Source organism: Streptomyces sp. NPDC008086 (assembly GCF_042957325.1).
In the GTDB taxonomy this organism is placed as follows: Bacteria; Actinomycetota; Actinomycetes; order Streptomycetales; family Streptomycetaceae; genus Streptomyces.
This window is the reverse complement of sequence record NZ_JBIBIA010000001.1, coordinates 57,672-113,409: the sequence shown is the minus strand read 5'-3', so window position 1 is coordinate 113,409 and position 55,738 is coordinate 57,672. Positions and strand designations below refer to the sequence as shown.

Below are 55,738 nucleotides of genomic sequence, written 5' to 3'. Positions count from 1 at the left end.
ACCTCCGTGTCGCGCAGCCAGCCCTCCTTGGGGCCGGGCAGTGTGTAGGCCGCGGCGATGGTCTCCGGGCGCCCGTCGGGCGGCAGGCCGAGGGCCGCGGAGCGTTCGGCGACCGTGTCGGCGTAGGAGCGGGCCACGGACACCACGTCGTCGAGTTGCAGATGGATCGAGCGGAAGCGCGGGCCCACGATGTTCCAGTGCGCCTGCTTCCCGATCAGCGAGAGTCCGAGGAGATCGACGAGCGTGCTCTGCAGGGCCTCCCCGGCGACCCGGCGGGCCGGTTCGGGCAGCGTGCTCTTGACGACAGTCATACCGGGCTCCTCCTTCTGGTCTTCCGGTCGTTCTGGTCCTTCTGGCTTGGTCACGGCCGGTACGCGGCGGCGCGGCGGCGCGACCACCCCATGCGGGCGCGGGTGCCCCGGGGGAACCGGCGCAAACGCCTCCCGTCTCAGCGTGCGAGCACGTCGTCCAGGAAGTGGACCAGGTCGGAGAGGACGTCCGCCTTGTTCGTCTCGTGGAAGACCTCGTGCCGGGCGCCCGGGTAGATCCGCTCGGTCGTCTCGTCCGCGCCCAGCTCCTCGATGCCGACGCGGCTGCCGGGGAGCGGGACCAGACGGTCGTCGTCGCCGTGCAGCCACAGCAGCGGCAGCCGCCCGATGCCGCCGTTCCTGGACTCGGCGGACACGGTGCCCAGCATCCGTGCGAACGCCTCCACCGTCGGCCGCTTCATCGGCCCGTGCCAGACCAGCGGATCCGCCGCGTACGCCGCGCCCACCCCGGGGTCACGGGAGAGCGAGGCCGGGCTGATGGGCGTGTCGGGGATCTCGTCGAGGGCGAGCAGCCGCCGGGGCAGCTCCCAGTCCCCGATCACCGGGCCGGACAGCACCAGGGCGGCGAGCTCGGCGCCGTGGAGCTGGGCGTAGCGGGCCGCGATCAGGCCGCCCATGGAGTGCCCGATCACGACGACCGGCAGATCCGGATGCGCGGACCGGGCCGACCCGACGGCCCTGTGCACATCGGCGACCACGTCCTCGAAGTCCTCGATCACCACGCGCTCACCCGCCGACCGTCCATGACCGACGTGATCCGGTCCGAACACGGCCGCCCCGTGCGCGACCAGGACCTCCGCCGGCCCGGCGTACCGGCCGACGTGTTCGCCGTAGCCGTGCACCACGAGCGCCAGGTAGCGAGCCCGAGGGTTGGGCCACTCGCGTACGACGATCGTTCCCCGGTGTCCCTCGATGGCGTGCTCGCGCGCGTCGACCATGTCTCCTCGTCCCCTCCGGCTGCGTCGGTGAAGGTTCCCGGGGATCTTCCCAGGACGCGGCGGGTCGGTCTATAGTCCAAAACTAGCGGTGCTAATTAATGCGGTATCCACAGGGTGCCGATCCGTACAGCCCGGTCAGGAGTCCTGTCGTGCGTCCCGTCCACTTCGCGGCCGCCCGCCGCACCCCCATCGGCAAACTGCGCGGAGCCCTGTCGTCGGTCCGCCCCGACGACCTCGCGGCGACCGTGATCCGGGGCCTCGTCGCGGACGTGCCCTCGCTGGATCCGGCCCGGGTCGACGACGTGTACTGGGGCGCCGCCAACCAGGCCGGCGAGGACAACCGCAACGTCGCCCGCATGGCCGCGCTGCTCGCCGGCCTCCCGGAGTCCGTGCCCGGCGCGACCGTCAACCGGCTGTGCGCCTCCGGCCTCGAAGCGGTCACCCTGGCCGCCCGCACCGTCGCGGCCGGCGAGGCCGACATCGTGCTCGCCGGCGGCTCCGAGTCGATGAGCCGCGCCCCCTTCGTCCTGCCCCGCCCCGACGAGGCGCTGCCCCACCGCATCGAGACCGCCGACACCCGGCTCGGCTGGCGCCTGGTCAACCCGGCGATGGGGGAACTGCACGGCCTGCTGTCCATGGGCGAGACGGCCGAGGAGGTCGCCGAGCGCTACGGCGTCCCGCGCGAGCGGCAGGACGACTTCGCGCTGCGCAGCCACCAACGGGCCGCCGTCGCCCGCAAGGACGGCCACTTCGACGACGAACTGCTCCCGGTGCGGCGCCCCGACGGGGTACTGGTCGACAGCGACGAGTGCGTTCGCGAGGACACCTCGTACGAGAAGCTCGCCCGGCTGAAGCCCGTCTTCCGGGACGGCGGCACGGTCACCGCGGGCAACGCCTCCCCGATGAACGACGGCGCCGCCGGACTGCTCCTGGTCAGCGAGGAAGCGCTCAACGAACTCGGCCTGGAGTCCCTCGGCCGCTATGTCGCCGGCGCCTCGGCCGGCGTCCACCCCGACGTGATGGGCATCGGCCCCGTCCCCGCCACCCGCAAGGCCCTCGCCCGCGCGGACTGGACGATCGGCGACATCCAGGAGGCCGAGTTCAACGAGGCGTTCGCGGCCCAGGCCCTCGCCTGCGTGGACGAACTCGGCATCGACCCCGAACTGGTCAACCCCAGCGGAGGCGCCATCGCGCTGGGGCACCCGCTGGGCTGCTCGGGCGCCCGGATCCTCACGACGCTGCTGCACCGGATGCGGCGGACGGGCGCGGAGCGGGGGCTGGCGACGATGTGTGTGGGAGTGGGGCAGGGGAGTGCGGTGCTGATCGAGAGGCACTAGTGCCGCATCAGGCAGCCGTGAAGTCGTCGATCTTGCCGTTCTCGACGGCCTTGCGGAGGGGGTGGCGTGATCGACCTCTTTACTCAACAAGTTGTATATTGGTAGAGGAAGGTAAAGGCCGGTGCTTGCCGAGGGTGCGGCGCCTCGGGAGTGCTCATCGTTGAACACTCGCTGGGCCGTACCTTGCTCCCATGGCATTGCGGAACGCGGTGATGGCCGCGCTGCTGGAGGGCGAGGCGTCCGGTTACGACCTCGCAAAGGGCTTCGACGCGACGGTCGCGAACTTCTGGACGGCGACGCCTCAGCAGCTTTATCGGGAGCTGGAGCGTATGGAGGCCGAGGGCCTCGTCACGGCTCGCCTCGTCGAGCAGCGGCGTCGTCCCAACAAACGGCTGTTCTCCCTGACGGAGGCTGGGCGGGAGGCGGTGCGCGCATACACGGCCGAGCCGCTGGGTCGGCCCGCGGTCATCAGGGACGAACTGCTGGTCAAGGTGCAGTGCGCGGACGCCGGCGACATCGAGGCGGTGCGCGCCGCCGTCCTCGAACGCATGGAATGGGCCACGGCCAAGCTGGCCCGCTACGAGAGAATCCGGCAACGACTGCTGGGCGGCCGCTCAGAGGAGGCGTACTTCGCCGAGGCCGAGCGTGTCGGCCCGTACCTCACTCTGCTGCGCGGGATGTCGTTCGAGCGGGAGAACCTCCAGTGGGGCGACATGGCGTTGCGCAGGCTCGACCAGCGCGCCAAGACTATTAATCAAAAAATTGACTAGAGTGGGGCCCTTCCGGTGATCGCAAAGGAGCCAGCCGCTCATGTCAGGCACTGAGACCCGCTACCTGCGCTTCGTGGCCCTGGGTGACAGTCACACCGAAGGGGTCGGCGACGGCGACGATGTGACAGGCCTGCGCGGGTGGGCCGACCGGCTCGCCGAGCACCTGGCCCGGCACAGCCCGCAGCTTCGGTACGCCAATCTCGCAGTACGGGGCCGTCTGGCCGGGCAGGTCCACGCGGAGCAGTTGCCCGCGGCGCTTGCGCTGCGGCCGGACTTCGCGACGGTCGTGGCCGGAGTCAACGACATGCTGCGCCCCCGCTTCGATCCGGATGAGGTGGCCGCGCACCTGGAGGCGATGTTCGCCGCGCTCACCGGCCAGGGGGCGCGCGTGGCGACGCTCACCTTTCCCGACATCGCGCGCGTCACTCCACTGGCCCGTCCGCTCCGGCCGCGTCTTGAGGCGCTGAACCACCGTGTTCGCGCGGCGGCGCACCGGCATGGTGTCGTCGTCGCCGACGTCACCCTGTATCCGGTGGCCACGGATCCACGCCTGTGGAGTCAGGACCGCCTCCACTCGAGCCCACTCGGCCACCAGCGGATCGCGGCGGCGCTCGCTCACTCGCTCAACGTGCCGGACACTGACGACTCCTGGACGCACCCGTTGCCCGTCCTGCCTGTTGGTCGGGCACGATTCTTGCGTGCCGCGTCAGCCGAGGTGCGCTGGGTCGCCGGATTCCTGGGTCCGTGGATCGCCAGGCGCGCGCGTGGGCGTTCCTCCGGAGACGGTCGCGTGGCCAAACGGCCGGAACTCCTGTCCGTCGGCAGCTCCGGCCAACACTTCGGCCGTGCCTTCCAGCGTGGACAAGAGCCCTCCGTCGACCTGGCAGACGCCTCGGAGTAGCGAGATCCGCTTGTCCGAGCATGAGTAGCGGTCGGTGCTTGCCCGAGTCGGTGCTTGCCCGAGTCGGGAACGACGAAACCGTCAGCGACGGCGAGTCGAGCCCCGAGCTCTGCATGCAGTTCATGCCGGTCAGGGCGCTCGCTCATACGGCGGAAGAACGGTGACGTGTGCACACCGAGCCTGCCCTTTCAGGGCTTCGGGTCGGTGGTGTGGGTGTGTCGGTGGTGGGCGTAGTCGCTGGTGTGCTGTTCGGCCCAGTCCTGCAGGTGTTGCAGTGCGGCGGTGGCGCCGCGGGCGAGGTCGGTCAGGGCGTACTGCACCGTCGGTGGGCGGCTGGTGTGCACGGTGCGGGTGATCAGGCCACCGGCCTCGAGGTCGCGCAGGGTCTGCGCGAGCATCTTGTCGCTGACTCCGCCGGCCCGCCGGCGCAGCTCGGACCAGCGTTGCGGGCCGTCCATGAGATCCACCAGGACCAGGGCGGACCACCGGGCGGTGACCAGGTCGAACAGCTGCCTGCCGGGGCAGGCGGGATCGCGGACGTTGCCTCGCGTGCTTTCCTGCACGTGCTCACCTCACCTAAAGGTATGTACTTCCCAGGAGAAAGTAACTCGGTCAGAGTGAGTGAGCCAACCGCTGATCGTCAAGGAGTACCTGTGGTAACCGACGTTGCCGTGACCCGCGCCGCGAACACCGTGACGGTGCTCGGCGGCCCCACCGCGCTGATCCACCTGGCCGGATGGACGCTGCTGACCGACCCGACCTTCGACGCCGCCGGCACCGAGTACCAGAACGGCCCGGTCATGGTGCGCAAGACCGCCGACCCGGCGCTGAAGCCCTCCCAACTGCCCGCTCTCGACGCCGTCGTGGTCAGCCACACCGAGCATCAGGACAACCTCGACACCGCCGGGCGTACGGTGGCCTCCGGTGCCTCGAAGGTGTTCACCACCGTCGCCGGCGCCAAGGATCTCGGGGGTGCAGCCGTCGGCCTGGAGCCCTGGCAGACCCGGACCCTGTCGAAGCCGGGCCGCACGCCGCTGAACGTCACCGCGGTCCCCGCCCGCCACGGCCCCGTCGGCACCGAGGCCATCACCGGTCCGGTCACCGGCTTCCTCCTGCACACCGACGACGGCTCGGCACCGACGGTGTACGTCTCCGGTGACACCGTCGACCTGGACGCGATGAGTGCCCTGGCCGAGCGGTACCGCGTCGATGTGGCGCTGCTGCACCTGGGCGCGGCCGGCTTCGAGGAATTCGGTGACATACGGCTGTCGCTGACCGCGGTCCAGGCCGTCGAGGCCCGCCGTCTGCTCGGCGACCCCCTCGTGGTGGCCGTACACGCCGAGGGCTGGGCGCACTACACCGAAGACCGCAGCCACGTCCAGCAGGTCTTCGACGGCGTCGGCGTCCCGCTGCACTGGCCCACCCCGGGCGAGCCCCTTGTCCTGCCGGACCCGCACACCCGCTGACCCCTCACCCAGTGCCGCCGTCGGCGCACCGGCCCGCTCCTTCCACGCCGCCGTAGACGCGGGAGCGGCTGCGGTCACCGCACTGCACGAGGACCTCGCCACCGTGCCGGACAAGATCATCAGCGCGCACAGCGGCGCCCAGCAGCTTCTGGGGCTGACGCCGCGCACCACCGGTCAATGGCTAGAAAACGAAGGGGAAAGAACATGACACCGGAAGTCGTGCACGAGCGCTTCGCCCAGTACCTCAAGGACCAGGACCTCGACGGACTGGGTTCCCTGTTCGACGAAGACGCCATGTTCGTACCGGGACCGGGGCAGAAGCCGGTCTACGGCAGGGAAAGTATCAAGGAAGCGCTGAAGCCCTACCTCGCCTCGCCCAGCACCATGGAGGTGGTGGCCGCGTCGGTCCATCAGAACGGCGACCTGGCGATGGTCCAGCCGTCCTGGCGGATCACGAGCGAGAGCGGCACCGTGGAAGGAAAGGCGGTCGAGGTGATGAGGAGGACGAGCGAGGGGGACTGGGTCTACATCATCGACAACCCCTACGGCGTCTGATTCTCGTCATCCCGGTATCACCGTCGGGCGACGGGACCTCGTCACGGCAGCGGCGGCCGTATCGACTTTCTCGATGCGGCCGCCGCTTGCTGTCCGGCGTCGGTGACACGGTCATGATCCGGTGTGGTCCGGGCGCAGTTGGCCGGTGAGGGTGCGCAGGTCTTCGACGTGGCGTTGTGCGGTGAAGGCTCCGCTGCCGGCGGTGAACAGGTCGGTGTCGGCGAAGTCCACGCGGGCACCGGCTGTCACGGCGCCGAGGAAGGCGGTGCCGGTGAACCGCCGGTACGGCAGTGCTTCGTCGGTGCCGACCGGGGTCGGTTCGTCAGGCCGGTCAGCGCGGTGCGGGCGCGGTCCAGTTCGGCGGGGCCGCCGGAGACGGTGGCGGTGACCTGGCGACTGTCGTAGGGAGCCGTGGCCACGAAGCCGTCGTCCACGCCGACCACGGCGCTCACGTCGGCCGCCCGCAGACGCTGTTCGGCCTGTTCTCGCACCTGTGTCACCTTGTGGACCGGAGCCGCGCGGCCGTTTGGCCAGGGCGGTGACGGTCAGGCGGGCGCCCAGGAGGCGTGTCTGGCCGGCCGCGATCGTCAGGCCCAGGCCGTTCCCGGCCCCTGTCCCGGGTCTGCCAGAAGGTCGGGCGGGCTCTGGCCTCGGCCTCGGCCTGGCCATCGTGCGGGATGTCGCGAAGTCGCACGGCGGCACCGTCTTCGCATGCACGAGAAAAGGCGGCAGCGCGGAAGTCGGGTTCGGCGCGAACGGCTCACGACTGGTGCGGCGAGCCTCGCTCACGGCGGGCCGTCCGGAATCGGGGCTGGCTGGACGACAGCAGGGGGTCGGTCACCGGGCGGACTCCGGCGCGACTGCCGGTTGATCGGCCTCGGAACCAGGCGGGACGCCGATGCGCAACTGCCCGGGCCGCTGTGCTCTGGCTGTGCGGGCCAGGGTGAGCGCGGCGGTCATGGCCAGAACGACGAGGGCGGCGCCCGAGAGGAGGAAGGCGTCCTTGACTCCGGTGAGTGCGATGGTGGTCGAGGCCACGAAGGGAGAAACGGCCAGGGCTCCCGCCACTCCGGCCTCCCACAGACCCAGCGCCTTCGCCAGATGGTGGCTCGGTACGCGCTGCTGCACCAGCGCGATCAGCGGGATGTCCGTGAGGGCCGAGGCCAGCCCGGTGGCGATCAGGAGCGCTGCGGCCCCGGCAGTGGAGGTGACGATTCCGAGCGGCGCACGGAAGATTCCGAGCAGGGCCCAGGCCAGCACCGCCGCCAGGGCGAGTCTGCGCATCCGTAGACCGGCCAGCAGGAGCGCTCCCGCCACTTCCGCGACCCCGGCGACGCCCAGCAGCAGGCCGTAGCGGCCGCCCTGACCCACGACGGCAACCAGCCCCACCGTCAGGAAACCGCTGGTCAGAGCGAGGGCGAGCACGAAGGTCACGATGACCACGAGCACGTCGGGAGCGGCCCGAACGGCCTTGAGCCCGGCGGCGAGATCGGCCCACAGGCCCGCCTGGTCGGCGGCCAGGACGGGGCGGGTCACGCGGATGGCGGCCACGGCGCCCGCCGAACCGAGGAAGGTCAGTCCGTTGACCACCAGCGCCGCCCGCATGGAGCCGTGGGCCAGCAGCGGCGCGAGCATGAGCGGGCCGACGAAGAAGGCGGCCCGGAAGGCGACTTGCAGCAGCCCGTTGGCCTGTTGCAGACGGTCGGCCGGGACGATCTGCGTGACGATGGCGTTGCGGGCCGGGGCGAACGGGGCGCCGATCAGGGCCAGCAGCGCCGTTGTCGCCACGAGCAGGGACAGGTTCAGCAGGCCGAGGGACAGCAGCACCGCGGCTACCGCCACCACGGCGACCCGGGCCACATCGGTTGCGATCATCAGCTTGCGGCGGTCGTAACGGTCGGCGTACGAGGCGGACACGAACGTGGCCAGGAACGCGGGCGCGAACGCGGACACGCTGACCACGGCGACGGCCGTCGGGTCCTTCGTCAGCGACCAGGCCAGCCAAGCGGTCGCGGCGGTGTACAGGCCGTCGCCGAAGCGTGAGACGGCCTGGCCGACGAAGAGAAGCAGGAAATCGCGGTCCCTGAGCAGTGACATGCCGCCACTGTCGGATCTCCTCGGGCACCTGATCCACTTATTAGGCAGATGGCTAATCAATGGGGTCGCTGGTGTGCAGAAAGCTCTCCAGGCTGGGAGCGAGACCCGCCACCTGCCCGGGCAGGAGCCGGTACAGGACGTAGTAGCCCTCGCGGCGGCGTTCGAGCAGGCCCGCGTCCGCAAGGACGCGCAGGTGCTTGGACAGGGCGGCCTCGCTGACGCCGACGAGCGGGGCCAACTCCTGGGTGCTGCGCGGGCGTTCGGCGATCAGCCGGAGGGCGCGCAGACGGGTGTCGTCGGCGAGCGCGCGGAGCATGCCGACGAGCTGTGCGGGAGGAATCCTGGGACGGGCTTCCCGAGCGATCGACGAGACGGGAAAGACGAGCCCGAGGGGCCAGGGGCCGTCGCAGTTGACCCGTACGTGCGGCCACACATACGCGCTGGGGGCGAGCAGGAGGGTGTCGTCCGGGCCGATGGCGACCTCGTGGTCGTGCGGGCGTTCCAACCAGAAGCGTTCGGCCTGCCGGTCGATGCGCACCTCCGGCCACAGGCCGCGGAGCATGCCGTACAGTCCGCGCTGTTCGATCTGGTGCCCGGCCTCGCTCACCCCGGCGGCCAGTTCCGGTTCGATCCGGGCCCATTCCCCCTCGAACGCCTCCCGCCAGTAGCGTTCCAGCATGCTCAGGAACCTCTCGAGGAGTGCGCGGGGGTCGTCGAGGAGCATCGCGGCCATCGCCTCGTCGCTCTCACGTGTGACACGCTCCCGTAGCAGGGCGCGTACGTCCGGTTCCCGCAGCGCGTGGGGATCCCTGCCCTCGCCGCCGCCGCCGCCCGGCCCCGGCGACAGCAGCGGGATGGCGAACTCCAGCCGAACCAGCTCCGGGTCCGCCGTGCGCAGGCCGGCCAGCTCGCTGCCGAAGTCCGCGAGCCCGCCGGTCGGCCGCGGAAAGAGGAACTCGGGAAAGTACGAGCGCACCGCGTAGGAGAACGCCTCGATCTCCCGCTTCAGGGCCGGCGACAACTTGCGCATCGCGCGTACCCAGCCGTGCTGGACGGGGTGGTGCTTGGGCTCCACGAGTACATGCAGGCTCAGTACGGCTTCCATCGTCGGCGAGTAGGCGAACCCCACCCGCTCCGCACCACCGGCGGGCACCCGGAACACGATCGTCATGACTCGTCATCATCGCCGTCCGGCGGCCGCCAAGGGGAGCGGGCCGCGGGAGACGGTGGTCGGCGATGCTGACTTGACGACCAGGATGTGCGCATGGCCGAACGGGTGTGGGTGCGTGAAATGGATGGCGACGAGGGCCGGAGACTGCTGCGGATCATCCGCAGGGGCACGGGATCGGCGGCACCAGCGATCCGGCGAAGCAATCTCCCAACTGGCGAGACGCTCCTTACGGCCTCGGTTAGGTGCGCATAGCATCGGTCTCCGCATGGACACGATGACTCTCTGGCACATCACCGGTGGGGAGTTCGCGGCGCTCGCCTTCGCCGCCCTGCTCGTCGGCTTCTCGAAGACCGCCGTGAGCGGGGCCAACACGGTCAGCCTCGCGATCTTCGCCGCCGTACTGCCCGCCCGCGCCTCCACCGGAGTGCTGCTGCCGATCCTGATCGCCGGGGACGTCCTCGCCGTCCTCACCTACCGTCGGCACGCGCACTGGCCCACCCTGTGGCGGCTGTTCCCGGCGGTCGCGGCCGGTGTCGTCTTCGGCACGCTGTTCCTGATGTGGGCCGACGACGGGATCGTCCGGACGTCGATCGGCGCGATCCTGCTGCTGATGGCGGGCGTGACGGTGTGGCGCCGCCGTACGGCAGAGCGGGAGGCGGAGCCGGATTCGGTGACCAGCAGGGCCGGACGGGTCAAGGCCCGCTCGTACGGCGTGCTCGGCGGCTTCACCACGATGGTCGCCAACGCGGGCGGCCCCGTGATGTCGATGTACCTGCTGTCGGCCGGCTTCCGGAAGCTCGGCTTCCTGGGAACGTCGGCCTTCTTCTTCCTGATCGTCAACGTCTCCAAGGTGCCCTTCAGCGCGGGGCTCGGCCTCATCGACGGCTCCTCGCTGCTGCTCGACGCCGCGCTCGTGCTGTTCGTGGTGCCCGGTGCGCTGCTCGGCAAATGGGCTGTGAGCCGAATCAACCAGCGGCTGTTCGAGCAACTGGTCATCGCGGCGACGGTCGTCGGCGGCCTACAGCTGCTGTTGCGCTGATCCCCGCAGCTCCGTCAACAGGGCGGGCAGATCCGCGAACGAGTCGATCACATGGTCCGGCGTACCGCTCGCGTCCCGGTGCGTGCTCGGCAGGTACTTACCGGTCCTCACCAGCACACCCCTGACACCGGCCTGCTGCGCCGCCAGCACGTCGGACTCGATGTCGTCCCCCACCATCACCGCCTCGCCGGCGCCGGTCCCGACATGCGCGAGTGCGGCCTCGAAGAACGCGGCCGACGGCTTGCCCATGACCTCGGCCTCGACCCGCGCGGCCTTCTCCAGCCCGGCCAGGAACGCGCCCGCGTCCAGCCGCAGCCCCTCCTCCGTACGCCAGTACAGATTCCGGTGCATGGCCACCAGCCGCGCCCCGCGCTGCAGATACCCGAAGGCCCGGTCGAGCGCCGCGTAACCGAACTCGGGCCCGGCACCGCCGACGACCACGACATCGGGCACATCCGCCTCGTCCTCCCCTACGACCCTGATCCCCGCCAGGTCCTCCGCGACGTCCCCGCTGCTCAGCAGCGCACACCGCGCCCCCGGACAGTGCTCGGCGAGATGAGCGGCCGTGACGGCGGGCGCGGTCAGGATGTCCTCGGCGGACACCGGGAACCCGGCGCCGGCCAGCGTGCGCGCGATCGACGCCCGCGTCCGCGAGGTCGTGTTCGTCACCAGCGCGACACCGAGCCCGGACTCACGGATCTCCCGCAACGCCTCGACCGCCCCCGGCAGCGGCTGCCAGGAGACGGTGAGGACTCCGTCGATGTCGACGAGGACGGCGCGTACGGATCCCATGCCTGGACGATAGACCGGCCCGGCCGTCCTCGCTCAGGGAGCGATCCCGACCCCCTCGATCCGGCTCCAGACCCGCTCCTGACCCGCCGTCATGGCCGGCCACCGCAGCCCGCCCGGCCGTGGCTCGACACGCGAGGCGTACGGCGCCGGCCGGAAGGCGGGGTCGTACAGGCAGCCCGCGCCGTACTTGTCGTCGAAGGCACCGCACGCCGCGGCCACCGACTTCGGCGTGGGCTTCCTGCCCTTGCGTACCCACGTGTCCAGGGCGGCGATGGACGTGGCGTACTCGGAGTCGCTCAGCTCACTGTGCTCGTGCTCGTTCGTGAACGTCTGCACCAGGTGCCCGTCGCTCCGGGCGCCCTGGAGCGTGGCCCGGTAGGCCGCCTCGTGCTCGACGAACGCCGTCGGGTCGTCGATGGCGTGCAGCGTCAGCACCGGTATCGAGACCTTCCCGGTGAGATCGCTGTCGTACGACAGGTCCCGTACGGCCGTGGGGTCGGGGGAGAACCGTTCGACACCGGCGTTCAGCGCCGCGTCGTCGTGCGACCCGGAGTAGCGCACGCCCTCGTTGCCGAAGGGATTCCGGCCCCCGAGCCGCTCGTGCACGATGTCCCGGAACGTGAAGGTCGCGAACCGCAGATGCGACTCCAGCGTGCGCTCCGGGATCCGCGTGACCGCCAGGATGTCGTCCAGGTTGCGCTGCTGGAGCGCGGTCCGCTCCCGCGGCGGCGAGGCGTGGCCCGTGCACTCCTGGAGGCGGGCGCGCAGCCCGGCCGACGTCATGGTCGAGCCGGCCCGCAGCCCCTGCCACAGCGGGTACTGCGGCTCGGTCGGGCGGGGGTGGTTGCCGCAGTAGTACTGGTAGACGACGCGCAGGTCGACGCGGTGGTCGTAGCCCCGCGAGCCACCGCCGAGCACCCCGTTGGTGAGCAGTGCCCCGTCGTAGGCCCCCTGCTGCCGGCCGTACGTCTCCACGACCTTCGCGGCGACGTTCCCGCCCCACGACTGGCCGTGCACATACGTCCGCCGCGGCTTGCCGAACACCTCGACGAACAGCCGGCGCACGCTCTCCGTGTCGGCCGCCGCCATCCGCGTCCCGTAACCGCCGCGACGGTACGAGGAACCCGCCCAGGCGTAGCCCTCCTTCACCATCACCGACCAACGGCCCAGATCGTCGAGGCTGCGGGCGGGATCGGACTCGGAGCCGAGGTCGGGGCCGCCGTGGGCGTGTACGACGAGAGAGCCGTTCCAGTCGGCGGGCACGGCTATCGCGTAGTGGGCGCCGTCGGTGTCGCGGCCGGTGTAGCAAGTCGCCTTGCCCACCAGGTCGGTGGGGCATGCGACGCGCGCCGGTCCGGCCGTCTCGCCGCGGGCGTTCGACGCGCCGACGAGGAAACCGACGGCGAGGGCTCCGGCCAGCACGGCGGTGAGCGTCGTACGCCGCCGTGCCGCCGAGAAGAAAGACCTGCGGATCGGTGTGGGGGTTCTCGTCCAGTCCAAGACGCTGCTCCTCGTCCCTCTCGTCGGCGCGTCGTCGAGCCGTGCGCCGTGATGCTAGGGAGCGACGGGGTGGGGAACCACGATCTGATCGTTGTGTTCATAGTGTTCGCGGGCCGCGGCTGCCCGCTGTTCAGCCCCGCTCGCTCAGCGCCGGCGCCTTCGCCCGTTCCGGCAGCCCGTTGCTCAGGTCCTCGACCAGGAGGCGCTTGGCGATGGTGTGGACGGCGGCACGCAGGTCGGTGCCCGGTGGGCGGCCGATGTCGTCGTGGACCTGTCGCTCCAGCCAGGTGGCCCACGCCTTGCCGATGACCTGGGCCTCGCGGCTGCCCGCCGCGGTGTGGGAGAGGAGCGAACCGTCGCGGGTGAGATAGCCCTCGGCGACCATCCGGTCGAAGACCGGCAGCAGCACCTCCGGGGGCATGTGCCGCCGGGCCGCGATCAGGCCGAGGCTCGCATGGCCGACCAGGCGCGTCAGCAGTTCGACCTGTATCACCGCCCAGGCGCCCGCCACGTCGAGGCGGGTGTCGGAGCCCGCGATGATCCGCCGCCCGGTGTCGGGACCCGTACGGCCGATGATCTTGCCGACGGACGCCTCCAGCACCCGCTGGGCGTTGGCGTCGTGCGGCGACGCGAAGCCGTCACCCATGTCGGTGGACGCCATGCGCGCACTGTCGCGCAGCGGGACCTGCTTGAGGAACAGAGCGATCACGAAGCCGATGGCCGCGACCGGCACCGTCCATAGGAAAACGGTCTGCAGCGCGTCGGTGTACGCCTCGACGATCGGGGCGGCCGCCTCGGACGGCAGCCGGTGCAGCCCCTCCGGGTTGGTCGCCGCCCGGGTGAGCGCGGCCGCGTCCAGACCGGTGTCGACCTGCGCGGCCGCCGCCACGCCGTCCGCGAGCCGAGGGGTGAGCGTGTTCGTGTAGATCGTGCCGAAGACAGCCGTACCGAACGAACTGCCCAGCGTACGGAAGAAGGTGACCCCGGAGGTCGCCGTGCCGAGGTCGGGGTAGTCGACCGTGTTCTGCACGGCGATCGTCAGGACCTGCATGCACAGGCCGATCCCGGTGCCCAGCACGAACATGTACAGCGACTCGAGACCGGACCCGGACGACGGCCCCATCAGCGACATCAGATACAGCCCGACCGCCATCACCAGGGAGCCGACGATCGGGAAGATCCGGTACTTCCCGGTCCTGCTGACCACGTTGCCGCTGAACACCGACGCGATGAGCAGCCCCGCCACCATCGGCAGCGTCCGCACCCCGGAGAGCGTGGCCGAGTCGCCGTCGACGTACTGGAGGTAGGTCGGCAGATAGGTCATCGCGCCGAGCATGGCGAAGCCGACGATGAAGCTGAGGACGGAGCAGACCGCGAAGACCGGGTTGGCGAACAGCCGCATCGGCAGCATGGGTTCCGGTGCCCGTGTCTCCACCCAGCAGAACAGGCCCAGCGCCAGCGCGCCGCCGACGAAGAGGCCGATGATGACACCGGAGCCCCACGCGTACTCGTTGCCGCCCCAACTCGTCGCCAGGATCAGCGCGCTGGCGCCGACGGCGACGAGCGCGATGCCCGGATAGTCGATGACGGGCCGGGCGGCCGACTTCACCACCGGGATGGTCCGGGCGGCCGCGACCACCACCACGATCGCGATCGGGACGTTGACGTAGAACGCCCAGCGCCAGGTGAGATGGTCGGTGAACAGGCCGCCGAGCAGCGGTCCGATCACCGTCGCCACCCCGAACACCGCTCCGATCGCGCCCTGGTACTTGCCGCGTTCGCGCAGCGGGATGACGTCCGCGATCAACGCCATCGCCGTCACCATCAGACCGCCGGCCCCCACGCCCTGCATCGCCCGCCAGACGATCAGCAGCGTCATGTTGGAGGCCAGACCGCACAGGAACGAGCCCGTGATGAACACGATCGCGGAGACCTGGAAGACCACCTTGCGCCCGAACTGGTCGCCGAACTTGCCGACCAGGACCGTCGCCACGGTCTCCGCGAGCAGATAGGACGTCACCACCCACGACATGTGCTCGGCACCGCCCAGGTCCGACACGATGGTCGGCAGCGCCGTACCCACGATCGTCTGGTCGAGGGCCGCCAGCAGCATCCCCAGCATGATCGTCACGAAGACGACATTGCGCCGACGCCGGTCAAGGACGGGCGGCTGGGAGGCGGCGGAGGGGACGGATTCCTCGGCGAGCGTCACGGGGCCACGATCACAGCGGCGTACCGGTGCCGCATGCGGGAACGGTCCGGCCGGGTGTCGTACGGCCGCGTACGACCGGGTTACGTCTGACCGGCCGGTCGCCTCACCGCCGCGTCGTGTCACCGGTGCTTCGGATCACCGGTGCTCCGGGTCACCGGTCCTTCGGATCACCGGTCCTTCGGGTTCCGCCGCAGCAGATACGTGTCCATGATCCAGCCCTTGCGCTCCCGGGCCTCGGCGCGCAGCCGCTCGATGCGGGGCGCGGCCTCGGCGATCGGGCCCGAGACGAGGATCTCGTCCGGAGTGCCGACGTAGGCGCCCCAGTAGATGTCGACGTCCCGGTCGGCGTACCGCCGGAAGGCCTGCTGGGCGTCGAGCATCACGACCACGTCGTCCACCTCGTCCGGGAACCCCTCGGCCAGTCGCCGCCCGGTGGTGATCTGCACCGGTCGCGCGACCCGGTTGAGCCCCGTCCGATGCCGGGCGGCCAGCGCGGAGACGCTGCTGATACCGGGCACGACGTCGTACTCGAACGCCACCGCCCCCCGGTCCAGGACCTCCTCCAGGATCCCGAGCGTGCTGTCGTACAGCGCCGGATCACCCCACACCAGGAACGCGCCGGTCTCGTCCTCGCCCAGCTCCTCGGTGATCAGCCGCTCGTAGATCCCGGCCCGTGCACCGCGCCAGTCCGCCACGGCATCCGCGTACGCGGCACCCCCGGCGGACCGGTCCCGCTCGGGATCCCGCGCCTCGACGACCCGATACGAGGCCTCCGGCAGATGCGTGTCCAGCATGGCCCGGCGCAGCCGTGTGAGGTCCGACTTCACCTCGCCCTTGTCGAGGACGAAGAACACGTCCGTACTCCGCAGCGCCCCGACCGCCTGGAGAGTCAGCTGCTCCGGGGCGCCCGCCCCGATCCCGATGACATGAATCCTTCGCACGCCCCGAGTCTGCCCCATGTCACTGACGACGCTCTACGCCCGCCCGCGCAGCCTCGGCGCCCGCTCCCGCGCGTCCACGGGCTCGCCGCTCTCCTCGACGACCCCGGCCAGCTCCCGCGCCCACCCGACCAGCCCCGCGACATCCATGCCGTACGGCCGTGACCGTCCGGCGCCGGCCGCCCACTCCTCCACGGCCCCGGCACCCCGCCGCAGCAGCCTCGCCCCGCCCGTCACATTGCCCCGGGCCGAGTGCGTGAGCCCCACCGCGAGCTGGGCCAGCCCGCGCCACAGGGCCCGCTCCCGCTCCGGCCCCGACTTCCAGGCGTCCTCGAAGACCTCGTGCGCGTGGAACGGCTTGCCCGCGTCCAGCAGCTCCTGTGCCTCGGCGACGCTCTGCTCCGGGGTACGCAGGACACCCTCGGGCTGGCGGTCGACGCCGTCCGCGCCGTACGGCAGCGGGCGCCCGAGGCCGTCCCGGGGTCGCGCGTTGCGCGCCCGCCCCTCGCTGTCGCGGTCCCGTGCGTCGGTCTGTCGTCCTGACGATGCGTTGCCCATACACCGATTGTCCATCGCCCCGTCCCGCGCCGGACGCCCCCGTCGGAGTTGTCGCCCCCGTGAGGTAAAGTGCTCTTCGCGCGATCACGCGGTTCACCGCGCGAGTCGCATCGGGACGTGGCGCAGCTTGGTAGCGCACTTGACTGGGGGTCAAGGGGTCGCAGGTTCAAATCCTGTCGTCCCGACTGGAGACAGTCGCAGGTCAGGGCCGGTTTCGGGAACATCCGAGACCGGCCCTTGATCATTCTTGGTGGGAATCCGACGTCGGCCCGCACCCTCAAAAACCGCCGACATCCGATCACAATCGACCAAAGTCCGTCCTACAATCCCCTCTTGCACCCACACGACACCGACGTCGCATCGCGTTCCGGTCCGTGTGGTGGAAAACGGGGGGTCCGGTGAGGGAACGAGCGGTGCCTGCGGGCGTGTTGCGATTAGTCGTGGTGCGGGCGTGGGCGTATCGCGCGCTTCTCGGTGCCGTGCTGCTGACCGTGCTGCTGACCACCGTTGTGCTGGCCGCGCTCACCGCCTACTCGGGCGCGATAGGCGATGCGGCGCTGCGGCGGTCACTCGCGGAGCAGCGCACCGCCGCCCAGGCCGCTCTGGTGCTCAAGGCCGACGTGCCGGGCGACGATCGGCGGGCGGCCGACGACGCCGTGCGGGCGGGGGCCCGTACCGTCTTCGCCGGGCTGCCCGTGCGGGTACGCACCCTGCTGCGGTCGGGGCCTTACGCCCTGCCAGGGGCGCTGCGGCCGCCCTCCGAGCGGGACGGGAACCCGGACCTCACGTACTTCGCCGCCCTGGACCGCACCCAGGTGCGGACCGTCGCCGGGCGGCTCCCCCGTGAGGCGGTGACCGCCGGGCCCATCGAGGCCGCACTGCCGCAGAGCGCCGCCAAGCGGCTCGGTGTGGCGCCCGGCTCCCGGCTGACCGTCACCGACCGGCTGGACGGCCCGGCGGTGCGCGTGCTGATCACCGGCGTGTATCGGCCGGTGGACGTCCGGGCGCCCTACTGGCAGCTGGACGACCTGGGCGGCCGCGGCGAGCAGGCGTCGAACTTCACGACGTACGGCCCCCTGCTCACCGCCCCGGGCGTGCCGGCGTCGGGGCGGGTGAGTGTCGGCGCCTCGGGCTGGCTGGTCTCGGCCGACTACTCCTCGTTGACGACGGACCGGATCGGCCCGCTGCGCGACGCTGCCCGCTCGGGACTCGCGGAGCTGCGCGAGCAGCCGGCCCTCAGCAGCGCGACCACGGCGGACACCGCGCTGCCCGAGGTACTGGACCGCATCGAACGCTCCTTGCTCGTCACGCGTTCCAGCATGCTGATCGTCGCCGGTCAGCTCGGACTGCTCGCGGCCTGCGCCCTGTTGCTCGTCGCGCGGTTGCTCGACTCCGAGCGCATGGCCGAGACCGGGTTGCTGCGTGCGCGCGGCGCCACCCGGGCACGGCTGGCGGGCCTGGCCGCCCTGGAGGCCCTGCTGGTCTCCGCGCCGGCGGTGGTGGTGGCGCCGCTGGCGGCGGGGCCGTTGACGCGGCTGCTGGCCGGGCAGGGCGCCCTGGGCCGGACCGGGGTGCGTATCGACGTGCCGGCCGGGGGCCGACCCGAGGTGTGGGCGGTCGCCGCGGGCGTCGCCGCGCTGTGTGCGCTGACCGTCGCCGTCCCGGCGTGGCGGGCGACCTTCGCGGGCACGTTCGCGCTGCGCGCGGGAGCGCTGCCCGCCCCGCTGCGCGCCGGGGCGGACGTCGGGCTGCTCGCTGTGGCCGGTGTCGCCTTCTGGCTGCTAGGCAGCCAGCAGTCCGGTGCTGTCACCGCCGACCGCGAGGGGGTCCTCGGCGTCGACCCGCTGCTGGTGGTGGCGCCCGCTCTGGTGCTGCTCGCAGGAACGGTTCTGGTGCTGCGGCTGCTGCCCTTGCTCGCGCGTGTCGGCGAGCGTCTTCTGACCCGCGGGCCCGGCCTGACCGCGGCCATGGTCGGCCGCCAGTTCAGTCGCCGACCGATGCGGGGAGCGGGGCCGGTGCTGCTCCTGGTCATCTCCGTGGCGCTGGGTGTGGTGGCGATCGGGCAGGACGCGTCCTGGCACCGTTCCCAGGCCGACCAGGCCGACTTCCGCGCGGGTGCCGAGGTGCGCGTCCTGTCCTCCGGGGGCGGCGGTGTGGGCCGTACGGACGTCTACGCGGACCTCCCCCACGTGGACGCGATCGCCCCCGCCGTCCGTGGCACGGTGCCGCTCTCCGGGAGCCGCGAGGCGACCGTGCTGGCCCTGAACACGACGGAGGCCGCCGGGACGATGCTGGCGCGGCGCGATCTGACGGACGGTCCGCTACTCGCCGGGCTCGCGCCGCGCGGGGCGCCCGCTGGCATCGGGATACCGAAGGGCACCGCCCGGCTCACCCTGACCGCTGCCCTGCACAGCACCACGCCGGGGCCGGAGGCGGACGTCACGCTCACCGTGCGGGACCGTCACGGAACGACCTACGAGATACCGTCCGGCAGCCTCGCCGCCGACGGCCGCCCGCACCGGCTGGTCCCCGACCTGAACGGCGCCCGGGGCCCGCTGGAGTTGACCGGGCTCCTGCTGAGTGCGCCGCAGCCGACCGACCGCCCCCAGCGGCACCGCCTGGTCCTCGGCGCGCTCACGGCGACCGCCGGCGACGGTGCCGTACGGCAGCTGACCCTGCCGAGGAGGTGGACGACCGCGGTCGAGGCCGACGCGGCCGCCGCCCCACCCGACGACGACGCCCGGCCCACCCCTCCCCGGATCGCGTCGACGGCACCCGTCACCATGACCTACAGCACCGGGTACCAGATGCCTGATCTCTCGCCGCCCGCCCTGCCGCTGGAGGTCCGGCTGATGGTCGCCCAGCCCGCGCCGCCCGAGATCGTCGCGGTAGCCACCGACCGGTTCCTCGCCGCGTCCGGCGCGCGCCAAGGCCAGCGGGTGGAGGTGACGTTCGGCGGCCGTTCCCTGCCCGTACGCATCGTCCGCACCGCGAGCGCCCTGCCCACGACGGAAGCCACCACACAGGACGGCGGAGCCCTGCTCGTCGATCTCCGCGCCGTCAACCGGGTGCTGCAGGACCGCTACGGAACCGGCCTGCAGCCCACCGAGTGGTGGCTGGGCACGGCCGCGTCCGGCGCCACCGCAGCGGCCGTGCGCGCCCTGCCCGACGTCGATCCGGAGCAGGTGACGGTGCGCGACGAGATAGCGGCGGAACTGCGCGACGACCCGTTCGGGGCCGCCCCGGAGGCGGCGCTGATCGCGGCGGCGGCGGTGACGGTGCTCTTCGCCGCGCTCGGCTTCGCGGTGAGCGCGGCAGGGTCGATGCGCACCCGGGACGGTGAGTTCGCCGTGCTGCGTGCCCTCGGAACACCGCGCCGCGGGCTGGCCCGGCTGGTCGCCGTGGAGCACGGCGTACTCGTGGCCCTGGCGCTGCTGGTCGGCACGGCCCTCGGCATGGTGCTGACCCACGCGCTGGTTCCCCTCGTCGTCCTGACCGGGCAGGCCACCCGACCGCTCCCACCGGTCCTGGTCGAACTCCCGCCGCTGCGTCTGACCGCCCTGCTGGCGGCCCTCGCGGCGGGCCCCGCCCTCGTGACCGTGGCCCTCGCCCTCCGGCGGGCGAAGCCCGTGACGGCTCTCCGGGACGAGGTGACACAGTGACCGAACAGCCGGTGCCCCCTCGGGACGGGGGGACGAAGGCATTGCCACCGCACGCGCATGCCGGGTTGCGGACCCGGCTGAGGGCCTTCGCCGGTACGTCCGTGGCCCTCGCGCTCCTGGTGGCCGTGACCGCGGCGCTCGCCGCCGCCTACCCGCGGGCCGTCGACCGGTACGGGGACGCGGGGCTGCGCCGGGCGGTCGGGCAGGCCCAACCCGACCGGACGACCGTGCAGTTGCAGGTCCCGCTGCCGTGGATGGACACGGTCGAGGAGATGGAGGCCGCCCTGCGCGTCGGTCCGCTTGCCGCGGCGCGGGCCGACGTTCTCGCCACCGCCGAGGCCCCGCTGGTTCCCGACCCCGCGCAGTCGGCGTACGGCGTGCGCACGACCGTCGCCCTGGAGGCGTCCGACCCCTGGCTTCCCCGACCCGCCGGCCTGCCCGCCCAGATGCTGCTCGCCGCCCAGCAGGACCTGGCCTCCCACGCCCGGGTCAGCGCGGGCCGGCTGCCGCGCACCACGGGCGCACCGGTGACCGCGGCGACCGCGCAGGTCGAGGCCGCCGTCACCGCGGACACCGCCCGCACGCTCCACATCCGGGTGGGCTCGGTGATCCACGTACCGGGCTCGGAGCGCGGACCGCTCGCCGTCCGGGTCACCGCAATCGTCGTCCCGCGCGCCCCCGAGGGCGCCTACTGGTCGGCGCTGCCGGTGCTGCGCACCCCCTCGCTGAGCCGCCAGCCCGAGCTTCTGCCGACGGACGTCCACTGGCTCGGTGGCCTGCTGCTCGCCGCCGATGCCGGCCCGGCCCTCCTGGGCACCCCCGGCCGCCCGGAGCGGTACTGGAATGTGGCCCCCGACGTCGGCACCCTGCGCGGCCACGATGTCGACCGGCTGGCGTCCGCCGTGGCCTCCCTGGAATCGGGGCCCGGACTGCAGCGGCTGCGGGAGGTCGTCGACGGGAGCCTGGACGCCCGGACGAATCTCGACGAGGTCCTCGCGAACCATGCCCGACTACGGTCGGGGATCGACTCGTTGCTGCTCCTCGCCGCCGTGGGGACCGGCAGCCTCGCCCTGATCGTCCTGGCCATGGCCGGCGGCGTGGCAGCCGGTCGCCGACACGCGGAGCTGGCCCTGCTGCGGGCCCGCGGCGCCTCACTGCCCGGCCTGGCCGTGCGGCTGCTGGCGGAGACGGCGGTGGTGGCCGTGCCGGCCGGCGCCCTCGGACTGACCGCCGCACTGCTCGTCCTGCCCGACGCCCGCACCGCACCCGCGGTCGCGGCCGCCCTCGCCGTCACCCTGCTCGCCTGTGGCGCGCTCCCGCTGCGCGCCGTGGTGGCGCACCGCACGGTACGGCTGCACGACGGGCGGGAGGACCTCACCACCGCCCGGCCGTCGCGCCGCCGAACGGTGGCGGAACTGACCGTCCTGGTGATCGCCTCGGGAGCGGTCCTCGCACTGCGCCGGCAGGGATCCGGCAGCACCGGTCTGGTGGCCGCCGCCCCCTTGCTGACGGGCACGGTCGCGGCTCTGCTGCTGGCACGCCTGCACACCCTGCCGCTCCGCGCGCTGAGCAAGGTGACCGCTCGCCTGCGCGGCCTGGTGATCCCGTTGTCGCTGGCCCAGGTGGCCCGTGCCCCCGGCTTCGCCGTGCTGCCCCTGCTCGCCCTGCTCAGCGCCCTGACCACGGCCGCGTTCGGCGGCTCGGTCCTGGCCGGTGTCACGGCGGCGCGCGACCAGGCCGCGCTCCTCGACGTCGGCGCCGACGGCCGCATCGAGACCACCACCGGCGCACTCCCTCGTGACCTGCCCGACCGGGTGCGCCGACTGCCCGGCGTACAGGCCATGACGGAAGCAAGCGTCACCGACGAGGCGCAGCCCCCACTGGGCAGCCAGCCGGTAACGCTGGCCGGTGTGGACCCCGACGGCTATGCACACCTGTCGCACCGCACGGGGCTGGGGCCGTTCGACGCGGCGAGTCTCCGGCAGGCCGACGCCGGTACCACGGGCAGCGCCGACCGGCCCCTGCCCGCGCTGGCCTCGACCCGCGTGGCCGACGAGTACGGCACCGACCCCTACCCCGTCCTCCTCCCGGACGGCACCTCCGTCACCGTCCGGATCGTCCTGGTCCGGGACCGCACCCCGGCAGTGCCCGGCGACGACTTCCTGATCGTGGACCGCGCCGGCCTGCCCCGCGGCGCGGCGGGTACGACGACCCTGCTGCTGACCGGTGACGCCCTGAACGGCCGGGCGCTGCGCTCGGCGGCGAAGGGCACGGCGGCGGCCGTCCAGCTGCGGGCCGAGGAACGCGCGCGGCACGTCGAATCACCGCTGCAGTCCGGCGCGGAACGCCTCTACGGCGTCGCGGTCGCCGCGGGCGCCGGGTACGCGGTCCTCGCGCTCGTGCTGACCGTGCTGCGCACCGCGCCCGAACGCGGCGCCCTGCTCGCCCGGTTGCGCACAATGGGCATGACCCGGGCCCAGGGCCGCCGACTTCTGATCCTCACGTCCCTCCCACAGGCGTTCCTGGCCGCGGCCGGCGGCATGCTGACCGGCTGGGCCGGCATTCACCTGCTCGCGCCCGGCATCGACCTCACGACCATCGCCCTGGCCTCCCCGTCCGCTCTGGAGGGTGCCGTGCTGCGCACCGACCCGCTCTCGCTCGCCGTTCCGGCGCTCACCGTGCTGCTCCTGGCCGTCGCCGTGCCCGCCGGCCAGGCCTGGTGGACCAGCCGACGCGGTTCGGTGCGTGAACTGAGGCTGGGTGACAACTAGCCGATGAGCAGAGCCTCGAGATCCCGCGCCCTCCGGCACCGGCCCGTGCCCCTCCGACCGCCCAGGAGCAGCCGATGACCAGCAGCCCGACCTTCCACGAGCTCGCCGACCGTGCCCGCGCCGCGCGCGACGCCGCTGCCTACGGCCATGACGCCCTGATCACCTGCGACCGGCTGGTGCGGATCTTCTCCGCCGACGGCGTGGAGGTCCAGGCACTGCAAGGCCTCGATCTCCTCGTCCGCAAGGGTGAGCTCATGGCCCTGGTCGGCGCCTCCGGCAGCGGCAAGTCCACCCTCATGAACATCCTGGCCGGACTGGACAGACCGACCGCCGGCGCGACCCGTGTCGCCGACCACGACCTGGTCACGATGTCCGCCAAGGAACGACTCGCCTACCGTCGCGGGACCGTCGGCTTCGTCCGGCAGCAGACCTCCCACAATCTCCTGCCCTACCTCACCGCCGCACAGAACGTCGCCCTGCCCCTGCAACTGGCTCGCGCCCGAGGCCGGCGCCGAGCCTGGGCCGACCGCGCCATGGAACTCCTCGACCTGCTGGACGTCGCCGACTGCCGCGACCGCCGGCCGCACCAGATGTCCGGCGGCCAGCAGCAGCGCGTCGCCCTCGCCGTCGCCCTCGCCAACGATCCCGCGGTCCTGCTCGCCGACGAGCCCACCGGCGAACTCGACTCCCACACCGCCGAACAGGTCTTCGCCGCGTTCCGCACCGCCAACGAGGAGTTGGGGACCACCATCGTGATCGTCACGCACGATCAGTCCGTCGCCGGCGAGGTCCGCCGTACGGTCGCCATCCGGGACGGCCGCACGGCGACGGAAGTCCTGCGCCACAGTGAAGTCGACTCCGCCACCGGCCAGGAGAACCTGGTCGCCCGCGAATACGCCATGCTCGACCGGGCCGGCCGCCTCCAACTCCCCGCCGAGTACACCCGGGCCCTGGGGATGCGCGACCGCGTCGCCCTGGAACTGGAGCCCGACCACATCGCGGTCCGCCCGGACGACGCCCGCAACGGCCGTCACCGCCAGGCCCCGGCCGGGGAACAGCCGGGGCTCTGACACGAACCAGGGCTATGACTCGGCGACCTGGCCGTCCTTCAGCTCCAGCACACGGTCGGCGAGGTCGAGAAGTGTCGTGTCATGGGTGGCCACGAGAGCCGTGATCCGCTCGCTGCGGACGACCGCGCGCAGCAGCTCCATCACGGAGTGCCCGGTCTCCGCGTCCAACTGGCCGGTCGGCTCGTCGGCGATGAGAATCGAGGGACTGTTGGCCAAGGCACGGGCGATGGCGACCCGTTGGCGCTGCCCACCCGACAACTCGCCCGGGCGCTGCGCGGCATGCTCCGCGAGCCCCACGAGCGACAGCAGCAGTTCGACGCGCTCCCGCCGCTCGCGCGGCTCCGCCCTGCGCAACCGCAGGGGCACGCCCACGTTCTCGGCGGCCGTGAGGATCGGGATGAGCCCGAACGACTGGAAGACGAAGCCGATGCGCTCCCGGCGCAGCGCGAGAAGGGCGTCCTCGTCCTGGTCCCGAAGGTGCAGCCCGTCGACGGTGACGCTTCCGCTGTCCGGCTCGTCCAGACCACCCACGATGTTGAGCAGAGTGGTCTTGCCCGAGCCCGAGCGTCCCTTGAGAGCGACGAGTTCCCCCCGAGGGACCTCGAAGGAAACGCCCCGCAGGGCATGAACCGCGTTGGCGCCTCGACCGTACGACTTGTGCACATCCGCCACCCGCAGCATGGCCGCGGTCACCGCCTGGCCCATCACGCCCCCGTATGCTCCACTGTTTCCGCAGCGCGTCAGTATCTCACCCGGCAGAACAACCGGCCAGGGCGAGTAGAGCGGTCGCGATGGGGGCGGCTGCGTGCCTGGCAGGCTCCCGCTGCCGATCATGGACATGGCCGGTCGGTGGACGGGACGGCCCGGGGGCTCGATGCGGACGAGCCATCTGACGTCCGGCCGTCCGCGGCGTAGCAGGTGGTGGACGAGGCCGACCTCGGGGACCGTGGGATGGTAGAAGCGGGCCATGACCAACTCGCTCATCCCCCCGGCCGGTGCCCGATGACCGCCGGCATCGACACCCCCGACCGCCGCGGCCGCACCGGACTCGACCAGGCCGGACGGGACCTGACCGGCAACCCGCGCGTCAAGGTGCGGGACGTGGAACTCCTGTCCAGCCACTGGTACGTCGAACGCGCGACGACCTTCGACTTCCAGCACGCCGACGGCACCTGGCGCACCCAGCAGCGCGAGACGCACGACCGGGGCAACGGGGCCACCATGCTGCTGTACGACACCGAACGCGAAACCGTCCTGCTGACCAGGCAGTTCCGCTTCCCGGTGTATGTCAACGGCCACCCCGACGGCATGCTCGTCGAGACGCCGGGCGGACTCCTCGACGACGATGACGAGCACCCGGAGATCGCGGTGCGGCGCGAGGTGGTGGAGGAGACCGGGCACACCATCGGCGAGGTCCGGCACGTATTCGACGTCTATATGAGCCCGGGCTCGGTCACCGAACGCGTCAGTTTCTACGCCGCCGCGTACGGACCCTCGACCCGCACCCACGAGGGCGGCGGCCTCGACGAGGAGGGCGAGGACATCGAGATCGTCGAACTGCCCTTCCGCCGGGCCCTGGAGATGATCCGAACCGGGGAGATCGCCGACGCCAAGACGATCATGCTGCTGCAATGGGCGGCGCTGGAGGGCCCGTTCGCGCCACAGCCGTGATGGGGGCCGCGAACTCCCTTGACTTGAAGTGCGCTTGAAGATGAAGACTCCCGTTCGTGCCCCGAAGACGGGCGCACGAACGGGAGGCATTCACCATGAAGTACCGCACCATCGGCACCGCCCCGGACACCCGCCGCGAGGTCAGCGTCCTCGCCCTCGGCGCCATGCTGTTCGGCTCCCGGACCGACGAGGAGACCTCCTTCGCCGTGCTCGACCGCTATGTCGAGGCCGGCGGGACCTTCATCGACACGTCCGACAACTACGCCTTCTGGGAGGACGGCGGCCAGGGCGGACAGAGCGAGGAACTGCTCGGCCGCTGGCGCCGCAGCCGAGGCATCGGCGACGAGATCGTCATCGCCACCAAACTCGGCGCCCGCCCGCTCGCCCCCGGCACCAGTTACGTCGACAACGCGGAGGGCCTCTCGGCGAAGGTGATCCGCGAGTCCGCCGAACGCAGCCGCGAACGGCTCGGCGTGGCGAAGCTGGATCTGCTCTACGCCCACATCGAGGACCAGCGGGTACCCCTGAAGGAGACCGTCGAGGGGTTCGCCGAGCTGGTCGCCGAGGGCACGGTCGGGCTCCTCGGCGTCAGCAACCACGCGATGTGGCGGGTGGAGCGGGCCCGCGCCCTGGCCGCCGCGGCCGGACTGCCCGACTACGAGGTGCTCCAGTACGCCCACAGCCATCTGCGACCCCGCCTCGACGTCCCCGAGGGCCTGTTCCCCGACGGCAGCCTCGGCCACGCCGGCCCCGACCTGCTGAGCTATCTGCGCGCCGAACCCGGCCTTGCCCTGGTCGCCTACTCGCCGCTGCTGAAGGGCGCGTACACCCACCCGGACCGGCTGCCCGCGGACTTCGACCACCCGGGCACCCCGGCCCGCCTGAAGGTCCTGCACGAGGTCGCCCGGGAGACCGGCGCCACCGTCAACCAGGTCGTCCTGGCCTGGCAGATCGGCGCCGAGCCGCCGATCCTCCCGCTGGTCGGCGCCTCCTCCGTGGCCCAGCTGGAGGAGAGCCTGGCCGCCGTGGACCTGGAGTTCACCGCCGACCAGCGCGCCCGGCTCGACGCGGCCCACTGACCACGCCCGGAGTACGCTCCGAAGAGGAGCCGAAGGAGAGTGGCCATGCCTCTGTTCCCCAACGAGCGCGATGTCCGTACGACCCCCCAAGGCCTCCTGTGGGAGCCCAGCGAGCGCTGGGTGCGGGGCCGCAAGGGTGAGGTCACCGTCGTCGACAGTCGGCACCCCGTCCTGGTCTGGGAACCCGACCTGCCCGTGCCGTGCTACACGTTCCCGCGCGACGAGGTCCGCACCGACCTCCTGCGCCCGGCCAGGAACCCGACGCCGGGCAGGCACACGGGGTCGCAGGTCTTCTACGACCTGGACGTCGACGGAGAACTGGTGGAGAACGCTGCGTGGACCTTCCCCGTCGCCGACCTCGCCGAGCACGTCTCCTTCGAATGGTTCCGGCGCTGGGGGAGCGGCCTCGACCACTGGTTCGAGGAGGAGGAAGAGATCTTCGTCCACCCGCGCGACCCGCACAAACGGGTGGACGCCATGCCCAGCAGCCGTCATGTCCAGGTCGAGATCGAGGGCACCGTCGTCGCCGACACCCTCCGCCCGGTGCTGCTCTTCGAGACGGGGCTGCCGACGCGCTACTACATGCCCCGCGAGGACGTCCGCCTCGACCTGTTCGAGCCCACCGCCCACCACACCGGCTGCCCGTACAAGGGCACGGCCCAGTACTGGAACTGGCGCGGCGAGGGCGAGGTCCCGCGGAACATCCTCTGGAGCTACGCCGAGCCGCTGGCCGCGGTGGCCCCCGTGACGGGGCTCGTCGCCTTCTACAACGAGGCCGTGGACATCACCGTGGACGGCGAGCGCCTGGAGCGGCCGGTCACGCCGTTCACCGCGACCCTCAAGGCCTGACCAGCAGCTGGAAGTCGAACGCGTACCGGGACGCGCGGTAGATGTGCGTCCCGTACTCGACCGGCCGACCCGTGTCGTCGTACGCCGTGCGCTGCATGGTCAGCAGCGCCGCGCCCTCCTTCTCGTCGAGGCGCCCGGCCTCCTCGGCGGTGGCACAGCGGGCGCCGACGGTCTGGCGGGCGCTGTGCAGGGTGATGCCGGCCGCGCGCATCATCCGGTACAGGCCGGTCGACTCCAGCCGGGCCGTGTCCAGGTCCAGCAGGCTCGCGGGCAGGTAGTTGCACAGGATGGCGACGGGCTGGCCGTGGGTGCAGCGCAGCCGCTCCAGCAGGGTGACCTCGCTGCCCTCCGCGATGCCGAGCGCGGCGGCCACGTCGGCGGTCGCCGGGACCCGCTCGTTGCGGACGACCTCGGTGGTCGGGCCCTGTCCGGCCGCCTCCAGGTCGTCGTAGAGGCTGCTGAGCTCCAGCGGCCGCTTCACCTGGCTGTGCACCACCTGGGTGCCCACCCCGCGCCGCCGGACCAGCAGCCCCTTGTCCACCAGGGACTGGATGGCCTGCCGGACGGTGGGCCGGGACAGTCCCAGCCGCACCGACAGGTCGACCTCGTTGCCCAGGAGGTTGCCCGGGGCGAGGGCCCCGTGCTCGATCGCCGACTCCAGCTGCTGGGCGAGCTGGTAGTACAGCGGCACGGGACTGCCCCGGTCCAGGGCGAAGTCCAGCGAGTCCAGCGCGGAGCCGGATCCGGCACGGGTGGAGCCGCGGGTCTTCGCCATGGGACGAACCTCCCTGTCAGGGTCAGGAGTTGCTGGGGAAACCGAGGTTGATGCCACCGTCGGACGGGTCCGGCCAGCGGGTGGTGATCACCTTGCCCTGGGTGTAGAAGGCGATGCCGTCGTTGCCGTAGATGTGCAGGTCGCCGAAGAGCGAGTCCTTCCAGCCACCGAAGGAGTGGTAGCCGACCGGCACCGGGATCGGCACGTTCACGCCGACCATGCCCGCCTTGACCTCCAGCTGGAAGCGGCGCGCGGCGCCGCCGTCCCGGGTGAAGATCGCGGTGCCGTTGCCCCAGCGGGAGGCGTTGATCAGGTTGATGGCCTCCTCGTACGTCTCCGCACGCACCACCGCCAGCACCGGGCCGAAGATCTCGTCCCGGTAGGCGTCCGCCGTCAGCGGCACCCGGTCCAGCAGCGAGACCCCGAGGAAGAAGCCGTCCTCGTGGCCCTCCACCGAGTAGCCGGTGCCGTCCACGACGACCTCGGCGCCCTGCTCGGCGGCCGACGCCACGTAGGACGCCACCTTGTCGCGGTGCTCGCGCGTGATCAGCGGGCCCATCTCGGACGCCGGGTCGTTGCCGGGGCCGATGCGCAGGTTCTTCGCACGCTCGGCGATCTTGCCGACCAGCTCGTCGCCGGTGTCACCGACGGCGACGACGACCGACACGGCCATGCAGCGCTCTCCCGCCGAGCCGTAGGCGGCGTTGATCGCCTGGTCGGCGGCGAAGTCCAGGTCGGCGTCGGGCAGGACCAGCATGTGGTTCTTGGCGCCGCCGAGCGCCTGCACGCGCTTGCCGTGCTCGACGGCCTTGAGCTGGATGTACTTCGCGATCGGCGTGGAGCCGACGAAGGAGACCGCCTCGATGTCCGGGTGCTCCAGAAGCCGGTCCACGGCGACCTTGTCGCCCTGCACGACGTTCAACACACCCTCGGGCAGCCCCGCCTCGGTGGCCAGCTCGGCGAGCCGGTACGACGCCGACGGATCCTTCTCGGACGGCTTCAGCACGAAGGTGTTGCCGCACGCGATGGCCAGCGGGAACATCCACATCGGCACCATCGCCGGGAAGTTGAACGGCGTGATGCCGGCGACCACCCCGAGCGGCTGGCGGATCGAGGCCACGTCCACCCGGGTGGAGACCTGCGTCGACAGCTCGCCCTTCAGCTGCACCGAGATGCCGCAGGCCAGCTCCACGATCTCCAGTCCGCGCGCGACCTCGCCGAGCGCGTCCGAGTGCACCTTGCCGTGCTCGGCGGTGATCAGCTCGGCGATCTCGTCGCGGTGCGCGTCCAGCAGCTCGCGGTACTTGAACAGGATCGCGGTGCGCTTGGCCAGGGACGACTGGCCCCAGCTCTCGAACGCGGCCTTGGCGGAGGCGACGGCGGCGTCCACCTCGTCGACGGTCGCGAAGGCGACCTGCTTCTCCTGGGCGCCGGTGGCCGGGTTGTAGACGGGGGCGAAGCGGCCGGAGCCGCCCTCCACGGGCTTGCCGTCGATCCAGTGGGTGATGGTCTTCATGGTGCGCAGGGGCCTTTCAAGTCAAGTGCGGGTCGGGTGCGGGGAGTTCAGAGGTGGTGGCGACGGTCGGCGACGTTCCGGTCGTACCGCTCGCGAGCCTGGACGGCGGCCTCGCGGGAGGCGACCTCGGCCACGGGCACGTCCCACCAGGCCTCGGCACCGGGAGAGGTCGGGTTCTTGACGTCGGTCTCGACGTAGACGCAGGTCGGCCGGTCGGAGGCGCGGGCCGCGGCCAGCGCCTCGCGCAGCTCGCGGACCGTCTTGGCGCGCAGCACGTCCATGCCGAGGCTGGCCGCGTTCGCGGCGAGGTCGACGGGGAGCGGGGCGCCGGTGAAAGTGCCGTCGGCGGCGCGGTAGCGGTAGTCGGTGCCGAAGCGCTCGGCGCCCACCTCGTTCGACAGCCCGCCGATGGAGGCGTAGCCGTGGTTCTGGATCAGGACGATGTTGACCGGCAGGCCCTCCTGGACCGCGGTCACGATCTCCGTCGGCATCATCAGATAGGTGCCGTCGCCGACCAGCGACCACACGGCGACGTCCGGCGCGGCCTGCTGGATGCCGATCCCGGCCGGGATCTCGTAGCCCATGCAGGAGTAGCCGTACTCCAGGTGGTACTGGCGCGGCGAGCGCGACCGCCACAGCTTGTGCAGGTCGCCCGGGAGCGATCCGGCCGCGTTGATCACCACGTCGTCGTCGCCGACGACCGCGTCCAGCGCGCCGAGCACCTGGGTCTGCGTCGGTACGGCGCTCTCGTCGTCGGCGCGGTAGGCGGCCTCGACGACCGCGTCCCAACGCTCCTGGCCGCGGAGGTACTCGGCCTCGTACGCCGGCTCCACCCGATGGCCGGGAAGCGCCTCCGTCAGGGCGGTGAGCCCCGCCCGGGCGTCGCAGACCAGCGTCCGCGCGGCCAGCTTGTGCGCGTCGAAGCCGGTGATGTTGAGGTTCAGGAAGCGGACGTCCGGGTTCTGGAAGAGCGTTCCGGAGGCGGTGGTGAAGTCGGTGTACCTGGTGCCCACGCCGATCACCAGGTCGGCGGCGCGCGCGATGTCGTCGCTGACGGAGGTGCCGGTGTGCCCGATGCCGCCGAGGTCGCACGGGTGGTCGTACCGCAGCGAGCCCTTGCCGGCCTGGGTGGAGGAGACCGGGATGCCGGTGGCCTCGACGAACGCCCTGAGGGCGTTCTCGGCCTCGCTGTGGTGGACGCCGCCGCCCGCGACGATCAGCGGGCGCTCGGCGGCCCGGATCGCCGCCACGGCCGCCGCCAGCTCGACCGGGTCGGGCGCGGGCCGCCGTACGTACCAGACGCGCTCGGCGAAGAACTCCTCGGGCCAGTCGTACGCCTCCGCTTGGACGTCCTGGGGGAGGGCCAGCGTGACCGCGCCGGTCTCGGCCGGGTCGGCCAGCACGCGCATGGCGTTCAGCGCGGACGGGATCAGGGCCTCGGGGCGGGTGACGCGGTCGAAGTACCTCGACACCGGGCGCAGGGTGTCGTTGACCGACACGTCCGCCTCCGTCGGGTGCTCCAGCTGCTGGAGCAGGGGGTCCGGGGCGTGCGAGGCGAAGTAGTCGCCGGGCAGCAGCAGGACCGGCAGGCGGTTGATGGTGGCGAGCGCGGCACCGGTGACCAGGTTCGTCGCGCCCGGGCCGATCGACGTGGTGACGGCCTGCGCGGAGAGGCGGTTGAGCTGGCGGGCGTAGCCGACGGCCGCGTGCACCATGGACTGCTCGTTGCGGCCCTGGTGGTACGGCATGACGTCCTCGCCCGCCTGGAGGAGGGCCTGGCCGATGCCGGCCACGTTGCCGTGGCCGAAGATGCCCCAGGTGCCGGCGACCAGCCGGTGCCGTACGCCGTCGCGCTCGGTGTACTGCACGGACAGGAACCGCACCAGCGCCTGGGCGACGGTCAGGCGGACGGTGGATGGGCTCATCGGGGACCTCACTGGGACGGAGCGGTGTAGAGGGGCAGACGGGGGTCGACGGGCTGGTCCGGCCAGGTGCCGCGGATCCAGGCGTGGTCGGGGTGGTCGCAGATCAGCCAGGCCCGGTCGGCCTCGGGGCCCGCCATGACGTTGAGGTAGTACATGTGGTGGCCGGGCACCGCCATCGAGGGCCCGTGCCAGCCGTCCGGGATCAGTACGACGTCGCCGCCGCGCACCTCGGCCAGGACGTCGGTGCCGCGGCCCTGTCCGGACGGGGAGACGCGCTGGTAGCCGAGGCCGGGGATGCCCTCGTGGTCGGCGAACTCGAAGTAGTAGATCTCCTCCAGCACCGACTCCTCGCCGGGCCGGTGCTCGTCGTGCTTGTGCGGCGGGAACGACGACCAGTTTCCGCCCGGCGTGATGACCTCGACCGCGATGAGCTTGTCGCACTCGAAGACGCCGGCCGCGCCGAAGTTGTTCACCTGCCGGCTGCTGTTGCCGGTGCCGCGCAGCTCCACCGGCACCGAGGAGGCCGGGCCGTAGCGGGCGGGCAGGCGCCGGGTGCAGCGCGCGCCGGTCAGCGCGAACCGGCCGCCGCCGGTGGACGAGACGGTCGTACGGGCCTCGCGCGGTACGTATGCGAAGTCGGTGACGGAGCTGAACACGCCGTCACGGCCGGTCAGTTGGAAGGTGTCGTGGCCGAAATCGTCCGTGGCCTCGACCGTGCACCCGCCGTTCAGCGGCAGGACGATCCACTCGCTGTCACCGGTGTCGAAACTGTGCGCGCCGCCCGGCGGCAGCTCCAGGATCCGCAGGCTGGAGTAGCCCCAGCCGGCCTTCTCGGGCGTGACGTCCACGACGTAGGGGCCGCCGAGCGCCTTTCCCGCGGGAAGGTGATACGTCATCGTCTCTCTCCGCCTCGCAATCCGGTCACAACAGGCCGACGGCCGTGTCCACCGCCGTCTCCACGCTGCCCTCGGCCGGGTAGAGCAGCGAGCGGCCGACGACCATGCCCTGGACGGTGGGGAGCCTGAGCGCCTTGCGCCAGCGCTCGTACGCGCCCTCCTGGTCGCCGCCCACCTCGCCGCCCAGCAGGACGACGGGGAGCGTGGACGTCTCAAGAACTTCCGCCATGTCGTCGGGGTCATGGGTGACGGGCAGTTTCAGCCAGGTGTAGGCCGAGGTGCCGCCGAGGCCGGACGCGATGGCGATCGACTTGGTGACGGCCTCGGCGGACAGGTCGTTGCGCACCTGGCCGTCGATCCGCCGGGAGATGAACGGCTCGACGAAGAGCGGGAGTCGGAGCGCCGCCATGTCGTCGACGGCGCGGGCCGTGGTCTCCAGGGTGGTCAGCGAGCCCGGGTCGTCGTAGTCGACGCGCACCAGCAGTTTGCCCGCGTCGAAGCGGAGCCGGGCGATGTCCTCGGCGCGGTGGCCGGTGAAGCGGTCGTCCATCTCGAAGGCCGCCCCGGCCAGGCCGCCCCGGTTCATGGAGCCCATGACAACCTTGTCGTCGAGGACGCCGAGCAGCAGCAGATCCTCCAGGATGTCCGCGGTGGCCAGGACCCCGTCGACGCCGGGCCGGGACAGCGCGATGCAGAGACGTTCCAGCAGGTCGGCCCGGTTGGCCATGGCGAGCCGGTGGCCGCCGACGCCCAGGGCGCCGCGGGCCGGGTGGTCGGCGGCCACGATCATCAGGCGGCCGCTGTCGCCGATCAGCGGGCGGCGCACTCTGCGGGCGGCGGCCTCGGCGATCGCCTCGGGGTTCCGGGCTCTGACCGCGGTGAGGTCGGAAATGCTGATGCTCAAGGAAAGCTCCGTTCGGGGGTGGCTCGGTGGGCCGTCACGACGCCCGGGCGAGGAGGTCCTCGACCTCGGACTCGGTGGGCATCGCGGAGGAGCAGGCCAGACGGGAGGCGACGAGGGCGCCGGCGGCGTTGGCGTGCCGCATGACGCGGGCCAGGTCCCAGCCGGCCAGCAGCCCGTGGACCAGGGAGCCGCCGAAGGCGTCGCCCGCGCCGAGGCCGTTGGCCACCTCGACCGGCACCGGCGGCACCTCGGCCTCCGTGCCGTCGCGATGCACCGCCAGCACGCCCTTGGGGCCCTGCTTGACGACCGCGAGCTCCACGCCGGCCGCCAGCAATGCCTCGGCGCAGGCGCGGGGCTCCCGGACGCCGGTGGCGACCTCGCACTCGTCGAGGTTGCCGACCGCGACCGTGGCGTGCCGCAGCGCCTCGGCGTAGTACGGGCGGGCCTCCTCGGGGTCGCGCCAGAACATCGGGCGCCAGTCGAGGTCGAAGACCGTGGTGCCCGCCTTGTCGCGCGCCTTGAGGGCGGCGAGGGTGGCGGAGCGGCTCGGCTCCTCGCTCAGGCCGGTGCCGGTGATCCAGAAGACCCGGGCCGAGCGGATCGCCCAGTAGTCCAGTTCGTCGGAGTGTATCTCCAGGTCAGGGGCCTTAGGCTGCCGGTAGAAGTACAGCGGGAAGTCGTCCGGCGGGAAGATCTCGCAGAACGTCACCGGCGTCGGGTACGCCGCGACCGGTGTCACCCAGCGGTCGTCGACGCCGAAGTCCTTCAGGGCCTCGTGCAGGTACGCGCCGAACGGGTCGTCGCCGGTGCGCGTGATCACGGCGGTGTCGCGGCCGAGCCGGGCGGCGGCCACGGCGACGTTCGCGGCCGAGCCTCCGAGGAATTTGCCGAACGTCTCCACCTGCGTCAGAGGTAGGCCAGACTGCAGGGGGTAGAGATCGACTCCTATCCTTCCCATCGTGATCAAGTCGAAGGACTTGGCTGACTCGGCCATGCGCGACGCTCCTACAGCTGGACTGGGGGTGCGGGTCCCATCGGGCCTGCCGCCTCCAAGGTGTAGGTCGTGGAGGCCGACGCTGTCAATAGTTTGTACTTACATTCGGACCTGAGCGTGAAATGATGTCTTAACAAAGTATTGACAGCGGGCGCATCCAGGGATTGGATCCCGTCTCAGCGAACCCGCCGTGTCCCACGGCACCCGACCCGGACTTCCCACAGGCCCGGGCCACGGATCCAGTGATCATCCCTTTCCCCCCGTCGCACACCCCGTCGCACAGTGAGGTGCTGGAAAGATGGACCGCTACACCCCCCGCTCCCGCAAGCTGGCCCCTATGGTGGCCGTGGCTGCCGCGGCAGCGCTGACCCTCGCAGGCTGCTCAAGCAGCTCCGGCGGCAAGCAGTCCGAGGAGGGCGGGGAAAACGCTTCTGCGGGCAAGGCCAACACTCCCCGTATGACCGTCGCCCTGGTGACCCACCAGGCGCCCGGTGACACCTTCTGGGACATCGTCCGCAAGGGCGCCGAGGCGGCCGCCGCCAAGGACAACATCAAGCTGATCTACGCCGCCGACCCGAACGCGGGCAACCAGGCCAGCAAGGTGCAGAACGTGATCGACCAGAAGGTCGACGGCATCGCGGTCACCCTCGCCAAGCCGGACGCCCTGAAGGACGTCATCGGCAAGGCGAAGGCGGCCGGCATCCCGGTCGTCGGCCTCAACTCCGGTGTGAGCGACTGGCAGAAGCTCGGCCTGATGGAGTTCTTCGGCCAGGACGAGACGGTGGCCGGCGAGGCGCTCGGCAAGCGCCTGAACGAGGCCGGCGCCAAGAAGGCCGTCTGTGTCATCCAGGAACAGGGCAACATCGGCCTCACCCAGCGTTGTGACGGGGTCAAGAAGACGTTCGAGGGCACGACCGAGACCCTGAACGTCAACGGCACGGACATGCCGTCCGTGCAGGCCACGATCACCGCCAAGCTCAAGACGGAGAGCGACATCGACTACGTCGTCGCCCTCGGCGCCCCGTTCGCGCTGACGGCCGCGCAGTCCGTGGACGAGACGGGCAGCAAGGCGAAGGTCGCCACCTTCGACCTCAACAAGGAACTGACCGGAGCGATCAGCAAGGGCGACATCGAGTTCGCCGTCGACCAGCAGCCCTACCTCCAGGGCTACCTGGCGATCGACTCCCTGTGGCTCTACAAGAACAACGGCAACTACATGGGCGGCGGCGAGGCACCGGTGCTGACCGGACCTGCCTTCGTCGACAAGACGAATGTCGAGCAGATCGACAAGTTCGCCGCGAAGGGCACTCGGTGACGAACATGACGCAACAGGCTGAGCCGGCGGTGACCACACCGCCGGCCCCCGGCCCCGGCAAGGAATCCGACGGGCGGACCCGGCAGCGGCCCCTGGCGCTGCGCCTGCTCGCCCGCCCCGAGGTCGGCGTCTTCCTCGGCGCCGTCGCGGTGCTGATCTTCTTCCTCATCACGGCCCCGGCCGTGCGTGACGGCAGCTCGATGGCGAACATCCTGTACCAGTCGTCGACCATCGGGATCATGGCCCTGCCGGTCGCGCTGCTGATGATCGGCGGCGAGTTCGACCTGTCCGCGGGCGTCGCCGTCATCACCTCCGCGCTGACGGCCAGCATGACCGCCTACCAGCTCAGCATGAACGTCTGGGTCGGCGTGATCGTCGCCCTGATCGTGTCCCTCGCGATCGGTCTGTTCAACGGCTGGCTGCTGGTCAAGACCGGCCTGCCGAGCTTCCTGGTCACCCTCGGCACGTTCCTGATCCTCCAGGGCGTGAACCTCGCGGTCACCAAGGCGATCACCGGCAACGTCGCCACCGACGACATCAGCGACATGGACGGCTTCGACCAGGCGAAGGCCCTCTTCGCCTCGTCCTTCGAGGTCGGCGGCGTCAACGTGAAGATCACCGTGGTGTGGTGGCTGGCCTTCGCGGCCATCGCCACCTGGGTGCTGCTGCGCACGAAGTACGGCAACTGGATCTTCGCGGTCGGCGGCAACAAGGGCTCCTCCCGTGCCGTCGGTGTGCCCGTGACCTTCACCAAGATCTCGCTGTTCATGCTGGTCGGCTTCGGCGCCTGGTTCGTCGGCATGCACCAGCTGTTCTCGTTCAACACCGTGCAGTCCGGCGAGGGTGTCGGGCAGGAGCTGATCTACATCGCCGCGGCCGTGATCGGCGGCTGTCTGCTGACCGGTGGTGCCGGTTCGGCGATCGGCCCGGTCTTCGGCGCGTTCATGTTCGGCATGGTGCAGCAGGGCATCGTCTACGCCGGCTGGAACCCGGACTGGTTCAAGGCCTTCCTCGGCGTGATGCTCCTCGGCGCCGTCCTCATCAATCTGTGGGTCCAGCGCACAGCGACCAGGAGGTGACCCGAATGACCACCGAGAAGACCGGCACACACGGTGCCATCCTCCAGGACAAGGCCCCGGAGAAGGACGCCCCGATCGTCGAACTGCGCGGTGCGGGCAAGGCCTACGGCAACATCCGTGCCCTGCACGGTGTGGACCTGAAGGTGTTCCCCAGCCAGGTCACCTGTGTGCTCGGCGACAACGGCGCCGGCAAGTCCACCCTCATCAAGATCGTCTCCGGGCTGCACCAGCACACCGAGGGCGAGTTCCTCGTCGACGGCGAACCCGTGCGCTTCTCCACCCCGCGCGAGGCCCTCGACCGCGGTATCGCCACCGTCTACCAGGACCTCGCCGTCGTCCCCCTGATGCCGGTCTGGCGCAACTTCTTCCTCGGCTCCGAGATGACCAAGGGCACCTGGCCGCTGCGCCGTCTCGACATCGAGAAGATGAAGAAGACCGCCGACCACGAACTGCGCGAGATGGGCATCGTCCTCGACGACCTCGAACAGCCCATCGGCACCCTCTCCGGCGGCCAGCGCCAGTGCGTTGCCATCGCCCGCGCCGTCTACTTCGGCGCCCGCGTCCTCATCCTGGACGAGCCCACCGCCGCCCTCGGCGTCAAGCAGTCCGGCGTGGTCCTGAAGTACATCGCCGCCGCCCGCGAGAAGGGCCTCGGCGTCATCTTCATCACCCACAACCCCCACCACGCCTACATGGTCGGCGACCACTTCAGCGTCCTGCGCCTGGGCACGATGGAACTGAACGCCTCCCGCGCCGAGGTCAGCCTCGAAGAACTCACCAACCACATGGCCGGCGGCACCGAACTCGCCGCGCTCAAACACGAGCTGAGCCAGGTCCGCGGCGTCGACGTCGAGGAACTCCCCGAAGAGGAAGACCTCACCGCACCCGTGGCGTCCACCGAAGGGAAGTCCTGACATGCCCCCTGCGCTCGACCGGATCCGGGTCGGCTCCGCCCCCGACTCCTGGGGCGTCTGGTTCCCCGACGACCCCGTACAGGTGCCCTGGGAACGCTTCCTCGACGAGGTCTCCGAGGCCGGCTACGACTGGATAGAACTCGGCCCGTACGGCTACCTCCCCACCGACCCCGCCCGCCTCACCCACGAGATCGACAAGCGCAACCTCAAGGTGTCGGCCGGCACGATCTTCACCGGACTGCACCGCGGCCCCTCCGTCTGGGACTCCACCTGGGAGCACGTCAGCGAGGTCGCCTCCCTCACCCAGGCCATGGGTGCGAAGCATCTGGTCGTCATCCCGTCGTTCTGGCGGGACGACAAGACCGCCGAGATCCTGGAGCCGCCGGAGCTCACCGGCGAGCAGTGGGCCCACCTGACCAAGGGCATGGAGCGCCTCGGCCACGAGGTGAAGGAGCGGTTCGGCCTCGACATCGTCGTGCACCCGCACGCCGACACCCACATCGACACCGAGGACCACGTCGAGCGCTTCCTCGACTCGACCGACCCCGACCTGGTCAACCTCTGCCTCGACACCGGTCACTACGCCTACTGCGGCGGCGACAGCGTCAAGCTGATCGAGACCTACGGCGAGCGCATCGGCTATCTGCACCTCAAGCAGGTCGACCCGGAGATCCTCGCCGACGTGGTGAAGAACGAGATCCCGTTCGGCCCCGCCGTCCAGCGCGGAGTGATGTGCGAACCCCCGGCGGGCGTACCCGAGTTGGGACCGGTCCTGACGGCCGCGCAGAAGCTCGACGTGGACCTGTTCGCGATCGTCGAGCAGGACATGTACCCCTGCGAGCCGGACAAGCCGCTGCCCATCGCGGTGCGTACCCGTAAGTTCCTTCGGTCCTGCGGCGCCTGACGACCCGAAAGGACGGCCGATCACCATGACCCAGCGTCCGCACACGCTCGGAGTCGCAGTCATCGGTACCGGAAAGATGGGCGCCGACCATGTGCGCCGCATCCAGGAGGTCACCAGCGGGGCACGGGTGACCGCCGTCGTGGACGTCGACGCGGAACGCGCCAAATCGGTCGCGGCCCGCGTCGACGGCTGCACCGCCCACACCGACCCGGCCGCCGCGATGGCGGCGGCCGACGTCGACGCGGTGATCATCGCCTCGCCGGGCCCCGCCCACGAGGCGGCCCTGCTCACCGCCTTCGAGCACGACCTGCCGGTGCTGTGCGAGAAGCCGCTCACCCCGGACGCGGCCTCCGCGCTGCGGGTCCTGGAGGCCGAGCAGAAGCTCGGTCACCGCCGCGTCCAGGTGGGCTTCATGCGGCGCTACGACGCCGAGTACATGAAGCTCAAGTCCCTGCTGGAGACGGGCCAGTTGGGTCGACCTCTGATGCTGCACAACCGGCACCGCAACGTCGCCAGCCCGCCCGGCTGGACGTCCGAGATGCTCATCAACGACTCCGTCACGCACGAGATGGACGTGACCCGCTGGCTCCTCGGCCACGAGATCACGGCCGTCACCGTGCTCGCCCCGACCCCGTCCGGCAACGCGCCCGACGGCATCCGCGACCCGCAGTTCGTGGTCTTCGAGACCGACGGTGGCGCGATCGTCGACGTCGAGATCTTCGTCAACTGCGGCTTCGGCTACCAGGTCCAGGCCGAGGTCGTCTGCGAACGCGGCACCGCCCGCGTCGGCGACGGCCACGCCCTGGTCACCAACGCGGCCGGCCGCTGGGGCGGCATCATCGCCCAGGACTACATCGAGCGGTTCGCCGACGCCTACGACCGTGAGGCCCAGGCCTGGGTGGACGCCACCCGGCGCGGCGAGGTCACCGGGCCCAGCGCCTGGGACGGGTACGCCGTGGCCGCGGTGTGCGAGGCGGCCGTACGGGCGCTGGAGGAGGGCGGCCGGGTCCCGGTGGACCTGGTGGAGCGGCCCGCGCTGTACGTCTGACAGGCAACCGGAGAGGGGCCGGGGGAATCTCCCCCGGCCCCTCTCGGTGCTCCGCCCCGCCGTAAGGGCGTTCAGCCCGCGAGCGCCGTACGCGGACGCGGCTCGAAGCCCGCCGCCCGGTAGACCTCGTCGATCAGCGTCATCGTCGCCAGCGCGTCGTCCGCGTCCAGCGGCAGCGGCGCGTCCCGGCGGATGTGCGCGGCGAGCGCCTCCAGCTGGTAGGTGTACGACGAGCGCGTGCCGAGCCGCTCCGTGCGCTCGCCGTCCGCCGTACGCACCACGACCCGGTCGTCCCGGTGCGGCAGCACGAAGTTCGGCGCGAACGCCTCGCCCGCCGACCCGACGATCCGGCAGCTCATCTCCAGCTCGTCGTACGCCATGTGGCAGCGCGCCGACGCGGTCGCGCCGCCGGGGAACTCCAGCTCGGCGTCCAGCCACTCGTCGACGCCTGGCGCGCCCGCCCGCTCGCCACCCCGCGCGGAGGTGAGCCGCGGCGCACCGCCCGCCCACGGCGCGAGCATCCGCACCGCGTGCAGGCTGTAGCAGCCGAGGTCCATCATCGCGCCGCCCGCGAGCGGCAGCGACCAGCGCGGGTCGGAGCCGTCGGGCGCCGGAATCGCGACCAGTGTCTCCACCCGCTGGAGCTCGCCCAGTTCACCGCTCCCGACGATCTCGTGCAGGCGCCGGGTGACGGGGTGGAAGAGGTAGTGGAAGGCCTCCATGAACACCGTCCCGTTCTTCGCCGCCGCCTCCCGCACCTCGGCCGCCTCCTCGGCGTTGCTCGCCGACGGCTTCTCCGTCAGGACGTGCTTGCCGGCCGCGAGCGCGGCGAGGTTCCACGGGCCGTGCAGACCGTTGGCGAGCGGGTTGTAGACGACCTCGACCTCGGGGTCGGCCAGCAGGTCGGCGTAGGAGTCCACCACCCGCTCCACGTCGTGCTCGTCGGCGAAGACCTCGGCGCGGGACCGGTCGCGCGCGGCCACCGCGACGAGGCGGTGGCCGGTCGTGCGGGCCGGGCCGACGAGGGAGAGCTCGGTGATGCGGGCCGCGCCGAGTACGCCGACGCGCAGCGGTTCCGGGCTCGAGTCGTTCATGCCTGCCGTACCTCCTCGATCGTCACCGGACGGTGCTCGTGCAGCGACAGTGTGCACGCGTCGGCGATCCAGCCGGCCTCCAGGGCGTCCTCGATGGTGCACGGGGACGGCCGGGTGCCGGCCACGACCTCGGTGAACGCGGTGAGTTCGGCGCGGTAGGCCTCGGTGAAGCGGTCCATGAAGAAGTCGTGCGGAGTGCCCGCCGGGAAGGTCACGCCGGGCTCGACGGAGCGCAGCGGCAGCTTGTCCTCCAGACCGACGGCGATGGAGTCCGTGAAGCCGTGGATCTCCATGCGGACGTCATAACCCCGGGCGTTGTGACGGGAGTTGGAGACCACCGCGATCGTGCCGTCGTCCAGAGTGAGGATCGCGCCGGTGGTGTCGGCGTCGCCCGCGTCCTTGATGTAGTCGGCGCCCTTGTTGCCGCCGACGGCGTACACCTCGACGACCTCACGGCCGGTCACCCAGCGGATGATGTCGAAGTCGTGCACCGAACAGTCCCGGAAGATGCCACCGGAGGCGGCGATGTACGCGGCCGGCGGCGGCGCCGGGTCCAGCGTGGTCGACCGCACGGTGTGCAGCTTGCCCAGCTCGCCGCCCCGCACGGCGGCACGGGCGTTGACGAACCCGGTGTCGAAGCGCCGGTTGTAGCCGATCTGGATCGGCACGCCCTTGCCCTGGACGGCCTTCAGCACCTCGACGCCCTCGCTCATCGTCTTCGCGACGGGCTTCTCGCAGAAGACGGGGATGCCGGCCTCGACCCCGGCCAGGATCAGCGCCGGGTGGGCGTCGGTCGCCGCGGCGACGACGATGCCGTCCACACCGGCCGCCAGCAGCGCCTCCGGCGAGTCCACGACCTCGGCCCCGAACCGCTCCGCGGCGGACTTGGCGGCCTCCGCGAACGGGTCGGTGACGACGAGGGATTCGACCGAGTCGAGCGCGGAGAGGGTCTGGGCGTGGAAGGCGCCGATGCGGCCGAGGCCGAGAATGCCGATTCGCATGGTTCAGTTCCTTGAGTCCGAGGCTTGCGGTAGGAGAGGTTCGAGGGCTTACGAGGTTCTAGTCCAGGCCACCGAGTACGTTCTGATCCCAGTCGATCACCGATCCGGTGACCACCCCGGACCGCTCGGACAACAGGAACACCACGAAGTCGGCGATCTCGTCCGGCTGGCCCAGCTTGCCCATCGGCAGCCTGGCGGCGGCCTCGTCACGCCAGTCGTCGCCGGCGCCGTGGAAGGCCTTCTGCGTCGCGTCCTCGCCCTCCGTCGCCGTCCACCCGATGTTCAGCCCGTTGATCCGGACCCGGTCGAAGCGGTGGGCGTGCGCCGCGTTGCGGGTCAACCCGATGAGGCCGGCCTTGGCGGAGACGTACGGCGCGAGGAACGGCTGCCCGCCGTGCGCCGAGGACGTGATGATGTTGACGATCGTGCCGGGTGCCTTGCGCGCGACCATGTCCGAGACAGCCGCCTGCATGGCGAAGAACGGCGCCTTCAGGTTGATCGCGATGTGCTGGTCGAACAGCTCGGGCGTGGTGTCGAGCAGGGTGCCCCGGGACGTCAGCCCCGCCGAGTTGACCAGGCAGTCGATACGGCCGTACGCGTCGACGACCTCGGCGACGGAGGCCTTCGCCTGCTCTGCGTCCGACAGGTCGGCCTGCACGAACATGGCCTTGCCGCCCTCGGCGGCGAGTTCGGCCACCAGGGCTTCGCCGGGCTCGGCGCGTCGCCCGGTGACGGCCACGACCGCCCCCTCGCGCACGGCGGCCCGCGCGATGGCGGCGCCCACACCCTGGCTGCCGCCGTTGACGAGGACGACCTTGTCGTCGAGAAGTCCCATGTCTGTCCGGGTCCTTTCAGTTCTGGTCAGCTCTGGCGCCGCTCGGCGCCGGCCCGCAGCTCGTCCCGCAGCGCCTCGGGGGTCCATCCCTCGTGCAGCGCACGCCGTACGACGTCCGCCTGGCTGGGCGGGGCGAGCCCGTCGACCGGGGGGTCGCTGTCGAGGTTGGTGGGGAACGGGTAGCCCTCGGCGCTCGCGGCGATCACGTTCGCCGTCCACGCCTCGTCGGCGCCCTCGCTCCGGCGCCGGAGCAGCACCGGATACACGGCGTTGGCGACGGCCTCGCGGTCCACCGACTCCATGGCCCGCCCGAACGCGGAGGACACCTGGAGGAGGTTCGCCATACGGCGGATGTCCGCCGATCGGTTGGTGCCGGCCGCGTGGAAGAGCGCGGGGTTGAAGAAGGCCGTGTCGCCCTTGGCGAGGGGCAGCTGGACGTGGCGCTCCTCGAAGTACGCCTGGAACTCCGGCAGTCGCCACGCGAGGTAGCCGGGCTCGTACCGCTGCGAGTACGGCAGGTACATCGTCGGCCCGGACTGCACCGGCATGTCGCAGTGCGCGACGGCGCCCTGCAGGGTGAGCACGGGGGAGAGGGCGTGGACATGGGCCGGGTAGGCGGCCGCGACCTCGCCCGAGAGGAACCCCAGGTGGTAGTCGCGGTGCGCGGTCTGCGCCGCGCCGCCCGGGTTGACCACGTTCACCTGGGAGGTCACCTGGTAGCCGGGGCCGAGCCAGGCGGTCGAGACCAGGGCCAGGATGTCGTTGGCGTAGTAGTCGGCGAAGGCCTCGGGGTCGTAGAGTGCCGCCTTCTCCAGCGCGTTCCAGACCCGGTCGTTGGCGCCCGGCTTGGCGAAGTGGTCCCCGGCGTCCACGCCGGCGGCGCGCTGCTCGGTGATCAGGGCGTCGAACACGGCGCTGAGCCGGTCGACGGTCTCCGGGTCCGGGAAGGCGCCCTGGAAGACGACGACGCCGGGTCCTTCGGTGAGGGCACGGACCAGTTCGGCCCGTACCGCACGGAGGTCGTCGGCCTCGCGCAGCCGTTCGCTGTCGTAGACCAGGACCTCGCGCTCCACCGAGCAGGCGTACGGGTAGTCGGCGAGGTCGGTCGTCCGCTCCACGAGCTCCCGGAAGCCGGCGAGGTCGCAGTCGCGCTCGGACAACCAGGCCCGGCGGTGTGCGGCGGTGAAGGACATCGGTGTCCTCTCGATGACAGGGGCGACTCAGCGCTGCCATTCTTGTCATGACAATCCCGTCGAACAACCAGCAGCCGCCCATCAAAAACCCCTCAAGGAGCCGCCGCGTGGGCCACCCCTTCCCGATCCGGGAAATCGCACGTCAGGCAGGCCTGAGCGAGGCCACTGTGGACCGGGTCCTGAACGGCAGAGGAGGAGTGCGCGAGAGCACCGCGCGGGAGGTCCAGCAGGCGATAGCCGACCTGGACCGGCAGCGGACCCAGGTCCGCCTCGTGGGCCGCACCTTCATGATCGACATGGTGGTGCAGGCGCCCGAGCGGTTCACCACCGCCGTACGCGCCGCCCTGGAGACCGAGCTGCCGTCGCTGCACCCGGCCGTCGTGCGCTCCCGCTTCCACTTCCGGGAGACCGGACCGATACCGGAGCTGACCCGGACGCTGGACCGCATCGCGCGGCGCGGCTCCCAGGGCGTGATCCTCAAGGCCCCGGACGTCCCCGAGGTCACCGCCGCCGTCGCCCGGCTCGCGGAGGCCGGCATCCCGGTGGTGACCCTGGTGACCGACCTGCCCTCCACCGCCCGGCTCGCCTATGTCGGCATCGACAACCGGGCCGCCGGGGCGACCGCCGCGTACCTCATGGGCCAGTGGCTCGGCGACCGCCCCGGCAACGTCCTGACCAGCCTCAGCAGTGGCTTCTTCCGCAACGAGGAGGAGCGCGAGATGGGCTTCCGCAGCGCCATGCGGACCCGCCATCCCGACCGCATGCTCGTCGAGATCGCCGAGGGCCAGGGGCTGGACGCCACCCAGTACGAACTGGTCCGGACCGCGCTGGAGCGGGACCCCGACATCCGCGCCGTCTACTCGATCGGCGGCGGCAACATCGCCACCCTGCGGGCTTTCGCGGACCTGGGCCGGGAGTGCGCGGTCTTCGTCGCCCACGACCTCGACCAGGACAACACCCGTCTGCTGCGCGAGCACCGCCTGTCCGCCGTCCTCCACCACGACCTGCGCCAGGACATGCGCGAGGCCTGCCACATCGTGATGCGGGCCCACGGCGCGCTGCCGCCGGCCGGACCGACGCTGCCGTCGGCGATCCAGGTGGTGACGCCGTACAACATGCCCACGCCCATCGGGTGACGATCGAGGGCGTGCGCGTGGCGTGTACACCGGCTGGACGTCGGGGCCGCGGCCATGTGGCTCTGGCTGGTCATGGCGCCGGTCAAGATGGCCATCGGCCGACGGGCGGACCGGGCGCGCTGAACCCCGGGCGTCACGCTCCCGCGGCCACGTCCACCCACGCGCCGCTCTGAGCCGACCGCGCCATCGCGTCGAGTACGGCGGCGCTGCGCACGGCGTCGTCGAGGGTGGCCCCGTGCGGGGTGCCCTCGGCGACCGAGCGCAGGAACCGGTACGCCTCGACGACCTTGAGGTCGTCGTATCCCATGGCGTTCGCGGCACCCGGCTGGAAGGCGCCGAACTCGCCGTCGCCCGGGCGGACATACACCGTGCTGACCGGCTGGTCCTGGTAGCTGGTGCCCCGGCTGACGCCGAGCTCGCCCATGCGGCGGAAGTCCCAGAACACGGCGCCCTCGGTGCCGTGCACCTCGAAGCCGTAGTTGTTCTGCTCGCCGACCGAGACCCGGCAGGCCTCCAGGACGCCGCGGGCGCCGGAGGCGAAGCGCAGCAGGCAGTTGACGTAGTCCTCGTTCTCCACCGGGCCGAGTTCCCCGGTCGCGAGGGTGTGCCCGGCGGTGGCGCCGGTCGGGCGGGCCCGCTCGGGCACGAAGATCGCGGTGTCGGCGGTCAGCGAGGCGATGTCGCCGAGCAGGAAGCGGGCCAGGTCGGCGCCGTGCGAGGCGAGGTCGCCGAGGACTCCGCTGCCGCCGCGCTCACGCTCGTAACGCCAGGTCAGGGCCCCCTGCGGGTGAGCGGCGTAGTCGCTGAAGAGGCGGATGCGCACATGGGTGACGGTGCCGATCTCGCCGGCGGCGATCAGATCGCGGGCGGTCTCGACGGCGGGCGCGTTGCGGTAGTTGAAGCCGACCGCGCTCTGCACGCCGGCCTTGGCGGCCGCGTCGGCCACCGCGCGGGCGTCCTCGGCGGTCAGGCCGACCGGCTTCTCGATCCAGATGTGCTTGTCGGCCTCGGCCATCGCGACGCCGATCTCGCGGTGCAGGAAGTTCGGCGCGGTGATGCTGACGGCCCGCACGCGCGGATCGGCGGCCACCTCGCGCCAGTCGCGGGTCGCCGAGACGAACCCGAACTGCGCCGCGGCCTCCTCGGCCCGGCCGGGCACCTCCTCGGCGACCGCCACCAGCTCGGGACGCGGCGCCAGCGCCGGGTAATGGTGCGCGACACGGGCGTACGCCTGGGTGTGCACCCGCCCCATCCAGCCGAATCCGACGACGGCGACGCCGAGCGTGTCCACCATTGCAGCCCCTCTTTGGACCGGTCCATTTCCTGTCCAGCCCACCTTGAGTGCGGCCCGGCCATGGTGTCAACCCTTTCCGTCCCCTTTGACAAGCCCCGGCGGCTCATGGAACGGTCCATGTCCATGAGAGCGCCGACGATCCGCGATGTGGCCGACCGGGCCGGCGTCTCCAAGTCACTGGTCTCGCTGGTCCTGCGCGGCTCGGACCAGGTGCGCCCGGAGAAGCGCGAGGCGGTCCTACGGGCCGTACGCGAACTCGGCTATCGCCCGAACGCCGCCGCGCGCAGCCTCAGCGAGCAGCGCACCCGCACGGTCGGCGTCCTCCTCAACGACCTGCGCAACCCCTGGTTCGTCGAGATGCTCGACGGCCTGAACTCCCTCCTGCACGACAACGGCCTGCGCATGCTCCTGGCCGACGCCCGCCTCAACCGCCGTACCGGACAGGACCCGGCCGGCCCCTTCCTGGACCTCGGCGTCGACGGCCTCGTCGTGGTCGGCACGCTGCCCGACCCGGCCGCGCTCGGGGCGGTCGCCGAGCGCCTCCCGGTGGTGGTGGCGGGCGCGCGGGAGCCGCTGCTGCCCGGCGTGGACGTGGTCGCCAACGACGACGAGCGGGGCGCCCGCCTGGTCACCGAGCACCTCATCGGCCTCGGACACCGGCGCATCGCGCACATCGCCGGGTACGGCGCGGTCGGTGAGCTGCGGCGGCGGAGCTTCGAGGCGACGATGCGCGAGCACGGCCTCGCGGACGAGGCGGTGGTCGAGGCGAGCGACATGACCGAGGAGGGCGGTTATCGCACGACGGTCCGGCTGCTGAGCCGCGCGGAACGGCCGACGGCCGTGTTCGCGGTGAACGACATCGCCGCCATCGGCGCGCTCTCGGCGGCCGAGGAGACGGGGCTGCGGGTGCCGCGCGACCTGTCCGTCGTCGGCTACGACAACACCGGCATCGCCCGGCTGCGCCACGTGTGGCTCACGACCGTCGACAACGCCAGCCACGAGGTCGGCCGCCGCGCGGCCCGCCGTCTCCTCGACCGGCTCGAGGGCACCGGGGGAGCGGGCGAAGTCCGCCTCGCGGAACCGACGTTGGAGATCCGCGGCTCCACCGCGCCCCCGCTCCCCGCCGGTCCCTCGCTCACTGGTTGATCGCGTACGCCTTGCGCAGCGTCTCGTGCACCGTCCACGTCGTACGGTCGCCCTCGCGCAGTACGGCCATGTCGCCGGGCCCCACCGTCAGCGTCGGCCCGCCCTCGACCTCGATGGTGGCCGACCCGCTGATCACGACGAACAGCTCGTCGGCCTCGGTGTCGGTGACCACGCCGGGCGTGATCTGCCAGATCCCGCGCACCTGACGCCCGTCCGTCGACTCCCAGACCACCTTCCCGGTCACCTCGGGCGCCCCGGAGACGATCTGCTCGGGCGCGAGAGGCTCGGGTTCGAGCTCGGCGTCAGGGATGTGCAGTACGAAGCTGTGCGTCATGCGGCGACCCTAGCCGGGCGGGGGAGGGGAGCGGCCTGGACAGAGTGTGCGGTGTAGGCGCCACCGGGCGGACACTCCGTCGCGGCGCGTTCGTGGCCGCAATACAGTGGACAAAATTGTTGACAATTCTGTTTGACTAGATTTACGTTCGACAGGCACTCACTCAGGAGGGCACATGCCGAAGGAAGCCCGTCCGAGCACCGGAGAGCAGGCCAAGCAGCACGCGCTCGCGCAGCTGCGGCAGGCGATCCTGCATGGCGAGATGGCGCCGGCTCAGCGGCTGGTGGAGAACGAGCTCGCCGAGCAGTTCGGTGTGACACGGGCCAGCATCCGCGCGGCACTCATCGATCTGGAGGCTCAGGGACTGGTCGAGCGGATCCGCAACCGCGGCTCGCGGGTGCGGGTGGTGACCGTGGAGGAGGCGGTCGCCATCACCGAGTGCCGCATGGTCCTGGAGGGGCTCTGCGCGGCGAAGGCCGCCGTCGCGGCCAGCGACGAGCAGCTGACCCTGCTGGCGGACCTCGGCGCGGCGATGACCAAGGCCGTGGCCGACGGCGAGCCGATGACGTACTCGGAGCTGAACCAGGAACTGCACGCCAGGATCCGGGAGTTCTCCGGCCAGCGGACGGCCGTGGAGCTGCTCGAGCGGCTCAACGCACAACTGGTGCGCCACCGCTTCCAGTTGGCGCTCCGGCCGGGCCGTCCGCAGCACTCCCTGAACGAGCACCTGGCCATGATCGAGACGATCCGGGCCAGGGACCCGCAGGCGGCCGAGGCGGCCGTCCGCGCCCACCTCGCCAGCGTGATCGAGGCGCTGCGCGACTGAGCCGTAGGAGTCGCCGCACGGTTCGAGCGCACGGGGCGGGCGCACCCCTGTCACTCAAGGAGAAGCAGCGATGACGCGTTCCGATGCGCCCTCCCCCAGGCTCGAAGAACCTCGCGCGGGGGGACCTCCATCCCCACCACGCTCCACTCTCGTCGTCACCGCACACGCCGGGGACTTCGTGTGGCGCGCGGGCGGAGCCATCGCCCTGGCCGCGTCCCGGGGCGAGAAGGTCACCATCGCCTGTCTGACCTTCGGCGAGCGCGGCGAGTCCGCCAAGGCCTGGCGCGAGGGCAGGAAGCTCGACGAGATCAAGGCGATGCGCCGTGCCGAGGCCGAGCGCGCCGCGGCCACCCTCGGCGCCGAGGTCCGCTTCTTCGACGCCGGCGACTACCCGCTGACCGCCACCGCCGAGCTGACCGACCGGCTCGTCGCCGTCTACCGCGACATCCAGCCCGACGTCGTGCTCACCCACCCGACCGAGGACCCGTACAACGGCGACCACCCGGCCGCCAACCGCATGGCCCTGGAGGCCCGGGTCCTCGCCCAGGCCATCGGCTACCCGGGCGAGGGCGAGATCATCGGCGCCCCGCCGGTCTTCTACTTCGAGCCCCACCAGCCCGAGATGAGCGGCTTCAGGCCCGAGGTCCTGCTCGACATCACCGAGGTGTGGGAGACCAAGCGGGGGGCCATGGAGTGCCTCGCCGCCCAGCAACACCTGTGGGACTACTACACCGATCTCGCCGTGCGCCGCGGCGTCCAGCTCAAGCGCAACGCCGGACCCAACCTGGGCCTGTCCCACAAGACCATGGCCGAGGCGTACATGCGCCCCTACCCGCAGATCGCGAAGGAGCTGGCATGAGCGGCGTCATCGTCACCGGCCCGCCCAAGGCGGAGCTGAAGGACGTCGACGCCCTGGCCGGCTTCGGCGTGGCGACGGTCAGCGAGGCCATGGGCCGAACCGGCCTGCTGGGCCCGGCGATCCGCCCCGTCCAGCAGGGCGTACGGGTCGCCGGAACCGCCGTCACGGTGCTCGGCTGGCCCGGCGACAACCTCATGATCCACGCCGCCGTGGAACAGTGCGGCGAGGGCGACATCCTGGTCGTCACCACCACCTCCCCGTCCACCGACGGCCTCTTCGGCGAGCTGTTCGCGACCGCCCTGCAGCGGCGCGGCGTGCGCGGCGTCGTCCTCGACACCGGTGTCCGGGACACCCAGGAGCTGCGCGACATGGGCTTCGCCGCCTGGTCCCGGGCGGTCAGCGCGCAGGGGACCGTCAAGGCCACCGGCGGCTCGGTGAACGTGCCGGTCGCCATCGACGGCCAGGTCGTCCGCCCCGGCGACGTGATCCTCGCCGACGACGACGGAGTCGTGGTCGTCCCTCGCGAACGCGCCCGCGAGACCGTCGGCAGGTCCGAGGCCCGCGAGGCCAGGGAGGCCGCCACCCGCGCCGCCTTCCTGGCGGGCCAACTCGGCCTGGACCGGTACGGGTTGCGGGAGAAGCTCGTCCAGCTCGGCGTGACGTACCGGACCTACGAGGAGTACGTCCGCGAGGAGGCACGGTCGTGACCGGGCCCGTGGAGGTGCGCTGCCTGCTGATGCGCGGCGGCACCTCCAAGGGCGCCTACTTCCTCGCCGAGGACCTGCCCGCCGATCCCGCCGCCCGCGACGAGCTGCTGCTGCGCGTCATGGGCAGTCCCGACGAGCGGCAGATCGACGGCCTGGGTGGTGCCCACCCGCTCACCAGCAAGGTGGCCGTGGTGTCGCCCTCGCCCGATCCGCGGGCCGACGTCGACTACCTCTTCCTCCAGGTCGCCGTCGACCGAGCAGAAGTGACCGGCCGCCAGAACTGCGGCAACATCCTTGCCGGCATCGGCCCGTTCGCCGTGGAGCGCGGGCTGGTCCCGGCGGGGGAGGAGGAGACCGCCGTACGGATCCGCATGGTCAACTCCGGCGACTTCGCCACGGCGACCTTCCCGACGCCGGGCGGCCGCGTCGACTACACCGGAGACGCCGAGATCTCCGGCGTGCCCGGCACGGCGGCCCCGGTCGTCATCGAATTCCCGCCCCGCACCGGGCAGTTGCTGCCCACCGGCAACGTCCGCGACGTGCTCGACGGCATCCCGGTGACCTGCGTGGACAACGGCATGCCGACCGTCCTCGTCGAGGCGGCCGCACTCGAGGTCACCGGCCACGAGGCGCCCAGGGACCTGGAGGGGGACCGCGCGCTCGCCGACCGTATCCGCGAACTCAGGCTTTCGGCGGGCCACTTGATGGGACTCGGCGACGTATCGGTCAACACCGTCCCCAAGGTCACCCTGCTCGCCGCGCCCCGCCACGGCGGCGCGGTCACCACCCGCACGTTCATCCCGGTCCGCTGCCATACGTCGATCGGCGTGCTCGGCGCCGCGAGCGTCGCCGCCGGACTGCGGATCGAGGGCGGCGTCGGTGCCGACCTCGCGGAGTTGCCTGCGCATGGCGACCGCGTCCGTATCGAACACCCCACGGGATTCCTCGACATCGACAGCGCCCTCGGCACCGACGCCGCGGGCCTGCCCGCCGCCCGCCGGACCGCCGTCGTCCGCACGGCCCGCAAGATCTTCGACGGCACGGTCTTCCCCCGGTCCGCCGAGACGGCCCCACTCCCCGTCCCCACCCCCGGAGGCCCCCGATGACCCCGCCGCTCGGCGACATCGCCCACATCGGCCACGCCCAGCTGTTCACCCCCGACCTGGACGCCAGCGTCGCCTTCTTCACCGACTACCTGGGCCTGACGGTCAACGGACAGGAAGGCGACACCGTCTACCTGCGGACCTTCGACGACTACGAGCACCACAGCCTGGTCCTCACCGCCCGCGACCGGCCCGGCCTCGGCCGGCTCGCCCTGCGCACCTCCAGCGAGGAGGCACTGCACCGCCGTGTCGGCGCAGTCGAGGCGGCCGGCGGCTCGGGCAAGTGGGTCGAGGACGAGCCCGGCATCGGCACGCTGTACCTCACCACCGACCCCGACGGGCACGAACACGCCCTGTACTGGGAGAGCGAGTACTACCGGGCACCGCAGGAACTGCGGCCCGCGCTGAGGAACCAGCCGCAGGCCAAGCCCAACCGGGGCGTCGGCGTACGGCGGCTCGACCACATCAACTTCCTCGCCGCCGACGTGCTCGCCAACGCCGAGTTCCAGCAACAGGTGCTGGGCGCCCGGCCCACCGAGCAGATCCGGCTCGACTCCGGGAAGATCGCGGCCCGTTGGCTGACCTTCACCGACAAGTCCTACGACGTCGTCCACACCTCGGACTGGACCGGCTCCACCGGCCGGCTGCACCACATCGCCTTCGCGACCGACACCCGCGAGGACATCCTGCGCGCCGCCGACCTCGCCATCGACAGCGGCGTGTTCATCGAGACGGGCCCGCACAAGCACGCCGTCCAGCAGACGTTCTTCCTGTACGTCTACGAGCCCGGCGGCAACCGCATCGAGCTGTGCAACCCGCTCACCCGGCTGGTGCTGGCCCCGGACTGGCCGCTCATCACCTGGACCGAGGCCGAGCGGGCCAAGGGACAGGCATGGGGCCTGAAGACGATCGAGTCCTTCCACACGCACGGGACGCCACCGGTCGCCTGAGACGGCACCCGCAGGGCAGCGCGCAGACCATGATCTACGCGACCGTCTCGATGGGCGGCCAGTTGCTCGCGGCGAACCAGGGCGACCGGGGCTTCACGGCCTTCGCGCTCGCCGGCCTGTCGTCCATGGTCCTCATCGGGATCGCCGCCCGGCGCGGCTCGAAGCGGACGGCGGATCGGGGAAGCGACCAGGGGCTCATAGGCGCGCACTGACCGGCGTACGCGTCGGCCGGGGGTGAGGAGGACGCCACTCGCCGCAGCACCTGCGGCGAGTGGCGTCCGTCATATGTACGGACGAACCATATGTACAGATGAGCCGAACTGGGTTATACGACGGTCTCGCGTATTGTTGCGTCATATGCCCGTAGTGCTGCAGGGCGGCTCTCGTGATGTCGGGGGCAGGTGTGTTCACAGTTGATGGGGGATCAGGACGTGACGGCATTTCTCGCACTGGTGGCTGTCGTCGCGTTCATGGCCAAGGCAGGGCTGCCATGGTGGGTGGTCGTGGCGGTGACCGTGCTGATGGCGGGGTTCGTCGCGGGGATGTCCTGGAGCCCCGGGCGGAGCGCCAGGAACACCTCGGCGTCCGCCCCGCCGGTTCAGCCCGTCTGGGCCTCCGCCGACAGGAGTTCGACCGTCCGGCCGGCGTCGACCGACGTGCGGGTGACGTGCCCGGAGGAGTACACCGACAACATGCGCGGCGAGCCCTCACCGATGGTGCGGAACGGCTGAGGGATCCGCGAAAGGGTGTACGCCCGCGAGTGCGGCGACACGGTGTCCGGGTGCCCGGCGTTCAGGCGGCGCCCGTCGCCTCCCGCATCCGCCGGGCGATCAGGGCGTAGACCTCACGGGCCTTGCCGTCGTCCTGCCCGTCGTACCCGTGGTCGGCGCCGCGCACCTCATGGTGCTCGACCAGTGCCCCCGCGCCCCGGAGCCGCTCGGCGTACCGCTCGCCCTCGGCCCGCAGCAGGTCGTACTCGGCGGTGACCACCAGGGCCGGCGCGATCCCCTTCAGGTTCGCGGTGTCCGAAGGGTGCGCCGGGGACACGAGCGGGTCGAGGCGCCGCCGCGCGTCCGGGACGTACGAGGTGTCGAAGACGTCGGCCATCCAGGGCCGCAGCATCGGCCTGGCGATGGCGGCCCGCTTGTCCCGGGCGTGGGTCGCCAGGTCCAGCGGCGGATAGTGCAGGACCTGGAGCGCGATGGAGGGCCCGTCCTCCTCGAGGGCCTGTCGCGCCACGGCCGCCGCCAGTCCGCCCCCGGCGCTCTGCCCGCCCACGGTGAGCCGCCCGCCGTCCCAGCCCTCCTCGGCGCCGTGCTCCGCGACCCACCGGACGACGTCGTACGCCTGCCGGGGTGGTGCCGGGAACGGGTGCTGCGGGGCGACGGCATAGTCCACGTTGACCACGACCGCGCCGGCCTCGGTGGCCAGGAAGCGGCACAGCGGGTCGTCCAGCTCGGTCAGCGTCATCACGTAGCCGCCGCCGTGGAAGTTGACGTGCACCGGGGGAGCGGGCTCGTCGCTCGCGGGCAGATACACGGTGGCCCGGGCCGGGGCGATCGACGTGGGGATCGTCAACTCCCGTACCTTGCGCGGGTATTCCGGGAACCGCGCGTGCGAGGCGGCGGCGGACCCCCGGCCCCCGGAACGCCGGTCCGCCATGACGGTCACACGTTGCATCGCCTTGGCGACGAAGGCGGCCACCGCGGGCCTGGCCAGGAGGGGCATGGGGGCTCCGATCGGTTCGCGGGCCGCGAGGTTTCCCGGCATCCCGCCACGACATCTTGTTGAGTCCAGCAATTATAGATATCGACAACTATTGGTCAAGAGGTCGGCCCCGGTCGGCGCAGGGTGCGTATGCGGTAGTGTTGACCTGCGTGATCACGCGGTTCGCCGCGTGACGCGCGCCGGGACGTGGCGCAGCTTGGTAGCGCACTTGACTGGGGGTCAAGGGGTCGCAGGTTCAAATCCTGTCGTCCCGACTGGAGACAGTCGCAGGTCAGGGCCGGATTCGGAATCATCCGAATCCGGCCCTTGATCATTGCGTGGAGCAGGCTGAGGTGTGCGGAGAGCACCGCTTCGGCGGCCGTGATCTTGTGTACGTCCGGGTGCGGTCAGCTACCAGGACGCCCTGCCGGCCATGATCGCCCGTGCCCGGGCGATCGCCGAGGTCTGCGAGGCGCACGGGACCACCCTGCCCGCCGCCGCGATCGCCTTCCCGCGGACGCACCCCAGTATCATCAACGCCACCCTCGGCATGCGGACCCCGGAACAGGTCGTACGGAACGTGAAACTCCAAGATCAGCGTGTGCCTGTCGGTCTCTGGCACGATCTCCGCGCTCAGGGGCTGATCAGGTCGGACGTGCTCTCGGGGCACGACGGGGGGAGGGAGGCGCGGTGTCTCTGACGGACAAGGCCATCGAGCAGATCCGTGAGCTGATCCGGACCGGTGCCCTGCCGCCGGGCTCGAAGCTGCCGCCGGAGCCGGACCTGGCGGCCCAGCTGGGACTGTCGCGCAATCTCGCCCGGGAAGCGGTCAAGGCCCTGGCCGTCGCGCGGGTCCTGGAAGTCCGGCGAGGCGACGGCACCTATGTGACCAGCCTCCAGCCGAGCCTGCTGTTGGAGGGGCTCGGCGGCGCGGTGGAGCTGTTGCAGGGCGACTCGGCCGCGCTTCAGGACCTCATGGAGGTGCGGCGGCTCCTGGAGCCGGTCGCCACGGCGCTTGCCGCCACCCGGATCTCCGATGAACAGCTGGCCGAGGTCAAGCGGCACCTGGACGCCATGCGTGAGGCCCGTGACGACGTCGAACGGCTCAACGCCCACGACGCCGCCTTCCACCGGGCCGTCGTCTCGGCCACGGGCAACGAAAGCCTCCTCACGCTCCTCGAAGGGATCTCCGGCCGCACCCTGCGTGCCCGCATCTGGCGTGGTCTGGTCGACGACAAGGCCGCGGGCCGCACCCTCGCCGAGCACGAGGCGATCTTCAACGCCCTGTCCACCCGCGACGCAGGCCTCAGCCAGGCCGCCGCACTGCTGCACGTGAGCAACACCGAGCAGTGGCTGCGGGAACACCTGCGCTCCGGCGAACTCCTTCCCTTCGGGACGACAGCGCGGAAGTGACGGGCGGGCGCGCCGCCCAGCAGTTGGGTGTTGGGGGCGGCAGAGGCAGGGGCCTCACCTGCCGCCGTTGCCGTACACGGTCAGCTGGTCGTTGTCCGTCAGCGTCCACTGCTGGTTGGTCTCGCCCGGGCAGTCCCGGATGTGCGCGTTCGTGCCGTCCGTCGG

53 protein-coding genes, 2 tRNA genes and 1 pseudogene (1 of these 56 running past the window's edge) are annotated in these 55,738 nt (G+C 71.6%); 30 read left to right on the top strand and 26 right to left on the bottom strand.

Annotated features, from left to right (window positions below; genetic code table 11):
- On the bottom strand, positions 1-311 hold the 5' portion of the coding sequence (locus ACFZBP_RS00505; protein WP_383455285.1) for a Dps family protein. It extends 172 nt beyond the left edge of the window; the window shows 311 of its 483 coding nt (coding positions 1-311); it begins with the start codon at positions 309-311; its stop codon lies off the left edge, out of view.
- A gap of 137 nt (positions 312-448) precedes the next feature.
- Positions 449-1,267, bottom strand: coding sequence for an alpha/beta hydrolase (locus tag ACFZBP_RS00500; protein ID WP_383455283.1), 819 nt, complete (start codon positions 1,265-1,267; stop codon positions 449-451).
- Between the two features lie 149 nt (positions 1,268-1,416).
- Between ACFZBP_RS00500 and ACFZBP_RS00495 the strand changes: the two genes are divergently transcribed.
- From ACFZBP_RS00495 to ACFZBP_RS00485, 3 genes are all read left to right on the top strand, one after another.
- On the top strand, positions 1,417-2,604 hold the full coding sequence (locus ACFZBP_RS00495; protein ID WP_391409124.1) for an acetyl-CoA C-acyltransferase: 1,188 nt from the start codon (positions 1,417-1,419) through the stop codon (positions 2,602-2,604).
- A 191-nt stretch (positions 2,605-2,795) separates the two neighbouring features.
- Complete coding sequence (locus tag ACFZBP_RS00490; protein WP_391409123.1) at positions 2,796-3,374, top strand: helix-turn-helix transcriptional regulator; 579 nt, start codon at positions 2,796-2,798, stop codon at positions 3,372-3,374.
- Between the two features lie 40 nt (positions 3,375-3,414).
- Complete coding sequence (locus ACFZBP_RS00485; protein ID WP_391409122.1) at positions 3,415-4,275, top strand: GDSL-type esterase/lipase family protein; 861 nt, start codon at positions 3,415-3,417, stop codon at positions 4,273-4,275.
- Positions 4,276-4,463: 188 nt separating this feature from the next.
- On the opposite strand, the gene ACFZBP_RS00480 is transcribed toward ACFZBP_RS00485, so the two are convergent.
- A complete protein-coding gene (locus ACFZBP_RS00480; RefSeq protein WP_383455271.1) occupies positions 4,464-4,838 on the bottom strand; it encodes a winged helix-turn-helix transcriptional regulator in 375 nt (124 codons plus the stop codon).
- A 90-nt stretch (positions 4,839-4,928) separates the two neighbouring features.
- On the opposite strand from ACFZBP_RS00480, the gene ACFZBP_RS00475 reads away from it, so the two are divergent.
- Positions 4,929-5,741 carry an MBL fold metallo-hydrolase gene (locus tag ACFZBP_RS00475; protein ID WP_391409121.1) on the top strand — a complete coding sequence of 271 codons (813 nt, stop codon included), beginning with the start codon at positions 4,929-4,931 and terminating at the stop codon, positions 5,739-5,741.
- Positions 5,742-5,945: 204 nt separating this feature from the next.
- Positions 5,946-6,296, top strand: coding sequence for a YybH family protein (locus ACFZBP_RS00470; protein ID WP_383455265.1), 351 nt, complete (start codon positions 5,946-5,948; stop codon positions 6,294-6,296).
- Between the two features lie 111 nt (positions 6,297-6,407).
- Here ACFZBP_RS00470 and ACFZBP_RS00465 read toward each other — a convergent pair whose 3' ends face one another.
- The 4 genes from ACFZBP_RS00465 to ACFZBP_RS00450 all read right to left on the bottom strand — a co-directional run bounded on the left by ACFZBP_RS00465 (position 6,408) and on the right by ACFZBP_RS00450 (position 9,564).
- A complete protein-coding gene (locus tag ACFZBP_RS00465) occupies positions 6,408-6,545 on the bottom strand; it encodes a hypothetical protein (RefSeq protein ID WP_391409120.1) in 138 nt (45 codons plus the stop codon).
- Positions 6,542-6,796, bottom strand: a complete 255-nt coding sequence (locus ACFZBP_RS00460; RefSeq protein ID WP_391409119.1) for a hypothetical protein — start codon at positions 6,794-6,796, stop codon at positions 6,542-6,544. The genes ACFZBP_RS00465 and ACFZBP_RS00460 overlap by 4 nt, the downstream gene beginning before the upstream one ends.
- Positions 6,797-7,133: 337 nt before the next feature.
- Positions 7,134-8,393, bottom strand: coding sequence for an MFS transporter (locus ACFZBP_RS00455; protein ID WP_391409118.1), 1,260 nt, complete (start codon positions 8,391-8,393; stop codon positions 7,134-7,136).
- Between the two features lie 52 nt (positions 8,394-8,445).
- Positions 8,446-9,564, bottom strand: coding sequence for a DUF5937 family protein (locus tag ACFZBP_RS00450; RefSeq protein ID WP_391409117.1), 1,119 nt, complete (start codon positions 9,562-9,564; stop codon positions 8,446-8,448).
- Positions 9,565-9,829: 265 nt separating this feature from the next.
- Here ACFZBP_RS00450 and ACFZBP_RS00445 point away from each other — a divergent pair, with 265 nt between their 5' ends.
- Positions 9,830-10,603, top strand: a complete 774-nt coding sequence (locus ACFZBP_RS00445) for a TSUP family transporter (RefSeq protein WP_391409116.1) — start codon at positions 9,830-9,832, stop codon at positions 10,601-10,603.
- Here ACFZBP_RS00445 and ACFZBP_RS00440 read toward each other — a convergent pair.
- From ACFZBP_RS00440 to ACFZBP_RS00420, 5 genes are all read right to left on the bottom strand, one after another.
- On the bottom strand, positions 10,583-11,395 hold the full coding sequence (locus ACFZBP_RS00440) for a TIGR01458 family HAD-type hydrolase (RefSeq protein ID WP_391409115.1): 813 nt from the start codon (positions 11,393-11,395) through the stop codon (positions 10,583-10,585). The genes ACFZBP_RS00445 and ACFZBP_RS00440 overlap by 21 nt on opposite strands.
- A 33-nt stretch (positions 11,396-11,428) precedes the next feature.
- Complete coding sequence (locus tag ACFZBP_RS00435) at positions 11,429-12,895, bottom strand: hypothetical protein (protein WP_391409114.1); 1,467 nt, start codon at positions 12,893-12,895, stop codon at positions 11,429-11,431.
- A gap of 130 nt (positions 12,896-13,025) precedes the next feature.
- Entirely contained in the window at positions 13,026-15,107 is a 2,082-nt protein-coding gene (locus ACFZBP_RS00430) for a DHA2 family efflux MFS transporter permease subunit (protein WP_391409113.1), read from the bottom strand.
- 167 nt (positions 15,108-15,274) lie between these two features.
- Positions 15,275-16,048: a precorrin-6A synthase (deacetylating) gene (gene cobF / locus ACFZBP_RS00425; protein ID WP_391409112.1), complete on the bottom strand. Its 774-nt coding sequence runs from the start codon at positions 16,046-16,048 to the stop codon at positions 15,275-15,277.
- 33 nt (positions 16,049-16,081) lie between these two features.
- Positions 16,082-16,603: a DUF309 domain-containing protein gene (locus ACFZBP_RS00420; RefSeq protein ID WP_391409111.1), complete on the bottom strand. Its 522-nt coding sequence runs from the start codon at positions 16,601-16,603 to the stop codon at positions 16,082-16,084.
- 111 nt (positions 16,604-16,714) lie between these two features.
- Between ACFZBP_RS00420 and ACFZBP_RS00415 the strand changes: the two genes are divergently transcribed.
- From ACFZBP_RS00415 to ACFZBP_RS00400, 4 genes are all read left to right on the top strand, one after another.
- Positions 16,715-16,788, top strand: a tRNA-Pro gene (locus tag ACFZBP_RS00415).
- A 228-nt stretch (positions 16,789-17,016) separates the two neighbouring features.
- Complete coding sequence (locus tag ACFZBP_RS00410; protein ID WP_391409110.1) at positions 17,017-20,265, top strand: FtsX-like permease family protein; 3,249 nt, start codon at positions 17,017-17,019, stop codon at positions 20,263-20,265.
- Entirely contained in the window at positions 20,262-23,036 is a 2,775-nt protein-coding gene (locus ACFZBP_RS00405) for an ABC transporter permease (RefSeq protein WP_391409109.1), read from the top strand. The genes ACFZBP_RS00410 and ACFZBP_RS00405 overlap by 4 nt, the downstream gene beginning before the upstream one ends.
- A 74-nt stretch (positions 23,037-23,110) precedes the next feature.
- Positions 23,111-24,106 carry an ATP-binding cassette domain-containing protein gene (locus tag ACFZBP_RS00400; protein ID WP_391409108.1) on the top strand — a complete coding sequence of 332 codons (996 nt, stop codon included), beginning with the start codon at positions 23,111-23,113 and terminating at the stop codon, positions 24,104-24,106.
- A 12-nt stretch (positions 24,107-24,118) separates the two neighbouring features.
- Here ACFZBP_RS00400 and ACFZBP_RS00395 read toward each other — a convergent pair whose 3' ends face one another.
- Positions 24,119-24,811, bottom strand: coding sequence for an ABC transporter ATP-binding protein (locus tag ACFZBP_RS00395; protein ID WP_383455235.1), 693 nt, complete (start codon positions 24,809-24,811; stop codon positions 24,119-24,121).
- 297 nt (positions 24,812-25,108) lie between these two features.
- On the opposite strand from ACFZBP_RS00395, the gene ACFZBP_RS00390 reads away from it, so the two are divergent.
- The 3 genes from ACFZBP_RS00390 to ACFZBP_RS00380 all read left to right on the top strand — a co-directional run bounded on the left by ACFZBP_RS00390 (position 25,109) and on the right by ACFZBP_RS00380 (position 27,705).
- Positions 25,109-25,777, top strand: coding sequence for an NUDIX domain-containing protein (locus ACFZBP_RS00390; RefSeq protein WP_383455232.1), 669 nt, complete (start codon positions 25,109-25,111; stop codon positions 25,775-25,777).
- 95 nt (positions 25,778-25,872) lie between these two features.
- Positions 25,873-26,856 (top strand): aldo/keto reductase, encoded by a 984-nt coding sequence (locus ACFZBP_RS00385; RefSeq protein WP_391409106.1) that lies wholly within the window; start codon positions 25,873-25,875, stop codon positions 26,854-26,856.
- A gap of 45 nt (positions 26,857-26,901) precedes the next feature.
- On the top strand, positions 26,902-27,705 hold the full coding sequence (locus tag ACFZBP_RS00380) for a DUF427 domain-containing protein (RefSeq protein WP_391409105.1): 804 nt from the start codon (positions 26,902-26,904) through the stop codon (positions 27,703-27,705).
- On the opposite strand, the gene ACFZBP_RS00375 is transcribed toward ACFZBP_RS00380, so the two are convergent.
- From ACFZBP_RS00375 to iolC, 6 genes are read right to left on the bottom strand one after another with little or no spacing between them, the layout of a single operon-like run.
- Positions 27,695-28,480, bottom strand: coding sequence for a GntR family transcriptional regulator (locus ACFZBP_RS00375; RefSeq protein ID WP_383455223.1), 786 nt, complete (start codon positions 28,478-28,480; stop codon positions 27,695-27,697). The genes ACFZBP_RS00380 and ACFZBP_RS00375 overlap by 11 nt on opposite strands.
- A gap of 22 nt (positions 28,481-28,502) precedes the next feature.
- Entirely contained in the window at positions 28,503-29,996 is a 1,494-nt protein-coding gene (locus ACFZBP_RS00370; protein ID WP_383455220.1) for a CoA-acylating methylmalonate-semialdehyde dehydrogenase, read from the bottom strand.
- 47 nt (positions 29,997-30,043) lie between these two features.
- Positions 30,044-31,921 (bottom strand): 3D-(3,5/4)-trihydroxycyclohexane-1,2-dione acylhydrolase (decyclizing), encoded by a 1,878-nt coding sequence (gene iolD, locus ACFZBP_RS00365; RefSeq protein ID WP_391409104.1) that lies wholly within the window; start codon positions 31,919-31,921, stop codon positions 30,044-30,046.
- Positions 31,922-31,929: 8 nt separating this feature from the next.
- On the bottom strand, positions 31,930-32,817 hold the full coding sequence (gene iolB / locus ACFZBP_RS00360) for a 5-deoxy-glucuronate isomerase (RefSeq protein WP_383455214.1): 888 nt from the start codon (positions 32,815-32,817) through the stop codon (positions 31,930-31,932).
- Between the two features lie 25 nt (positions 32,818-32,842).
- Positions 32,843-33,721, bottom strand: coding sequence for a deoxyribose-phosphate aldolase (locus tag ACFZBP_RS00355; protein ID WP_391409103.1), 879 nt, complete (start codon positions 33,719-33,721; stop codon positions 32,843-32,845).
- A 34-nt stretch (positions 33,722-33,755) separates the two neighbouring features.
- A complete protein-coding gene (gene iolC, locus ACFZBP_RS00350; RefSeq protein ID WP_383455208.1) occupies positions 33,756-34,715 on the bottom strand; it encodes a 5-dehydro-2-deoxygluconokinase in 960 nt (319 codons plus the stop codon).
- Positions 34,716-35,013: 298 nt separating this feature from the next.
- On the opposite strand from iolC, the gene ACFZBP_RS00345 reads away from it, so the two are divergent.
- From ACFZBP_RS00345 to ACFZBP_RS00325, 5 genes are read left to right on the top strand one after another with little or no spacing between them, the layout of a single operon-like run.
- The gene (locus tag ACFZBP_RS00345; RefSeq protein WP_383455206.1) at positions 35,014-36,030 is read left to right on the top strand and encodes a sugar ABC transporter substrate-binding protein; all 1,017 of its coding nucleotides are present in this window, start codon (positions 35,014-35,016) and stop codon (positions 36,028-36,030) included.
- 5 nt (positions 36,031-36,035) lie between these two features.
- Positions 36,036-37,109, top strand: a complete 1,074-nt coding sequence (locus ACFZBP_RS00340; protein ID WP_383455201.1) for an ABC transporter permease — start codon at positions 36,036-36,038, stop codon at positions 37,107-37,109.
- A gap of 5 nt (positions 37,110-37,114) precedes the next feature.
- On the top strand, positions 37,115-38,023 hold the full coding sequence (locus ACFZBP_RS00335; RefSeq protein ID WP_383455198.1) for an ATP-binding cassette domain-containing protein: 909 nt from the start codon (positions 37,115-37,117) through the stop codon (positions 38,021-38,023).
- 1 nt (position 38,024) lies between these two features.
- A complete protein-coding gene (locus ACFZBP_RS00330) occupies positions 38,025-38,927 on the top strand; it encodes a TIM barrel protein (protein WP_391409102.1) in 903 nt (300 codons plus the stop codon).
- Positions 38,928-38,952: 25 nt separating this feature from the next.
- Complete coding sequence (locus ACFZBP_RS00325; RefSeq protein ID WP_391409101.1) at positions 38,953-39,975, top strand: Gfo/Idh/MocA family oxidoreductase; 1,023 nt, start codon at positions 38,953-38,955, stop codon at positions 39,973-39,975.
- 71 nt (positions 39,976-40,046) lie between these two features.
- Here ACFZBP_RS00325 and ACFZBP_RS00320 read toward each other — a convergent pair whose 3' ends face one another.
- Genes ACFZBP_RS00320 through ACFZBP_RS00305 form a run of 4 tightly spaced genes read right to left on the bottom strand, consistent with a single transcriptional unit; the run spans position 40,047 to position 44,098 of the window.
- On the bottom strand, positions 40,047-41,069 hold the full coding sequence (locus ACFZBP_RS00320; protein WP_391409100.1) for a Gfo/Idh/MocA family oxidoreductase: 1,023 nt from the start codon (positions 41,067-41,069) through the stop codon (positions 40,047-40,049).
- The gene (locus tag ACFZBP_RS00315) at positions 41,066-42,070 is read right to left on the bottom strand and encodes a Gfo/Idh/MocA family oxidoreductase (RefSeq protein WP_383455184.1); all 1,005 of its coding nucleotides are present in this window, start codon (positions 42,068-42,070) and stop codon (positions 41,066-41,068) included. Before ACFZBP_RS00315 ends, ACFZBP_RS00320 begins: the two co-directional genes overlap by 4 nt.
- A gap of 58 nt (positions 42,071-42,128) precedes the next feature.
- On the bottom strand, positions 42,129-42,905 hold the full coding sequence (locus tag ACFZBP_RS00310) for an oxidoreductase (protein WP_391409099.1): 777 nt from the start codon (positions 42,903-42,905) through the stop codon (positions 42,129-42,131).
- Between the two features lie 26 nt (positions 42,906-42,931).
- Positions 42,932-44,098: a phytanoyl-CoA dioxygenase family protein gene (locus ACFZBP_RS00305; protein WP_391409098.1), complete on the bottom strand. Its 1,167-nt coding sequence runs from the start codon at positions 44,096-44,098 to the stop codon at positions 42,932-42,934.
- Between the two features lie 107 nt (positions 44,099-44,205).
- On the opposite strand from ACFZBP_RS00305, the gene ACFZBP_RS00300 reads away from it, so the two are divergent.
- Positions 44,206-45,234: a LacI family DNA-binding transcriptional regulator gene (locus ACFZBP_RS00300; RefSeq protein WP_383455177.1), complete on the top strand. Its 1,029-nt coding sequence runs from the start codon at positions 44,206-44,208 to the stop codon at positions 45,232-45,234.
- Positions 45,235-45,367: 133 nt separating this feature from the next.
- Here ACFZBP_RS00300 and ACFZBP_RS00295 read toward each other — a convergent pair whose 3' ends face one another.
- The gene (locus tag ACFZBP_RS00295; protein ID WP_391409097.1) at positions 45,368-46,528 is read right to left on the bottom strand and encodes a Gfo/Idh/MocA family oxidoreductase; all 1,161 of its coding nucleotides are present in this window, start codon (positions 46,526-46,528) and stop codon (positions 45,368-45,370) included.
- A 123-nt stretch (positions 46,529-46,651) separates the two neighbouring features.
- On the opposite strand from ACFZBP_RS00295, the gene ACFZBP_RS00290 reads away from it, so the two are divergent.
- Positions 46,652-47,674 carry a substrate-binding domain-containing protein gene (locus ACFZBP_RS00290; RefSeq protein WP_391410296.1) on the top strand — a complete coding sequence of 341 codons (1,023 nt, stop codon included), beginning with the start codon at positions 46,652-46,654 and terminating at the stop codon, positions 47,672-47,674.
- Here ACFZBP_RS00290 and ACFZBP_RS00285 read toward each other — a convergent pair.
- Entirely contained in the window at positions 47,664-48,008 is a 345-nt protein-coding gene (locus ACFZBP_RS00285) for a cupin domain-containing protein (protein WP_383455172.1), read from the bottom strand. The genes ACFZBP_RS00290 and ACFZBP_RS00285 overlap by 11 nt on opposite strands.
- A gap of 175 nt (positions 48,009-48,183) precedes the next feature.
- Between ACFZBP_RS00285 and ACFZBP_RS00280 the strand changes: the two genes are divergently transcribed.
- The 7 genes from ACFZBP_RS00280 (at position 48,184) to ACFZBP_RS00250 (ending at position 53,184) form a co-directional block, all read left to right on the top strand.
- Positions 48,184-48,834, top strand: coding sequence for a GntR family transcriptional regulator (locus tag ACFZBP_RS00280; RefSeq protein ID WP_383455168.1), 651 nt, complete (start codon positions 48,184-48,186; stop codon positions 48,832-48,834).
- Between the two features lie 70 nt (positions 48,835-48,904).
- Positions 48,905-49,693, top strand: coding sequence for a PIG-L family deacetylase (locus tag ACFZBP_RS00275; protein WP_391409096.1), 789 nt, complete (start codon positions 48,905-48,907; stop codon positions 49,691-49,693).
- Positions 49,690-50,400, top strand: coding sequence for a 4-carboxy-4-hydroxy-2-oxoadipate aldolase/oxaloacetate decarboxylase (locus ACFZBP_RS00270; protein ID WP_391409095.1), 711 nt, complete (start codon positions 49,690-49,692; stop codon positions 50,398-50,400). The genes ACFZBP_RS00275 and ACFZBP_RS00270 overlap by 4 nt, the downstream gene beginning before the upstream one ends.
- On the top strand, positions 50,397-51,506 hold the full coding sequence (locus tag ACFZBP_RS00265; protein ID WP_391409094.1) for a 4-oxalomesaconate tautomerase: 1,110 nt from the start codon (positions 50,397-50,399) through the stop codon (positions 51,504-51,506). The genes ACFZBP_RS00270 and ACFZBP_RS00265 overlap by 4 nt, the downstream gene beginning before the upstream one ends.
- Complete coding sequence (locus tag ACFZBP_RS00260; protein WP_383455158.1) at positions 51,503-52,453, top strand: VOC family protein; 951 nt, start codon at positions 51,503-51,505, stop codon at positions 52,451-52,453. The genes ACFZBP_RS00265 and ACFZBP_RS00260 overlap by 4 nt, the downstream gene beginning before the upstream one ends.
- A gap of 29 nt (positions 52,454-52,482) precedes the next feature.
- The gene (locus ACFZBP_RS00255; protein ID WP_383455155.1) at positions 52,483-52,665 is read left to right on the top strand and encodes a hypothetical protein; all 183 of its coding nucleotides are present in this window, start codon (positions 52,483-52,485) and stop codon (positions 52,663-52,665) included.
- Between the two features lie 219 nt (positions 52,666-52,884).
- A complete protein-coding gene (locus tag ACFZBP_RS00250) occupies positions 52,885-53,184 on the top strand; it encodes a hypothetical protein (protein ID WP_391409093.1) in 300 nt (99 codons plus the stop codon).
- Positions 53,185-53,245: 61 nt separating this feature from the next.
- Here the strand turns inward: ACFZBP_RS00250 and ACFZBP_RS00245 are convergent, their stop codons facing one another.
- Positions 53,246-54,181 (bottom strand): alpha/beta hydrolase, encoded by a 936-nt coding sequence (locus tag ACFZBP_RS00245; protein WP_383455489.1) that lies wholly within the window; start codon positions 54,179-54,181, stop codon positions 53,246-53,248.
- A 180-nt stretch (positions 54,182-54,361) separates the two neighbouring features.
- On the opposite strand from ACFZBP_RS00245, the gene ACFZBP_RS00240 reads away from it, so the two are divergent.
- From ACFZBP_RS00240 to ACFZBP_RS00230, 3 genes and pseudogenes are all read left to right on the top strand, one after another.
- Positions 54,362-54,435: transfer RNA gene (locus tag ACFZBP_RS00240), tRNA-Pro, on the top strand.
- Between the two features lie 137 nt (positions 54,436-54,572).
- Positions 54,573-54,860 (top strand): annotated as a pseudogene (locus ACFZBP_RS00235) (aldo/keto reductase); the annotation flags it as partial.
- Positions 54,851-55,573, top strand: a complete 723-nt coding sequence (locus tag ACFZBP_RS00230) for an FCD domain-containing protein (RefSeq protein WP_391409092.1) — start codon at positions 54,851-54,853, stop codon at positions 55,571-55,573. The pseudogene ACFZBP_RS00235 and the gene ACFZBP_RS00230, both read left to right, overlap by 10 nt.
- The last annotated feature ends 165 nt before the right edge of the window (positions 55,574-55,738 follow it).

What these genes read in the sequence shown, in the direction of transcription:
- ACFZBP_RS00500 (WP_383455283.1), bottom strand. Translation starts at nt 1,267, where the DNA reads ATGGTCGACGCGCGCGAGCACGCCATCGAGGGACACCGGGGAACGATC.
- ACFZBP_RS00490 (WP_391409123.1), top strand. Translation starts at nt 2,796, where the DNA reads ATGGCATTGCGGAACGCGGTGATGGCCGCGCTGCTGGAGGGCGAGGCG.
- ACFZBP_RS00485 (WP_391409122.1), top strand. Translation starts at nt 3,415, where the DNA reads ATGTCAGGCACTGAGACCCGCTACCTGCGCTTCGTGGCCCTGGGTGAC.
- ACFZBP_RS00470 (WP_383455265.1), top strand. Translation starts at nt 5,946, where the DNA reads ATGACACCGGAAGTCGTGCACGAGCGCTTCGCCCAGTACCTCAAGGAC.
- ACFZBP_RS00455 (WP_391409118.1), bottom strand. Translation starts at nt 8,393, where the DNA reads ATGTCACTGCTCAGGGACCGCGATTTCCTGCTTCTCTTCGTCGGCCAG.
- ACFZBP_RS00450 (WP_391409117.1), bottom strand. Translation starts at nt 9,564, where the DNA reads ATGACGATCGTGTTCCGGGTGCCCGCCGGTGGTGCGGAGCGGGTGGGG.
- ACFZBP_RS00445 (WP_391409116.1), top strand. Translation starts at nt 9,830, where the DNA reads ATGGACACGATGACTCTCTGGCACATCACCGGTGGGGAGTTCGCGGCG.
- ACFZBP_RS00440 (WP_391409115.1), bottom strand. Translation starts at nt 11,395, where the DNA reads ATGGGATCCGTACGCGCCGTCCTCGTCGACATCGACGGAGTCCTCACC.
- ACFZBP_RS00420 (WP_391409111.1), bottom strand. Translation starts at nt 16,603, where the DNA reads ATGGGCAACGCATCGTCAGGACGACAGACCGACGCACGGGACCGCGAC.
- ACFZBP_RS00400 (WP_391409108.1), top strand. Translation starts at nt 23,111, where the DNA reads ATGACCAGCAGCCCGACCTTCCACGAGCTCGCCGACCGTGCCCGCGCC.
- ACFZBP_RS00395 (WP_383455235.1), bottom strand. Translation starts at nt 24,811, where the DNA reads ATGGGCCAGGCGGTGACCGCGGCCATGCTGCGGGTGGCGGATGTGCAC.
- ACFZBP_RS00390 (WP_383455232.1), top strand. Translation starts at nt 25,109, where the DNA reads ATGACCGCCGGCATCGACACCCCCGACCGCCGCGGCCGCACCGGACTC.
- ACFZBP_RS00385 (WP_391409106.1), top strand. Translation starts at nt 25,873, where the DNA reads ATGAAGTACCGCACCATCGGCACCGCCCCGGACACCCGCCGCGAGGTC.
- ACFZBP_RS00380 (WP_391409105.1), top strand. Translation starts at nt 26,902, where the DNA reads ATGCCTCTGTTCCCCAACGAGCGCGATGTCCGTACGACCCCCCAAGGC.
- ACFZBP_RS00375 (WP_383455223.1), bottom strand. Translation starts at nt 28,480, where the DNA reads ATGGCGAAGACCCGCGGCTCCACCCGTGCCGGATCCGGCTCCGCGCTG.
- ACFZBP_RS00370 (WP_383455220.1), bottom strand. Translation starts at nt 29,996, where the DNA reads ATGAAGACCATCACCCACTGGATCGACGGCAAGCCCGTGGAGGGCGGC.
- iolD (WP_391409104.1), bottom strand. Translation starts at nt 31,921, where the DNA reads ATGAGCCCATCCACCGTCCGCCTGACCGTCGCCCAGGCGCTGGTGCGG.
- iolB (WP_383455214.1), bottom strand. Translation starts at nt 32,817, where the DNA reads ATGACGTATCACCTTCCCGCGGGAAAGGCGCTCGGCGGCCCCTACGTC.
- iolC (WP_383455208.1), bottom strand. Translation starts at nt 34,715, where the DNA reads ATGGCCGAGTCAGCCAAGTCCTTCGACTTGATCACGATGGGAAGGATA.
- ACFZBP_RS00345 (WP_383455206.1), top strand. Translation starts at nt 35,014, where the DNA reads ATGGACCGCTACACCCCCCGCTCCCGCAAGCTGGCCCCTATGGTGGCC.
- ACFZBP_RS00340 (WP_383455201.1), top strand. Translation starts at nt 36,036, where the DNA reads ATGACGCAACAGGCTGAGCCGGCGGTGACCACACCGCCGGCCCCCGGC.
- ACFZBP_RS00335 (WP_383455198.1), top strand. Translation starts at nt 37,115, where the DNA reads ATGACCACCGAGAAGACCGGCACACACGGTGCCATCCTCCAGGACAAG.
- ACFZBP_RS00330 (WP_391409102.1), top strand. Translation starts at nt 38,025, where the DNA reads ATGCCCCCTGCGCTCGACCGGATCCGGGTCGGCTCCGCCCCCGACTCC.
- ACFZBP_RS00325 (WP_391409101.1), top strand. Translation starts at nt 38,953, where the DNA reads ATGACCCAGCGTCCGCACACGCTCGGAGTCGCAGTCATCGGTACCGGA.
- ACFZBP_RS00320 (WP_391409100.1), bottom strand. Translation starts at nt 41,069, where the DNA reads ATGAACGACTCGAGCCCGGAACCGCTGCGCGTCGGCGTACTCGGCGCG.
- ACFZBP_RS00315 (WP_383455184.1), bottom strand. Translation starts at nt 42,070, where the DNA reads ATGCGAATCGGCATTCTCGGCCTCGGCCGCATCGGCGCCTTCCACGCC.
- ACFZBP_RS00310 (WP_391409099.1), bottom strand. Translation starts at nt 42,905, where the DNA reads ATGGGACTTCTCGACGACAAGGTCGTCCTCGTCAACGGCGGCAGCCAG.
- ACFZBP_RS00305 (WP_391409098.1), bottom strand. Translation starts at nt 44,098, where the DNA reads ATGTCCTTCACCGCCGCACACCGCCGGGCCTGGTTGTCCGAGCGCGAC.
- ACFZBP_RS00295 (WP_391409097.1), bottom strand. Translation starts at nt 46,528, where the DNA reads ATGGTGGACACGCTCGGCGTCGCCGTCGTCGGATTCGGCTGGATGGGG.
- ACFZBP_RS00290 (WP_391410296.1), top strand. Translation starts at nt 46,652, where the DNA reads ATGAGAGCGCCGACGATCCGCGATGTGGCCGACCGGGCCGGCGTCTCC.
- ACFZBP_RS00285 (WP_383455172.1), bottom strand. Translation starts at nt 48,008, where the DNA reads ATGACGCACAGCTTCGTACTGCACATCCCTGACGCCGAGCTCGAACCC.
- ACFZBP_RS00280 (WP_383455168.1), top strand. Translation starts at nt 48,184, where the DNA reads ATGCCGAAGGAAGCCCGTCCGAGCACCGGAGAGCAGGCCAAGCAGCAC.
- ACFZBP_RS00275 (WP_391409096.1), top strand. Translation starts at nt 48,905, where the DNA reads ATGACGCGTTCCGATGCGCCCTCCCCCAGGCTCGAAGAACCTCGCGCG.
- ACFZBP_RS00270 (WP_391409095.1), top strand. Translation starts at nt 49,690, where the DNA reads ATGAGCGGCGTCATCGTCACCGGCCCGCCCAAGGCGGAGCTGAAGGAC.
- ACFZBP_RS00260 (WP_383455158.1), top strand. Translation starts at nt 51,503, where the DNA reads ATGACCCCGCCGCTCGGCGACATCGCCCACATCGGCCACGCCCAGCTG.
- ACFZBP_RS00255 (WP_383455155.1), top strand. Translation starts at nt 52,483, where the DNA reads ATGATCTACGCGACCGTCTCGATGGGCGGCCAGTTGCTCGCGGCGAAC.
- ACFZBP_RS00245 (WP_383455489.1), bottom strand. Translation starts at nt 54,181, where the DNA reads ATGCCCCTCCTGGCCAGGCCCGCGGTGGCCGCCTTCGTCGCCAAGGCG.